Below are 57,671 nucleotides of genomic sequence, written 5' to 3' on the forward strand. Positions count from 1 at the left end.
GGTCGCCGGTCGTGCTGTGCGGGCGATCGTGTGTACGCATGGTCACAACGATCATGTGACGGTCGCGCCGCAGTTGTCGGGGGAGTTGGATGCGCCGATTCTGCTGCATCCGGCCGATGATGTGTTGTGGGAGCAGACGCATCCGGGCATCGGGCATTCGGTGCTCGAGGACGGTCAGCGGATCACCGTCGCGGGGACGGAGATCGTGGCGTTGCACACTCCCGGTCATTCGCCGGGGTCGAGTTGTCTGTATCTGCCCGAGGCCGGTCAGTTGTTCTCGGGGGACACGTTGTTCTCCGGTGGGCCAGGGGCGACGGGGCGGTCGTATTCGGATTTCCCGACGATCATCGGCTCGATCCGGGATCGGTTGTTCGCGTTGCCCGCCGAGACCCGGGTCAACACCGGGCACGGAGACGGAACGAGTATCGGGGACGAGTCCCCGCACCTCGAAGAATGGATCGCCCGCGGGAACTGACACCGACGACACTGCCGTAGCTCGCCTGCCGCGTTCGAGGTAGGTGGAATGAGACAGTGGTGGGGACGCCGAAGCGCTCGCTGCGGCGTCCCCACGAACTCGAAGAGGACTTCACGTGAGCCGCGCCGCACAGACCCGCCTGACCATCGCTGCCACGTCGGCGGCGATCGGAGCATTCGTGCTGGTGGGGTGCAGCTCCACCGTCACCGGAACAGCCGAGCCCACTGCCGGTGGCACCACCGCATCGCAGCCCGGCACGGACCTGAACACACTGCTCATCGACCCGGCGAGCTTCCCGGCCCCGTACGACGCGTTGGTTTTGCCCCAGCAGGCCATCTCGCAGGCCGCTCCCGATCTCAGCGGAATACCGGCCGGTGCCGAGGTCAGCCCGGCGGGGTGCAAACCAGCGGACCAGGACTTCGGCCCGACCGGTACGGCGATGATCGTCGGCACCGACAACGACAGTCGATCCACGATCTCCATCGAACTGACCGCTGTCGACCAGCCGCTCTCGGCGCGCAAAGAGCAGCTCGAACAGTGCGGCGAAGTGACCGCAACCAAGTCCGGTGCCACCTCCACGGTCACGTCCACGCTGACACCCGCACCGCCGATAGACGCTGACGACACACTCGCCGTCCGACAGACCGTCTCGTCGGGCACCGGCGGGGATGCCGTCACCCAGTCGATGTTGACCCTGATGGCGCAGGTCGACGGCGTGCGGATCTCGGCGACATTCATGTCCTTCGGGTCCGCCACACCCGATGCAATGACGTTGGACGAGCTGTTCACGGCCGCGGTGCAGAAGGTGAACCAGAGCTGACGTTCTCCCGCCGCGGTGGCGGCCTCTCTAGCAGAGCCGACCGACACGGTCCGCTCGGCGGAGGCGGGTGGACGCCGTTTCATCCACAGAGAGTCCGGCATGCACAGGGTGCTGCTCGGCCCCTGGTCGAGCCGGGAAGACACCACGGAGCCTCGTAAGACTTCGAGGCATGTACACACCGACGAACTCCCACGACCCCTTCTCCGGTCGACACCGCGTACGGATCGGTGACGCGAGCGAACTGTTGGCCGCGATCCCGGCGATGCTCGGCTTCGATCCCCATCGATCGATGGTGCTGATCGCGCTCGAGGACGGCGGCACCAGCATCGGCCCGACGATGCGGCACGACCTCGTGCTGGCCGGCGAACACACCGATCGACGTGCGGGTAGCGACACTCGCGCCACGCCGGACATGCTCGACGTCATCGACTACCTGGCGGGCTACTGCGCATTCGAGAACATCGTCTCGGTGATCGCTGTGTTCGTCGACGACAGACTCGGCCGCAACGAGCGAACGCACTACACACTCGACGTTCAGGATCTGGTGAACGAGCTCGAGGTCACCCTCCCGACGTTCGGTGTGCGGCTCGAAGCCGCCTTCGCAACCTCGGCCATTGCCGATGCCGCGCACTGGTGGTCGCTACAGGGCCCACGGCAGCACGGTCGTATCGCCGATCCGACGGCATCGCCGCTGACGGTGGCCAGAGTGCTGGGCGGCTATCCGGTGCGAGGATCGAGAGACGAGCTCGCCGAATTCATCGCACCCGGCCCGGTCGAGACGGTGCAGGCAGTCGCCGCCGAGATGGCAAGGTTTCGGCGCAGCGATGCACTGTCGCTGACCGACCACCTGACAGCGGTGTTGTCCTACCTCGCGCGGTCTCCCTACGACTCCGAGCTCGAGACCACCGACTTCGCGCGGGTCGCCGTCGCGATCGGGCATGTGCAGGTCCGGGACGCGGTTCTGGCACTGACTCTCGGTGAGGATGCAGATGTCGTCGAGGAATTCTGGGCGCACCTCGTCCGTGTGGTTCCGAACCGCGAAAGAGCAATAGCAGCAACACTTCTCGCGTTCAGTGCCTACGTGCGAGGAGACGGACCGATGGCCCGAATCGCGATCGATGCGGCCCTGAAGGCAGACAGCTCCCACAGTTTGGCGTCGCTGTTGGACCGGTCGCTCGGTGTCGGTGCCAGTCCTGCCCTGGTTCGCGAAGTCGCCGAGAGTGGGTTCGCCTGTGCGCGAGCCTGTGGCATTCGGCTACCGGGCGACCCGTTCGGTCGGCGCTGATCTGGAGTCTGCTCAGCGAGCCGCGTGAGAACGGTCGCCGAGCTGCTGCAGAAAGTCCCACGCATCGGACACGATGCGATCGAGATCGGTCAACTCCGGCGTCCAGTGCAGTTCCTCGACGGCACGGGCGCTCGATGCAATCAGCACGGCCGGATCACCGAGTCTGCGAGGCGCATGTTCGACGGCAATGGGCAGTCCGGTGACGCGCTTGCACGACGAGATGACCTCGTCGACGGAGAATCCCGTTCCGCTACCGAGGTTGTAGATGGAGTGCCGACCGGGCTGGGCGGCATCGACGGCGAGGATGTGCGCTTCGGCGAGATCGGCGACGTGGATGTAATCGCGGACGGCTGTGCCGTCGGGAGTGGGCCAGTCCGTGCCGAACACCGAGATCTTCTCTCGCTGACCGAGGGCGACCTGTAATACGAGGGGGATGAGATGGGTCTCGACGACGCGGTTCTCACCGAAACCCTTGTATGCGCCGGCCACGTTGAAGTACCTCAGACTGGTAGCGGCGAGACCGTAGGCCGCTGCATACGAGGTGATGGCGTGGTCGATCGCGAGTTTGGTCGCACCGTACGGGTTGGTGGGACGGGTGGGGTCGTCCTCGGTGATGGGAGTCTTCTCGGGCTCACCGTAGGTGGCCGCGGTGGAGGAGAACACCAACTTGGGGGTGCCGGAGGACCGGATCGCGTCCAGAAGAGCCAGGGACGTCACTACGTTCCCACTCCAGTACTTGTCCGGCGACACAACCGACTCGCCCACCAACGACTGCGCTGCGAAATGCAGAACTGCATCGAAGTCGCCGCCCGTCAATACTTCCGCCGCGACGTCTTTGATGTCACCCTCGACGAAAGTGGCCCCGGCGGGAACGGCATCCCGATTACCGGTGGACAGGTTGTCCACGACGACGACCTCATGGCCGCGTTCGTCGAGTACCGCCGCGCACACACTGCCGACGTACCCTGCACCACCGGTAACGAGAAGCTTCACTGTTCGATCTCCCTCACACGCGGCAGAGGCCGTCCGTGGGAAGAGATCAGACCTTCTTCACCTGAACGGCATGCGCCATTTCGTCGGATATGTCGACACCACTGTGTCCTGGCACCGTGATCGTCACCGACCCGGGCTTGGCTTCGACTGTAACCCGGGCATCGGGAACCACGCCCGCCTCGCGTAGCTGAGCGATGACCTCGGGGTCGGACTGAACGTGCTCGGCCAAGCGGCGGACGACGACCGCCGTAGGCTCGCCGAGCGGTACGTCGGTGAGACGAATGAGAGCCTCCGGTGCCAGTGTCGTCTGACCCAGACCCAGCTCCGCCAGACCAGGGATCGGATTACCGTAGGGCGAGGTCGTCGGGTTGTTCAGCACGGTGACCAACCGGCGCTCGACCTCCTCGCTCATCACGTGTTCCCAACGGCACGCCTCGGCGTGCACATCTTCCCAGCGCAGTCCGATGATGTCGACGAGCAGACGCTCCGCGAGACGGTGCTTGCGCATGACCGCGACGGCCAAGCTGCGGCCCTTCTCGGTCAGCTCCAGATGCCGGTCGCCGGCGACGGACAGAAGACCGTCGCGCTCCATTCGGGCGACGGTCTGACTGACGGTGGGACCACTCTGCTCCAGCCGCTCGGCGATCCGCGCGCGGAGCGGGATGACGCCTTCTTCTTCCAAATCGTAGATCGTCCGGAGGTACATCTCCGTGGTGTCGACCAGATCCTTCACACTCAACCCCTTCGTCGGGTTCGATCCTACCGTCAGCGGCTCTGAATCGGCGCTGCACCCGATGGCGGCGGGCGCGGCGCATCACAACCCCGGAAGCCGCTCGCCGTGGCGCGTCACAACCGGGTACCGAAGACAACACCGGAACCCGGCAACACCATCCCGCGCGGCAACGTAGTTTTGTCCGTATGTCTGATCAGGCGACACGCGCCGCCGTATCCATTCCGAACCGTCCCGAGGACATCGTCGTGTGGAGCGCGGACTATCTCGGTTACCGGTGGAGCGACGACCATCCGATGAACCCGACGCGGCTCGATCTGACGATGGCCCTCGCCACCGATCTCGGTGTGTTGGCGGGCGTGGAGCTCGTCGAACCGTCGGCGGCACCGGACTCGGAGCTGCTGCGCTTTCATACCAGCGCGTACATCGAGGCCGTCAAGCGCGCGCCGTCGCAGGGTCCGGCCCTGCGAGACCCCGACGACGTCGTCCACGGTCTCGGTTCCGACGACAACCCGGTGTTCGAGCACATGCACGAAGCCAGCGCGATGCTGACCGGCGGCTCCTTGGCGGCCGCGCGGGAGATCGCGTCGGGGCGGGCCAGGAGAGCCGTGAGTATCGGCGGTGGAATGCACCACGCGATGGCCGATTGGGCCTCGGGCTTCTGCGTCTACAACGACGCCGCCATCGCGATTTCGTGGTTGCTGGACAACGGGTTCGATCGCATCGCCTACATCGACGTCGACGCACACCACGGCGACGGCGTCCAAGCAGCGTTTCTCGGTGATCCTCGGGTTCTGACGGTTTCGCTGCACCAGCACCCGGCAACACTGTGGCCGAACACCGGATGGTCGACGGAGGTAGGAACCGAACGCGGCGAGGGTTCCTCGATCAACGTCCCGCTGCTGCCCGGTACCGCGGATCGGCTCTGGCTCCGTGCATTTCATGCGATCGTTCCGGGCGCGATCGGAGCGTTCCGGCCGCAGATCATCGTCAGTCAATGCGGCGTCGACAGTCACCGCGAGGATCCGCTTGCAGATCTCGCGCTCACCGTCGACGGGCAGAATGCGGCCTTCCTGGCGATGCGCGACCTTGCGGACCGATACTCGGAGGGTCGGTGGTTGGCCGTCGGGGGAGGCGGGTACGGCCTCGTTCGGGTGGTTCCACGGGCCTGGACTCATCTGATCGCCGCTGCCCTCGGCCGCGACATCGATCCGATGGCACCCCTACCCGACACCTGGCGCGAGCGAGTGAGAACCATGGCACCGAGCGTGGATCTGCCCCAGACCATGGGCGACGGTGGGGATGTCGACTATCCCGCCTGGGACGGTCCCGGCGGATCGTTGGCCGGAACGGACGGCACCGACCGGGCACTCGAACGCGTCGACTCGGCCATCATCGCCACTCGTCGAGCAGTGTTTCCGCTGCTCGGACTCGATCCGGAGGACCCGCGTGACTGATTCCACCGGTACCGACCCGGCCGCCGAACAGGCCGCCGCGACAGACGAGAAGAGCAGCAAGGAACTGGCGCGAGAGCGCGCGGAAACAGAGTTTCCGCGGCACTGGGTCGCCGACGTTCTCACGTCGGACGGCGGCGTCGTGCACCTGCGGCCCATCGTGCCCTCGGACTCCGAGGCCATCGTGGCTTTTCACGGACGACTGTCGGAGCGCACCAGATACCTTCGGTACTTCGGCCCCTATCCGACGATGCCGCAGCGGGACGTTCTGAACTTCACCACTGTCGACCATCACGACCGCGTGGCCTTCGTTGCAGTACTGGGCGACGACATCATCGCGGTCGGCCGTTACGAGCGGCTACCCGAGGGCGACGGCAACTCGGCCGAGGTTGCATTCGTCGTCGCCGACGCCCACCAGGGCCGCGGACTCGGACCCATCCTGCTCGAGCACCTTGCGGGAGCGGCCGCCGAGAACGGCGTCAACATGTTCGTCGCCGAGGTACTTGCCGAAAACCGCAACATGGTCACCGTGTTCCGGGAGGCCGGATATCAGGTCAGCCGTTCCTTCGAGGGCGGCGTCCTACGGCTGGAATTCGCGATCGATCCGAGCGAGGCATTGCTGTCGGTGCGGAACTCTCGCGAGCGCGCAGCCGAGGCCCGTAGCGTTCGCAACGTACTCAGCCCTCGATCGGTCGCCGTGATCGGCGCATCGACCGACAGCTCCAAGGTGGGCAACGCGGTGCTGGCGAACCTGCTCGCCGGTAACTTCACGGGCCCGGTGTACCCCGTCAACGCCGACCACCGCTCGGTGCGCGGTGTGCGCGCGTACGCCACGGTGCACGACATCCCGGACCCGGTCGACCTTGCTATCGCGGCGGTTCCGGCCGATGCCATCGACGCGGTGCTCGACGACTGCCTGGACAAAGGTGTCAAAGCGCTGCTCGTGGTGTCGGGTGGATTCGGCGAGACCGGGCCTGCGGGGCAGGAGAGCGAGCGCAGGCTGGTGCTCGCCGCCCGTGCCCACGGGATGCGATTGATCGGGCCCAACGCGCTCGGCGTCGCGAACACCGACCCTGAGTTCGGGTTGAACGCCACATTGGCGCCGCATCTGCCGACCCCGGGCAACGTCGGCTTCTTCTGCCAGTCCGGCGCGCTCGGCATCGCAATTCTCGACGAGGCAGCCAATCGCCGACTGGGTCTGTCGACGTTCGTCTCTGCCGGCAACCGAGCGGACGTCTCGGGCAACGACCTGTTGCAGTACTGGGACTCCGACCCGGCGACCGAGGTGATCCTGCTGTACCTGGAGAGCTTCGGAAATCCCCGCAAATTCACCCGAATCGCTCGACGGGTCGCGCGCAGCAAGCCGATCATCGCGGTCAAGAGCGGCCGCGGAGCCGTACCACCCGCACACGCCATCGGTGCCGACATCGACGATTCCATCGTCCGAGCGTTGTTCGCCCAAGCCGGAGTGATCCAGGTCGACACCATCTCTGAACTGTTCGACTGTGCAGTACTGTTCGGCAACCAACCCTTGCCGGCCGGCCCACGCGTGGCCGTCGTGGGCAACTCCACGGCCCTGGGAGTCCTGGCCGTCGACGCCGCTCGCGCCAAAGGCTTGCATGCCGATATCCCGACCGACGTCGGACCGCAGGCCGGTCCCGAGGATTTTGCCGCGGCCGTCTCGTCGGCACTGGCCGCCTCCGACATCGATGCAGTGATCGTCGTGTTCGTGCCCCCGGTCGCGGTCGAGGTAGAACCGTTCGCGACTGCGCTGGGCAATGCGGTCCGGGGATCCGACAAGCCGGTGCTGTCGACATTCCTTGCCACCGAAGGTATCCCGGATGTGCTGGCTGTACGCGGGCCCGGCGGGCACCCGGTTCGGGGCTCGGTTCCGTCGTACTCGAGCCCCGAACGAGCCGTGGCGGCACTCGCTGCCGCGTGGCGGTATTCGTCGTGGCGCTCACGGCCGGTGTCGAATCTGGTTCGGCCCAAGAGCATCGACGGCGATCGCGCCAAGCAGCTGGTCCGGGATTGGCGTTCGGCAGGTGGCCAAGGGCGCTGGCTGTCGGATTTCGAGACTGCCGAGCTGTTGGCCTGTTACGGCCTCGATGTCGTGGCGTTCCGCGCCGTCACCGACGAGAACGAGGCCGTCGCGGCGGCCGACGAACTGGGGTACCCGGTTGCCGTGAAGGCGACAGGGAAGCGGTGGCGGCACCGGCCCGATCTGGGCGGTGTTCGCTTGGACGTCGCCGACGCCTCGGCAGTCCGTGTGGCATACCGCAACCTGGCGGCCGAGTCCGGAGAGCCGCTACTGCACGTCCAGCGCATGGCAGTCAAGGGAATCGGCTGCGTGGTGCGGGTTCAGGACGACCCGTCGTTCGGATCGCTCATCTCGTTCGGTCTGGCCGGAGTGATCTCGGATCTGTTGGGCGACCGTGCCTACCGTGTGCTGCCGTTGACCGAGGACGAAGCGGCACAGTTGATCGACGCGCCGAAGGCTGCCCCGCTGCTGTCGGGCTACCGAAACGCCGTGCCGGTCAACAAGAGTGCGCTGATCGACCTCGTCCAGCGCATATCTGCGCTGGCCGAGGACATTCCCGACATCCGTGAGATTTCTTGCGAACCGGTGCTGGCATCCGCCGACGGCGCATACATCACCGATGCGCGAGTACGAATCGGGCCCGAACCGACGAAGGCAGACCTGGGTCCTCGACGATTGCGTTGACGAGGACTGCGTCGCCGAAAACGAGAGAAGCGGCGACCGAGCCGACGTCCCGAGGGGAAAGAACGTCGGTTCGGCCACCGCGTCGGATGGCGCGAACGGGAGTGGTCACCGTCGCTCCACCGGTCGGAGAACCGGAATCAGCTGGCGTACGAACGCAACTTCTCGGCGCGGTCACCCTGGCGAAGCTTGACCATCACCTCGCGCTCGATCTGACGTACGCGCTCGCGAGACAGTCCGAAGAGCTTGCCGATCTGATCGAGGGTGCGCGGCTGGCCGTCGTCCAAGCCGTAGCGCAGACGAATGACCTGCTGCTCACGTTCGTCGAGGGTACCGAGCACGACGCGAACATCGCTGTGCAGCAGCCCGGCGATGACGGCGTTCTCGGCGGACGTGGCTTCCGAGTCCTCGATGAAGTCACCCAGCGGCGCTTCCTCGTCGCTACCCACCGGCATGTCGAGGCTGACCGGATCCCGGCTGTGGTCGAGCAGATCCGCAATCTTCTCGACTGCGATGCCCGATTCACTCGACAACTCTTCGTCGGTTGCCTCGCGTCCGAGCTGCTGATGCAGCTCCCGCTTGATCCGGGCGAGTTTGTTGACCTGCTCGACGAGGTGGACAGGGAGCCGAATCGTTCGGCTCTGATCTGCCATGCCGCGAGTGATGGCCTGACGGATCCACCACGTTGCGTAGGTCGAGAACTTGAAGCCCTTCGCGTAGTCGAACTTTTCCATGGCGCGAATCAGGCCCAGGTTGCCCTCCTGGATCAGGTCGAGCAACGGCATTCCGCGACCTGTGTAGCGCTTGGCGAGCGAGACGACCAACCGGAGGTTTGCTTCGAGCAGATGGCTGCGCGCCGCGCTTCCGTCCCGCACGATGATGGCCAGGTTGCGCTTCTTGACTGCGCTCAACCGTTTCGTGTTCTCGAGAACCTGCTTGGCGTACAGACCTGCCTCGATCCTCTTGGCCAGGTCGACCTCTTCTTCAGCCGTCAGCAACGCGGTGCGGCCGATGCCGTTGAGGTACACGCGAACGAGATCGGCTGCTGGGCTCTGGGCGTCCAGATCGGCATCGGTGGGCCGCGGACGAATCGTGGTGCTGGGGCTGGTCATGACTTGCCTCCTGGTCGGTGGTGTCTCACAGGTTCAACGCTCGGGACACTCCGATAAGTTCCCACGCCGATCCTTGTGATACCCGCCTGACCAGGGAATACGGCGGGTCCGTCCTGAGAAGTTGCTGAGAACGTTCGCAGCGGGAACGGCAGCGCAGCCCCAGGCCCGTTCAGCGAGCCGGCAACACGAGTCCGTGCCGCACCAGACCCTGCATCAGCGTCACCGCATGCCCCGCCAGTTCGTCGGCATCCTCACCGTGCGCGGCGGCGAGCAGCTCGACCAGTTCGCCCACCGCGAGCCCATCCGGACGCAGGCCCGCCAGAAGCGCGGCACCGAGCTCGTCGACGTCGTGCTGCCACTGTGGTCCGTTTCCCCGGTGGACACGGATCGCCACCGGAGCCCAGCCCTCGTCGCCGGGAAGAAACACCCGTTCGAGCGCGGTGTTGGGGTCGAGAGTCAGTACCGAGTCGAGAATGTCGTTGTCACGGAGCCACTCGAGCCGAGAGAAATACTCGAGCGACTCGTTCCCGAGCGGGTCGGAGAACCCGTGCGTCAACTCCTCGGCGAGCAGATCCGTCGGAGAGTCCGTCTTGCGTAGATAGACGAACCCGAAACCGACGCCCTCGACACCCGCGGCGGCGAAATGATCGAGCCAGGACTGGGCCACCGCGGCCGCATCGGGGTCGCGCGGGTCCAGACCGCCGTCGCGCATCCAGGTGCCCACATACAGAGCGGGGTCTGCCACGTCACGCTCGACCACCCACGCGTCGACGCCGTGGGCGGGAAGCCAGGACGCCACTCTCGTACGCCAGTCCTCGCCCTCGAGGTGCACCCACGACGCGAGGATGGCAGCAGTCCCACCGAGGGTGAGGTGCCCGGGTGCCTGGGCGATCATCAACGCGCTCGCGCCGTCGAGGTCGAGGCCGGAATCTCGGTACGAGTGCAGTACTTCGGCGCGTCCCACGACGAACGGGGGATTGGCGACGATCCTATCGAACGTACGTCCGGCCACCGGCTCGAACCACGAACCGTGCAGCAATTCGACGTCGAGACCGTTGAGGGCCGTCGTCGCTGCCGCCAGATCCATCGAACGCGGGCTGATGTCGGTCGCGGTCACCGTCGTTGCGTAGTCGCACGCGTGGACGGCTTGGACGCCGCATCCGGTCCCGACGTCGAGGACGGTGTCCACTGGCGAGGTCGGTGTACCGCGCAACAACGACAGCGACGCCTGGCCGACGCCGAGCACATGATCGGTGGCCGTGTCGGCGACGCGCATGCTGCCGTCGGGATCGGAGACGATCCACCGGGTTCCGTGCCCGGCGTCGAGGGGCCGGATGTCGAGCAGGGTGCGCACCGTGGATCCGGTACGAGTGAGAATGCCGGCCGAGATGGCTTCGGGGACGGTCAGCGGTGCGAGAGCGGCCGCGACCTCGTCCTCGGGGCAGTCGTCGACCAGCAGGAACAATCGCACCAGGACACCCAGATCTCCGCCGCCGAGGCTCGCATTGCGGACCGGTACCGGTTCGCTGCGTCCCAGTGCGGCGTGGGCGTCGGAGCCCAGCAACCTCAGGACGCCGTCGGCGTCGTAACCCGCGCGATCGAAGGCTTCACGGAGGGCAGCGGCGGCAGCGACCAGTGGGGAGAGAGAAATCTGTGCGTTCACCGAGCAAGTGTCGCACCGCCTGTCGGCTTCCTGTCAGTCCTCGCCGGCTTCGATCACGCGGTGATTGCTCGATTCGATGGCCGGACTGTCGATGGTCCGGTAGTCGTACCGGCTCATTTCGTCCTTGGTACGCGGCGGCCGATCGTTCGCGATCAACACCGCCATCCATGGGAGCGGAATGGACAGACCGACGATCGCCATGGATATCCATGGGTTCATCCACATTCCGTATGCCAGTGCAGCGAGCACCAAGGCCGGTATGCGGAAGGACATGATGAACATGTACTTGCGGACACGCGCTTTGTGCTGCTCTTCCACCGACTGTTGCGCCTCGGTGATCAGGACGGGCCCATCCGGCGAGTCGCTGTACGCGCTTCCGTCGAACCCTGGGGTTCTCGTCATACCTCCACTGTGGCACTACCGCTCACAGATTGCATACGACGAGCTGTGCGACCGGTTCGAACACAGTGTGGCGACGGATTAATCTGTGTTCATGAGCACTCAGACGAAGGACCGTCCCGACATCGCTCCGGACGAAACCACCGACGATGACCGGCCGAAATTCTTCCATTACGTCAAGAAGAACAAGATCGCCGAGAGCGCCGTCATGGGTACCCATGTGGTAGCGCTGTGCGGCGAGGTGTTTCCGGTCACCAAGTCTGCAAAACCGGGCTCACCGGTGTGCCCGGACTGCAAGAAGGTCTACGAGGGCCTCAAGAAGGGCGAGTGACGGCTCACGTTCGAGGGTGACTCCGCCGGACCCGACCGTCACTGAGACGGTTCGGGCCGGTCGGATCGCTGCCGATCGCCGACCACTTTGATCGGGCCTGTGGCCAGACGCCGCGCTACCGCGGTCACCGGTCCCGACGGCTTGTCGTCCGCCGCTGCCTGCGCTGCGAGCCACTCACGCATTTGATCCATTCGGGTTGCTCTGGCCGGCCAGAACTCCTGGATCGTCGCGTTGAACTCGGCTCCGAGGACCACGGCGAAGCCGAGAAAGAACGTGAAGAGCAGAAACGCGATCGGAGTTGCCAGCGCACCGTAGGTGTAGCCGGTGCTGGTGACCCAGGTCAGGTACCGGCGGAGTACGGCGCTGGCAATCATGAAGAACACCCCGGCCAGCAGTGCTCCGCCGAGCAGACGATGCCAGGGCAGTGACGTGTGCAACGCCAGCTTGTACAACGTGGTCAGTCCGATGATCAGCAGCAAGCCGACGGCCGGGTAGTACAGGAAGTCGACGAGTTCGCTGCCGACGGTCAGCCACGAATCGGGCAATATCTGCTGGACGTACACCGGTCCGAGTGCGACGAGCGGAAGCACGAACACCGCGATGATCAGGAAGCCGACGTACAGGAGCAGCGCGAAGAACCGCTGCCAGACGGGATTTCGAGCGTCGGCCTGCCCGTGTGCTTCGACGATGGAGTCCACGAACGTCGAGATCGCCGACGAGCCCGCCCACAGCGAGAGCAGAAAGCCGACCGAGACGATTTCACCGCTGCCCTGTGCGAGGACGTCTCGGACGGTCGGCGCGATGATCTGATCGACGACACTGCTGCTGAAGAGCGTGTTGCTGAAGGTGATGATCTTCGACTCGATGATGTCGACGGTGTTGGGGCCGAACCATCCTCCGACGAAACCGAGACTGCCCAGCACCCCGAGCAGAAGGGGAGGTAGCGACAGCGTCTGCCAGAAGGCGGCGGTCGCGGCCTTGCTGAAGATCGAATCGTCCCAGGCCTTGCCGAGCGTGCGCAGAGTCACTTTCCACACCGCACGTAGCGGGTTTCTCGCCGACAATCGCGGCGGTGTGGGAGTTGGGCCTGCAGACTCGCTCATGGTGCCTCCAGCATTCCTGACCGATGCCGACTTCGCCTAACGACCGACGCGCCGTGTCGCGTCCGACATCACCCCAGCGATGCGGGATCCGTCGGTACGGAGCGATAGGCTCCTCGGCGGACACTGCAGGGCTACCGAGAGCGCGAGGAATTTACATCGATGCCAGGAACCGGCGGCCAGTGAGCGCTGACATGTTCGATCCCACACCACCATCCACCGATCAGACGGCTGCGCCCGTCGCCGGCGGGGCACCGCTACGTGCCTGGCAGCGACGCGCGCTGACGAAGTATCTCGTCGCCTCGCCCAAGGATTTCCTGGCGGTGGCGACCCCGGGTGCAGGTAAGACCACGTTCGCCCTGCGCGTCGCCGCCGAACTGCTCGCGCACCGCACCGTCGATCAGGTGACGGTGGTGGCACCCACCGAGCACCTCAAGCATCAGTGGGCCGAGTCGGCGGCGCGGGTGGGCATCGCGTTGGACTCGCGCTTCTCCAACTCGACCGGGCAGACCTCGAGTGACTACCACGGTGTGGTGGTGACCTACGCGCAGATCGCCTCGCATCCGTTCAAGCACCGAGTGCGCACGGAGGCCCGCAAGACTCTGGTGATCCTCGACGAGATCCACCACGGTGGTGACGCGAAGAGCTGGGGCGAGGGCATCCGCGAAGCGTTCGGCGACGCCACCCGACGCCTTGCGTTGACGGGTACTCCGTTCCGCAGCGACGACAGTCCCATTCCGTTCGTCAATTACGAACCGGATCAGGACGGCCTGATGCGGTCGAAGGCCGATCACGCGTACGGCTACTCCGACGCCCTCGCCGACGGAGTCGTTCGCCCGGTCGTCTTCCTCGCGTATTCCGGGGAGGCACGGTGGCGGGACAGCGCAGGCGAGGAGTACACCGCTCGGTTGGGCGAGCCGCTGAATGCGGAGCAGACCGCACGGGCGTGGCGTACCGCCCTCGACCCGCAGGGCGACTGGATGCCCGCGGTGCTGTTGGCTGCGAACACACGATTGGCACAGTTGCGGTCGGGCGGTATGCCCGACGCAGGTGGTCTCGTGATCGCAACCGACCAGACGGTGGCGCGGGCCTACGCCAAGCTGATCGAGGTGATCACGGGGGAGACGCCGACCCTCGTCCTCTCCGACGACCCCACATCCTCGGCTCGTATCGCCGAGTTCGGCAAGAGTGATCAGCGGTGGATGGTTGCCGTTCGCATGGTGTCCGAGGGTGTCGACGTTCCGCGTCTCGCCGTCGGCGTCTACGCCACCAGTGCATCAACTCCGCTGTACTTCGCGCAGGCAATCGGCCGTTTCGTGCGATCACGCCGCAAGGGCGAGACGGCGAGCGTCTTCCTGCCGTCGGTACCGGTCCTCCTCGACCTCGCCTCACAGCTCGAGGCTCAGCGCGACCATATTCTCGGCAAGCCCCACCGCGAGAAGGACGGCTTCGACGACGAGCTGCTGGCCGACGCCAACAAGCAGAAGGACGAGCTGGGCGAGGAAGAGAAGGCGTACACCTCCCTCGGCGCGGATGCCGAGCTCGATCAGGTGATCTACGACGGGTCCTCGTTCGGGACCGCGACGTTCTCGGGCAGCGACGAAGAAGCCGACTATCTCGGGCTCCCCGGCCTGCTCGACGCGACGCAGATGCGCGACCTGCTTCGCCAGCGTCAGCAGGAGCAGATCGACAAACCCGCTGCGGGCCCGGCGGTCCCCGCGCCTGCCGTCGTCAACGACAGGGCCACCAGTGCCGGCCAGTTGGCCGGCCTGAGGCGGGAATTGAACAGTTTGGTTGCGGTGTACCACCACCGGACGGGGAAGCCGCACGGCGTCATTCACGGCGATCTGCGTCGAATCTGCGGTGGCCCGCCGACGGCGATGGCATCGGCGGAGCAGCTGGGTGAGCGAATCGCACAGTTGCGCAAGATGTAGCACCCGACGGACGAGTGCTGCCGGCGGACTGTGCCGGTGACACGACAACGACGGACGGTCCAGAGACCGTCCGTCGTTGTGATCGCGCGTTGATGCAGTTGTATCGGTACAGCTGTGGCGAACTGGCGTCCCCCGACGAGTCGGTGGGGTTACACCGTGGAGTCCGATTCGGTCATCACCGTTGCGTTCACTTCACGCAAGCGGGCTTCGTGCTCGGTGGCGTGGTGACCGCAGAAGAGAAGCTCTCCACCGGTCGAGAGCACGACACGCGCGCGAGCCCCTGCACCGCACCGGTCGCACCGGTCCGCTGCTGTCAATTGTGGGCTGGTCAATGTTCCGGGCATGACTCCTCCGTACTGGCTTGCGGGTATGTCCCGTTCGCCTGGGGCCGGTCCGCCGCGTCGGTATGGCGCGGTTCGTTCACTCTGTCAGACGTATGGCGGTCACGCGTTGTTCCCGAGCGCGTTTCTTTGTGTTGTCACTAACACGAAACATGTCCTACGAGCAGGAACGCCGTGGATCCTGTTCGCTGACAGCTGATACGGAATGGGACGGGTGGCGGCAGTAGGGTCCCGGTGTGGCTTCGACTTCTTCTTCACTGTCCGGCGCTTCGAGGCTGGGTATCCCGTCGCTGTTCGTGATCGGTGCCGTATGCATGTACGTCGGTGCGGCCATCGGAGTGTTCCTGTTCGACACGGTGAACCCGGCTGCGGTGGCGTGGCTGCGGGGCTTCGGTGCCGCTGTCGTCCTGATCGCCTGGCGCAGGCCGTGGCGTCGACGCGGCGGTGCCGGATCCGCATGGACGGTACGACGCGCGGTGACCGCTGCCGCGTTCGGAGCGGCCACCATCGGCATGAACGTGATGTTCTACGAGGCCATCGCTCGGCTGCCCCTGGGTGCGGCGGTCGCCATCGAGTTTCTGGGCCCGATCGTCGTCGCCGCAGCAGGATCTCGGAAGCTCACCGATGCACTCGCGGTCGTTCTGGTGGTCGCCGGCGTTGCTGCCATCGCGTCGGCTCAGTTCGAGGGCGGCGAGGTGGGATTGATCGGAATCGCGTTCGCGCTCGGTTCGGCGGCTCTGTGGGCGGCGTACATCGTGCTGGGCAAGTCCGTGGCCGACGCCGGGCAGGGGCTCGACGACATGGCCGCCGGTTTCGGAATCGCATCGGTGGTTCTCGCCGTGCCGCTGTTCGCACCGTTCGCATTCGCGCACACCGACGTTCTGAGCGACTGGCGCATCTGGGTTCTGGGCCTGGGCGTCGGATTGCTGTCGAGCGTCGTTCCGTACGTTCTCGACCAGTACGTCCTGGTCCGAGTGGGTCGGGCTCGCTTCGCGTTGCTGTTGGCGTTGCTGCCCGCGACCGCGACTGTCGTCGGTGCCGTGGTGCTGACCCAGGTGCCGACGCTGCTCGAGTCCCTGGGAATCCTTGCCGTCATCGCCGCAGTGGTGCTCGGCGGCCTGCCGGGCCGAACGCGCGGTGGGGCACCCACGCTGCCCCCGCCCTGACTTCCAGGACACGGCTCGGGGACGCGCGGGGTAGGGGACACGAGGCCCCGAGAACCCGGCACAATGGCGGTGTGACCGAACGAACCGACGTCCTCGTACATCTGTGCACCACGGAGGAGTGGTCGAGAATCCGGGGCGGTACCGAGTACACGCCGGAGTCGTTCGCCGAACTGGGTTTCGTTCACCTCTCCACGCCCGAGCAGGTGCATCTGCCCGCGAACCGGCTCTTCCCAGGACGCACCGATCTGGTGCTGCTGGCGCTGGACCCAGCGCGGTTGAGTGCGCCGGTGCAGTGGGAGCCGGGTGTGCCGTCCGACCCGCAGTCGATGCTGTTTCCGCACCTGTACGGACCGCTACCGCTCGTGGCCGTCACTGCCGCCGTCGAGTACCGACCGGGGCCAGCCGGGGATTTCGGGACGCCCGTGCTCTGACCGAAAGCCTGGCAGTCGCCAGCAACGAGAAGCGACCGCCGATCCGAAGATCGACGGTCGCTTGTCGTTCGAAGATTGTCAGTCCAGGTAGTCGCGCAGAACCTGGGACCGCGACGGGTGCCGCAGCTTCGACATCGTCTTGGACTCGATCTGACGAATTCGCTCGCGGGTGACTCCGTACACCTGCCCGATCTCGTCGAGGGTGCGGGGCTGTCCATCGGTGAGGCCGAAGCGCAGGCGGACCACGCCTGCTTCTCGCTCGGAGAGCGTCTCGAGCACCGACTGAAGCTGATCCTGCAGAAGCGTGAACGACACCGCGTCGACCGCGACGACAGCTTCGGAGTCCTCGATGAAGTCCCCGAGCTGGCTGTCACCCTCGTCACCGATGGTCTGGTCGAGGGAAATCGGCTCGCGAGCGTACTGCTGGATCTCCAGCACCTTCTCGGGCGTGATGTCCATCTCCTTGGCGAGTTCTTCGGGAGTGGGCTCGCGGCCCAGATCCTGCAGGAGCTCACGCTGGATGCGTCCGAGCTTGTTGATGACCTCGACCATGTGCACCGGGATACGAATGGTGCGGGCCTGGTCTGCCATGGCACGAGTGATGGCCTGGCGGATCCACCAGGTGGCATACGTCGAGAACTTGTAGCCCTTGGTGTAGTCGAACTTCTCGACTGCGCGAATCAGACCCAGGTTGCCCTCCTGGATGAGATCCAGGAACGCCATGCCGCGGCCCGTGTAGCGCTTGGCCAGCGATACGACGAGGCGGAGGTTTGCCTCGAGCAGGTGGTTCTTGGCGCGGTTGCCGTCACGGCAGATCCAGGTCATGTCACGCCGCTGGGCGACGGGGAGCTTCTCGCCCTTCTCCGCGGACTCGCGCATCTTCTCGACGGCGAACAGTCCTGCCTCGATCCGCTTGGCGAGCTCGACCTCTTCCTCGGCGTTGAGAAGGGCGACCTTGCCGATCTGCTTGAGGTACGCGCGGACCGAGTCCGCCGATGCGGTGAGCTCGGCGTCCTTGCGGGCCTGACGCAGCGCTTCGGATTCCTCTTCGTCCCAGACGAAGTCTCCCGACGCCTTGTCCTCGGCGGTCGGCTCGCTCGTTGCGTCTTCTTCGGTGTCGTCGCCTGCGGCGACGACCTCGACGACGTCGTTCGCTGCGGCGGCGAGATCACCTTCGGAGATGTCGATGTCTTCGATTCCCGGGGTGCTCTCGTCGACGTCATCGCCGGTGGCGGGAGCTGCTGTCTTCTTCGCTGCGGCCTTCTTGGCCGGTGCCTTCTTGGCGGCGGCGCGTTTGGCCGGTGCCTTCTTAGCCGGTGCCTTCGCGGCGGGTGCCTTGACAGCAGGTTCAGGTGTCGTAGTTCCAGGTTCGGAATCTACGGTCTGACGGATATCGGTGGCTGCCACGTACGCCCTTTCGTGACGAAGTCGTGCGGCGTCACGCCAGAGTTGTTTCCGGCGGAGAGGTCTTCGGATTCGGCCGGCTGCGTACCGGCACACACCATTGTAACGACCTCTCAGGAGTTTGTTACCTACCCTCGTCCTTCGCAGGTGGCGACACCGCGTGTCAGTGCGGAGATCCAGCCGATGTACCGGTCTCGGCAGACGCGACGGCACTGTCCGCAGCGAGGGCCGCTCCGACGATGCCCGCCGTGTTCAGCAGGGTCGCGGGGACCACCGGAGTTCGGTTGGTCAGGTGGGGAATCCACTTCTCGCTCTTGCGACTGATTCCGCCACCGGCAATGAACAGGTCGGGCCACAGCAGCGCCTCGAACGTCGCGAGCACGGTGGAGACCTCTTTTGCCCATTCCTTGTAGGACAGCCCCTTGTTCTCCTTCACCGAGGACGCCGCGCGATGCTCGGCTTCCTTGCCACCGATCTCCATGTGTCCGAACTCGGTGTTCGGCAGCAGAACCCCGTTGTGCAGAACGGCGGAACCGATCCCGGTGCCGAACGTGAGCAGAACGACGACCCCGTCCTTGCCCTTGCCGCCGCCGTACTTGTCCTCGGCGACCCCGGCGGCATCCGCGTCGTTGAGGACGGTGATGTTCTCGTTTCCGATGGCCTTCGCGAACAGTGCGCGCGCATCGGTGTCGATCCAGCTCTTGTCGATGTTGGCGGCCGAACGAGCCACACCGTTGGTGACCACCGCGGGCAGAGTGACGCCGATCGGTCCGGTCCACTCGAAATGAGCGACGATCTCGGCCACGGTCCGCGCGACGGCGTCGGGGGTCGAGGGCTGAGGCGTCTCGATCTTGTAGCGATCGCCCACGAGCTCACCGGTGTTCAGGTCGACGATGCCGCCCTTGATGCCGCTGCCACCGACGTCGACGCCGAACCCGTGACGCTCGGCCGTCGCCGCGGTGCTGTTGTCCGAACCTGGCTGTGTCATGTCGATGCCGCTCCTGGCCTGATCGAATTCGTGTGTGCCGTCGCTTCGGAACAATAGTGCCGTCCGTTCGTCGGCGTGACGCCGACGCTGTAGCGGACGGCCCGCCGAGTGCCGCGGTGGTGCCGCGCCGGCGAAGTGTGTTGCGATGTACGCGTGCCGAAACATGACGGAACGCAGACCCACACCGCCACTGAGCAATTGCCGCAGACGCCGGCAACCGTAGAACGGTCGGATACCGAACCGACGACACGTGATGTGGAGGCACTGCGCGGGGTCGCCGTTCGGGTTGCCACGGAGGCAGCCGAACACGTGCGAACGCGTCGTCCGCAGGTGTTCGGTGGCAGTCCCGCTGCGGAGGCAGGTGCCGTGCAGTCCAAGAGCACACCGACCGATCCGGTCACCGTCGTGGACACCGAAACCGAACGTGTTCTTCGCGAATTGTTGGCGCGGCTGCGTCCCACCGATTCCGTCCTCGGTGAGGAGGAAGGTGGCGGAGACGAATCCGTCGACGGAGTTCGGTGGGTGCTGGATCCGATCGACGGAACCGTCAATTTCATGTACGGCATTCCCGCGTACGCGGTCTCTGTCGCCGCGCAGATCGACGGAGAGAGCGTGGCAGGGGCCGTCGTCGACGTGGCCCGCGATGTGGTCTATTCGGCCGCGCAGGGGCATGGGGCGACGGCTCGGTACGCAGACGGTCGTATCGAACGGCTGCAGTGTTCGGGTGTGACCGAATTGTCGATGACGTTGTTGGCCACCGGATTCGGGTACGGATCACGACGCCGCGCGGCGCAGGGCGCGATCATCGCCGAACTGCTGCCGAAGGTGCGAGATATTCGCCGAATCGGTTCTGCAGCATTGGATCTGTGCATGGTCGCGTCCGGTGCCGTCGACGCACACTTCGAGCACGGGCTCAGCCCGTGGGACTGGGCGGCGGGGTCGCTGATCGCTGCCGAGGCCGGAGCCCTCGTCGATGTGCCCGCAGCGACGTCGACGAGTGCGGACGGAGTCGTCACCGTGGCGATGGCCCCGGGAATCGCCGAACCCCTGACTGCCGCCCTACGACTCGTCGGCGCACTCGATCCGATTCCGAGCTGACGGACTGGTCCGTCTCAGCAGTGCAACCGTCTCAGCAGCGCGATCGACTCAGCAACGAGACTGGCGCGCGGCGGCGAGCAGATCGGGGTCGAGGGGCTGCGGCGCGGCACCGGGGGCTGCGCCCGCCAGCGTGCGTAGCACTTCCTCTGCGTCGTCGTTCGGCTGAATCTCGCTGAAGTAGGTGCCGAGTGCCAGATCCACCGAGTCGTCGGTTCTCGAGTCCTCGATGAGTTCTGCACACGGTGCGAGGAGCCATACCGCGCTCGCGGCACCGATACCCGCGGATCCGAATCGGATCTGGCCTTGGCACTGCATGTTCTGGTCGACGTAGACGGGATCGTTGCCCACCTGCACGTCCGGAGCACTCGCGAAGCCGTAGTCACTGAGCTGAGCCGCCACGTGTGCAGCTTGGCCGCGTTCGCCGTTGGCGTTGAACACTCGTACCTTCGATGCCGACAGGGCGGCAGGCTCGACGTCGAGAAGTGTCGTCGGGTCGACTTCCTCGCCGAGGGCAACCGGCTGCGTTCCGTCGGTGGCAGCGGTCGTGGTCGGGGTGTTGCATTCGGCAGTGGCCGATGTCGTCTCGGTGGTGGTGAACACCTTGACCCACACGACCACGGCGAGCAGAGCGAGTACTGCGAACACGGCGATGATCGGAAGTGCGCGGCGTCGACGGAACGGACGGCCGCGGTCGTCGACCGGCTGGCCTTCGGTGATCAGAGAAACCACAGTGATTCTTCGCCTTTCCGTCGGCAGTCGCCGAGACCGGTACAAGGAGTCGGTTCACACCGACGCGTGCCTACTGTAGATGCCCGCGGTCCTCGGCGACGGCACACTCGGCCGTGAGCTCGCTGAAAGCAGTGCGCGCGACCCGTTTGCACCGCGAAAACCAGCAGCAGAACTGCTTCTGCGGACTGCGGAATGAAGCCGGTGATCTCGGTGTTGATGCGGCGTGCACGGAGGCAATGAAGTGATCGGCGATTCGGTTTCGGCTTTGGGGTCGGCGTCGGCTATTGTCTGGCGGCCGCAGTGCTTAAGAAACAGAAAGCTGCCGATGAATCGTCGATCAGGTGAGCGAAATCTCGATCGAGTTTCAACCGGCGGAATTCGGGAACTACCCGGTGTAGTTTCCGGCACCGCGTGATGAACCTGTTCGATCGAGAATCAAATCGGTGGGAGCGAGCAAGCGCCCTCTTCACAGCCGACGGCCACAAGCCGACCACACCGGCAGCTTCCACCACACACACGCACGAAGATGAGGGGTTACGAGAACAATGGCAACCGATTACGACGCTCCGAGAAGAACAGAATCCGACGACGTCTCGGAGGACTCTCTCGAAGAACTGAAGGCTCGCCGCAACGAGGCGCAGTCCGCAGTCGTCGATGTGGACGAGTCAGACACCGCCGAGTCCTTCGAGCTCCCGGGTGCCGACCTGTCCGGCGAAGAGCTTTCGGTCCGGGTGGTTCCCAAGCAGGCGGACGAATTCACCTGTTCGAGCTGCTTCCTGGTGCACCACCGCAGTCGACTGGCCAGCGATGCCAACGGTGTCCTCATGTGCCGGGACTGCGCTGCCTGATCGACGGCAGACCCTGATCGAGGGCAGCCGATGCCCGGCCGAGCGGCCGGGCAGTGAGGTTTCGCAGCGAGAGTCCGACGGCTGGGTCAGCGGGCTTCCACGCCGTGGGCACTGAGCACGGCGAGTAGATCCTCCGGCCGCTTGGTGCTGATCAACCAGTAGGGCGTCGGGTCGTCCGGGTCGTCCAGTACGACGATCACCATCTGTTTCACCCAGGTGCGGTGCTGTACGAAGGCAAGCGGGTCCAGCTGCCTTCCCAGCGCCGCACTTTTTGCTGTCGCGGGCACCACGGCTGCCTTGGACGCGACATCGAGAGGCAGATGCGCTTTGCCGACCCGTAGTTCGAGGCCAGCGGACGACGACCCGGTCGAGTCAGAGCTCGGATCGGTGGCCACCACCTGCACACGTAACCTGCTGAACGCCACCAGAGCCCAGGCGACCAGGGGCAGGAGCAACACGTAGGGCAGCCAGGCGCGAACACCGGGGGCACCCATGTGTACCTCCGCTGCGAGTAGTACCGCCAGCGCTGCGCCGGCCACCCACCACCAGAGGGGTACCCACAGTCGTTCGGCGTAGAGCACCGACTCCGAGCCGGGGGAACCGGCACGCGAGGTGGGGTCGTCGGACTCGGGGTTCGCCCGATCGGCCTGTCGATCTGCAGTCACCCCACCCAGGGTAGTCGCCGCGCCGACGGCGAAGCAGATCAGCGTAGTCTCGTTCGACGTGAGTGACGAAGTCATCGAGTCCCGCAACACGCTTTCCGGCGACCAGCTCGAGGTGCCCCCGGACCGCCCCGGGGAGGTTCGACTTCGCCGGTTGGACCCAGATCTACCGGTTCCCACGCGTGCGCACGAGGGTGACGCGGGTGTGGATCTGCGGATCACCGCGCCAGTGACGATCGCTCCGGGCGAACGGGTTCTCGTGGGCACGGGGATTGCGGTGGCCCTGCCCCTCGGGATGGTGGGGCTGATCCACCCGCGCTCGGGCCTGGCGGCCAAATCGGGACTGTCGGTCGTCAACACCCCTGGCACCATCGACGCTGGATACCGCGGGGAGATCAAGGTCTGCTTGATCAACCACGATCTCCGGACGCCCATCGTGCTCGATCGCGGCGATCGAATCGCTCAGTTGGTGGTGCAGCGCGTCGAATTGGTCGAGTTCGTCGAAGTGGATCGACTCGACGACACCGTTCGAGGGGACGGCGGTCACGGTTCGACCGGCGGACATGCGAGTCTGGTGCAGTGACGTCCTACGTAGTGCGTCTGTCGCGACGGTCGTCGGTGTACAGCGAACTGAATGCAACCGAGAAGAAGAGAGCTGAACATGTTCGGACGGCGTAAGAAGAACGACGCCGGCAGTGCCTCCGCGTCCAGCGCGGAGCCATTCGTCGACGGCCGCGACGACGACAACGACGATGCGACCGCGGACACCACCGTCGAGGGGCCCCACGATCTCGGTGATCTGGACGAGGATCGCGAGAGCGTCGCGGCGAACCGGCTGGATCTCGGCTCGGTGTTGATCCCTCTCCCCGAGGGCGGGCAACTGCAGGTCGAGATGTCTCAGGCGGGCAGCCCGCAGGCAGTACACATCGTCACCCAGTTCGGGCGCATCACCATCGCCGCCTACGCTGCCCCGAAGTCTCCGGGGCAGTGGCGCGAGGTGGCAGCCGATCTGGCGACATCGCTCCGCAACGACAAGGCCGAGACGACCGTGGAGACCGGGCCGTGGGGCCGCGAGTTGGTCGGTGTCACCGCCAACGCCGATCTGCGCTTCATCGGTGTCGACGGGTATCGCTGGATGGTTCGATGCGTCCTCGCCGGGCCGTCGGGCGCGGTGGCGGAGGGGCAGCCCCTGGTCCAGCTCGCGCACTCGATTCTGCGACAGACCGTCGTCGACCGCGGCACCGATCCACACCCGGTGCGTACTCCGTTGCCGGTGGTTCTGCCGCAGGTGTTGGCCGAGCAACTGGCGGCTGCTGCGCAGCAGCAAGCAGCGCAGCAGGCCGCGCCGGCGCAGCCTGCTGCCCCTGATGCGAACACCGATGCGGCGCAGCAGCAGTCGATTCCGCAACCGGACGCCGAACAACCCGGTGCCGAGCGCGCTCCGCGCCGCGGGGCGTCCGGATCGGCGATTCAGCAACTGGGGGGCTGATCGGCGTCAGCCGTCGAGTGCCGCGGTCAGAGCGTCGACGGCTTCTCGGCCCAGGACCCCCGGGTCGAGTCCGATATCCGTCAATGTCACGGTCCGCAGTACGCCTCTCGGTAGGGCGCGAGCCCACTGCTCCGCCACCGCGATCGGATGCACCGGGTCGTCGATCGCGCCGACCACGACGGTCGGCGCGTCGATCCGCGCGAGACGGTCCAATTCCGGGCCTCGGTACGAGGCCGCCTCGTCCAGCGCGCGGGGGAGTGCCGGCCACTGCGACGCCCAGGATCGCGCCAGGGTGCGCGCGAGCCATTCTGGGCTCGACTCGGCCATGGTCGCCGTGACGCTGTCGAGCCCGTGTTCGCGAAGCGACCCAGCCGTGAACCGTGCACTCAGTGCAGCCGGTGAGCCGGTGGGATCGCCCGTCCACGCCGGCAGCGCCAGCGCCAACGCGACGACACTCGAGCGGTTGCGTTCGGCCCAGTGCGCCGCGACGGCTGCACCCAGCGAGATTCCGGCGACCACGACGGGACCGTGCGCGCGTACAGCGTCGTCGAGGGCACCGAGGTAGCTCCTCACCACGCCGGTCGGGTCGGGTTCCACGGCGACAGTGGTCAATCCCACAACGTCGAACGCCTGCCCGAATGCCTCCTGCGCGAACTGCGCGTCCGATCCCGTCCCCGGTAGAACGATCGCGGTGGAGGTCTCGAATCGGGTGTGCACGAGACGATTGTGCACGCCCCCGTTCGACGGCGTGGCGGTGGTTGGTCAGCGCGCCGGATCGGGTCTACAGTGGCGAAGTACCAGCTATGACGAGGGAAACTCCCAGGTCGCCGCAACTGCTCCCAGGAGTGGAGCTGCGAGACGACCCCCACCCGCAGGAGCGCACAATGGCACCCGCTGCCGCAGGATACTTTCGCCGTTTGACGCGAAAGTTGACCGAGGACATCGATCAGCTCGACGCCGAGGAGATGGCCGAATCCTCCGAAGCGTCCGGAGCCCGACGCGCCTGCGATTGCTCGCGTGGCGAAGAGGTCACGATGTTGGGTCGTCTACGCAGCGTCGAAGCGTGTTCCAAGGCCGCGAACGCCAACATCGAAGCGGAGTTCTTCGACGGCACCGACACGGTGACTCTCCTGTGGATCGGCCGGCGCAAGATTGCCGGAATCGAGCCGGGCAAGACGGTCCTGGTGCGTGGCCGGGTCGGCGAACGCGATGGGCGCAAGATCGTCTACAACCCGTACTACGAACTGCGCGACGACAACTGATCGTCCCCGGTATGGCACTCTCGTTCTCGTGACGAACAGCGACGATGCAGTGCCGCACCCGAGAACGTCGAGCATGCCGGAACCGGTACCCGACACGTCGACGCCGGACGCCGTGAAGACCGCCGCCCCCACCGTGCTCGAGCAGCTCGGCGGTGTGAGCGGATTGGTGTATTCCACACTGCCCGTGGTCGTCTTCGTCCCGTTCAACAGCTACTTCGGCCTGTCGGTCGCTCTGTGGGCGGCGTTGGGTGTCGCCGCGGCCGTTCTGGTGTGGCGTCTGGTACGCCGCAGCCCGATACAACCGGCCATCTCCGGATTCTTCGGCGTCGGCATCTGCGCTTTCATCGCGTACCGCACCGGGGACGCCAAGGGCTACTTCCTGTTCGGCATCTATACATCACTCGTCTACGGCGGGGCGTTCGTGCTGTCGGTTCTCGCCCGGTGGCCGCTCGTCGGCGTCATCTGGGGTTACCTCAACGGCAAGGGAACGTCGTGGCGTCGGGAGCGGTCTGCGGTTCGTTACTACGACGTGGCCACCATCGCCTGGGCGTCGGTGTTCGCTGCGCGCTACATCGTTCAGTCCCAGCTCTACGACTCGGACCAGACCGGCTGGCTCGCGGTGGCACGGATCGGGATGGGGTGGCCCCTGACCGGCGTAGCCCTACTGGTGACTCTGTGGGCGGTGCGTCAGGCAGATCGAGCGCTCGACCTCGCATCGAACGACGAACAGGCCGACGAGCTGCCGTCAGGTCAGACCGACCGCAGCACGTAGTTCGTCCTCCACCTCTTTCGCCGCGACGAAGAGCAACTCGTCACCGCCTTCGAGCGGATCGTCGTGCTGCGGAACGATGACACGGCCACCGCGAAGAATCGTCACCAGTGCTGCGTCCCGCGGTAGCTGGAGCTTGCGTACCGGCTTGCCCGCCAGGGGCGTGTTCTCGGGCAGAGTGATTTCCACGAGATTTGCCTGTCCCTTGCGGAACGTCATCAGGTGGACCAGATCGCCTACCGACACGGCCTCCTCCACCAGTGACGCCAGCATGCGTGGGGTCGAGACTGCGACATCGACACCCCAGGCTGCATCGAAGAGCCATTCGTTTCTGGGGTCGTTGACGCGGGCCACCACGCGGTTCACTCCGAACTCGGTTTTGGCCAGCAAGCTGAGCACCAGGTTCGCCTTGTCGTCGCCGGTAGCGGCGATCACCACGTCGTAGTTCTCGAGATGGGCGGCCTCGAGCAGACTCAACTCACAGGCGTCCGCGAGCACCCATTCGGCCTCGGGTACCGCGGCCTGATCGACGTGGTCGAGTTTGCGTTCGAGGAGCATCACCTCGTGCTCGCTTCGGATCAACTCGCGTGCAATGGATCTGCCGACTGCGCCGGCACCGGCGATGGCGACTTTCATGGCTTCCCGTTCGGGTCGATGGGGGAGGAGAACAACGTACGGGCGAGCATCAGTCGTCCGACGGTGGCGGATTGCCGGCCAATGCGATGGCCTCGGCGACGGTCCCGGAGACGGCAGCGACGTACACCTCGTCGCCTGCCTGGATCACGGTGCGCTTGTCGGGCAGCAGTCCGGTGCCGAAACGGATGACGAACGCGGCCCGCGACCGGGTCGCATCCTCGAGTACCGACAATTTCTTGCCGATCCACGCATCGTGGAAGTCGAGCAGCACCACCGCGACGCTCCCGGACGGATCTCGCCACTTGGTGGTGGGGTCGTCCCGCAGAAGATTGTGCAGAAACCGGTCGGTCGCCCACGGCACTGTGGCCACGGTCGGAATACCGAGGCGCTCGTACACGGCGGCGCGTTTGGCGTCGTAGATCCTGGCGACGACCTTCTCGACGCCGAACGTCTCGCGCGCGACGCGCGCGGAGATGATGTTGGAATTGTCACCGGAGGATACGGCTGCGAATGCCTCCGCCTTCTCGATTCCGGCGCGCACCAACACATCTCGGTCGAATCCCATACCGACTACTCGATGCCCGCCGAAGTCGGGGTCGAGGCGCAGAAACGCGGTTTCGTCGCGGTCGATGATCGCCACCTCGTGCCCGATGCGCTCGAGCGCTCCGGCCAGCGATGCGCCGACACGGCCACACCCCATCACAACTACGTACAACGCCCAGCTCCGTCCCGATCTCGATTGCCGACCAACACTGCCGACGACATTGCCACCGTGTGCATGCGAGCACCAACGTATCGGGGATTCGTCACCGGCTCGACCGTGGGTGGGCATCGGATGGAAGTCAAAGGGCGCGTGGTTGCGCCGCCGGCGACCCGACGGCCTACGCTTCTGATCGTGTCCAAGGTCTCGACTGCCGCAAAGCGGCTGGTTCTCGGTAAGCCGTTCCGCAGCGACAAGCTCGGTCATACCTTGCTACCCAAGCGAATCGCGCTACCGGTGTTCGCCTCGGACGCCATGTCCTCGGTTGCGTACGCACCCGAAGAGATCTTCCTGGTGTTGTCCGTGGCCGGGATATCGGCGCTCACGTTCACTCCGTGGATCGGTCTCGCGGTCTGTGTCGTGATGGCGGTGGTGGTCGCCAGCTACCGGCAGAACGTGCACGCCTACCCGTCCGGCGGTGGTGATTACGAGGTCGCGACCACCAACCTCGGTCCTGCGGCGGGTCTGACCGTGGGTAGTGCATTGTTGGTGGACTACGTGCTGACCGTGGCGGTCTCCATTTCGGCGGCCGCGTCGAACATCGGTTCGGCCGTGCCCTTCGTCGCGCAGCACAAGGTGCTGTTCGCGGTGGTGGCCATCGTGTTCATCACGTCGATCAACCTGCGCGGTATCCGCGAGTCGGGTGCCGCGTTCGCCATTCCCACATACGCCTTCATGGGCGGCATGTTCCTGATGTTGGGCTACGGGTTGTTCCGGGTCTACGTGCTCGGAGACGACATTCACGCCGAGTCGGCGACGTTCGATCTGAAAGCCGAGGACTCGCATCTGTACGGGATCGCGTTCGCGTTCCTCGTCGCGCGGGCGTTCTCGTCGGGTTGCGCGGCGCTGACCGGAGTCGAGGCCATCAGTAACGGGGTGCCTGCCTTCGAGAAGCCCAAGTCCCGTAACGCGGCAACCACGCTGTTGCTGCTCGGCGGTATCGGCATCACGTTGTTGATGGGCATCATCGTGCTGGCGCAGAAGATCGGCATCAAGTACGCGATGGACCCGGAGACGCAGCTGATCGGGGCACCGGATGGCTACCACCAGAAGACGTTGATCGCGCAGTTGGCGGAGGCAGTGTTCAGCGGGTTCCCCGTTGGGTTCTTCTTCATCACCGCCGTGACGGCGTTGATCCTGGTACTCGCCGCGAACACGGCATTCAACGGCTTCCCCGTGCTGGGCTCGGTGCTCGCTCAGGACCGGTATCTACCCCGACAGTTGCACACACGCGGCGATCGCCTTGCCTTCAGTAACGGCATTCTGTTCCTGTCCGGCGCAGCCATCGTGTTCGTCGTGGTGTTCGGAGCAGAGGTCACCAAGCTCATCCAGCTCTACATCGTGGGTGTGTTCGTCTCGTTCACCCTGAGCCAGACCGGCATGATCCGGCACTGGACCCGCCTGCTCCGAACCGAGACCGATGGCGAGCAGCGCGGCAGGATGCAGCGCTCGCGGGTGGTCAACAGCGTCGGTCTGGCCATGACGGCGACCGTTCTCGTGATCGTGTTGATCACCAAGTTCGCTGCCGGAGCCTGGATCGCGATCGTGGCGATGGTGGCCATCTTCATCCTGATGCGGATGATCAGAAAGCACTACGACACCGTGGCGCGCGAGCTCGAGAACGAGGTGTGGGACGGCGTACTACCCAGCCGCACGCACTCGATCGTGCTGGTGTCCAAGCTGCACATGCCGACCCTGCGGGCTCTCGCCTACGCACGCGCGACCAGGCCCGACACTCTCGAAGCCGTCACCGTCAACGTCGACGAGGTGGACACCCGAGCATTGGTACGTGAATGGGAGGCCAGTGACGTCTCGGTACCCCTGAAGGTCGTCGAATCGCCCTACCGCGAAGTCACCAAGCCGGTTCTGGACTACGTCAAACGAGTTCGACGCGACTCACCACGTGATGTGGTGACCGTCTTCATCCCCGAGTACGTCGTCGGTCACTGGTGGGAGCAGGTCCTGCACAACCAGAGTGCGCTGAGATTGAAGTCCCGACTGCTGTTCCAACCCGGCGTGATGGTCACCAGCGTTCCGTGGCAGCTGCGCTCGTCGGAGAAGGCCAGGCGCGAGGTGCTCGGAAATGCGCCGGGTGCATCGCGTCGCGGCTACGAACCGCCGGCGGGCAAATGACCGAGAACTGGTTCGGGCTGGTGCTCGACGTCGAACTGGGTGCTCCCGGACACGGTGGGTTCTGCGTGGCCCGTCACGAAGGTCGGGTGGTGTTCGTCCGCCACGGGCTACCGGGGGAACGCGTCATGGCCAAGGTGACCGAGGATCGCGGTGGGTCGTTCTGCCGCGCCGACGCGATCGAGATCCTCACCGCGTCGCCGGACCGCATCGACGCTCGCTGCCCCATCTCCGGCCCCGGTGGTTCGGGATGCTGCGACTATTCTCACGCGACCCCCGAAGCCGGTCGTCGACTCAAGTCCTCCGTCGTCGCCGAACAGCTGCGCCGCGTCGCGGGCATGGAGAGGGACGTTCCGGTCGAGGAGTTGCCGGGCACCGGCGACGGCACCGGATGGCGGACCCGTGTTCGGCTGGCAGTGGATTCGGGTGGACGGCCCGGCTACCACCGCTATCGAAGCAGTTCGATCGTCACGGAGTTGTCGTGCCCGCAAATGGATCCGGTTGCGTTCGACGGATTGTCGGACCGTGAGTGGCGCGCAGGTGCCGAATTGCAGGTGGTCCTCGACGGTACGGGTGAACGCCATGTGGTGGAGGTGGCACCGGCCCAGTTGACGCGAACCGGACGCCGGTCTCCGGGCCGCCGCGGTGCGTCGGCGCGTCGAGCAGCGTCGTCCCGGGCCAGGCCGGAAAAGGCTGTCATCGGCTCGGGTCGCGTCACCGAATTCGTCTCGGCGCGACCGTGGACACTCGATGCCACCGGCTTCTGGCAGGCGCACAAAGGAGCGGCTCAGGTGTACACCGACGTCGTACGCGACTGGGCAGACGCCGAGCCGGGTGACGGCGCATGGGATCTCTACGGCGGTGTCGGCGTGTTCGCGGCGGCTCTCGCCGAGCGGGTGGGATCGAGCGGACGAGTCACCAGCGTCGAGTTCTCGCGCCGGGCCGCCGAGGACGGGCGTTCGGCGCTGCACGACCTTGCTCAGGTTTCGTTCGCGCCGGGCCGGGTCGAGCGATCGATGGATTCGTTGCCGGAATCGGTGGCGGTGGCGGTACTCGATCCGCCGCGAGCCGGTGCCGGACGCGACGTCATCGAAGGTCTCGCGACGCGGTCTCCCCGCACGATCGTCCACATCGGCTGCGATCCGGCATCGTTCGCGCGGGACGCGAGCCTCTACCGGGCAGCCGGTTACGAGCTGACGGACGTGCGCGCGTTCGACGCGTTTCCTCTGACCAGCCACGTCGAATGTATCGGCCGCTTCGTCCGTAAATAGGGTTGCCTCACCAATCTTGGCGAGTCTGACGTACCGTTTCTCGGGTGAGAATTCGTCGCACCGTCGGTGCTGTGTCGGTCGCCCTGCTGTTCCTGACCGCCGTCGTCTCGTGTGGGTCGGGCGGGGACGACGGACCCGGATCGGAGGCGCCGTCCGACGGATCGGCGGCTGCGTTCCCTGTCACGATCGATACCGAGTTCGGCGGCGTGACCGTCGACAGTGCCCCGCAGCGCGTCGTCGCGCTCGGCTGGGGTGACGCGGAAACCGCACTGGCGCTCGGTGTCTCACCGGTCGGTGCGAGCGACTGGCTTGCCTTCGGCGGCGACGGCGTCGGTCCGTGGGCGGCCGGGCTCTACGACGCACCACCCCAGATCATCGGGACGCAGGAGCCGTCGTTCGAGCAGGTCGCGGCGCTGGAGCCGGATCTGATCTTCGACACCAAGAGCTCCGGTGACGCCGATCGGTACGCCACGCTGTCCGCCATTGCTCCGACGGTGGGTATACCGGCGGGGGCGGACAACTACCTGACAACGCTCGAGCAGCAGGTCATGATGGTGGCCACGGCACTCGGCAAGCAGTCCGAAGGGGACGCGCTGCTCGCAGGAATCGCCGACCGTTTCGATGCAGCGGCCGCTGCCCATCCGGAATTCGCCGGCAAGACAGCGGTGGTCGGGGCCTACAGCGGCACCGGATACGGCGCATACATCTCGTCGAACAGTCGACTCGAGTTCATGAAGAAGCTCGGCTTCGTCACCAGCCCGACCATCGATTCTCTTCCGCCGCGCGGCTTTTCGGTTCCGATTTCCGGGGAGGAGCTCGACCTGCTCGACGCCGACGTACTGATCGTCTTCCCCATCCAGAAGGCGCCGTCCGAGGTGACCGACAATCCGCTGTTCCAACGGATTCCGGCTGTCGCGGACGGTCGCTACGTCGTGTTCGACGACCCGGAAGTCGCGAAGTCCTACGCCACCAACTCGGCGCTGTCCATCGGCTATGCACTCGACACAGTGGTGCCTGCGGTGGCGAACGTGCTGGGGTGATCCACTTCGGCAACCGGGGCGAATGTCTGCGCGGGTACCGAGACGATGCGTTGAGCTCCGCAGTGGCAGCCCTGGTAGCCGACGAGGCCCTCGCTGGTGTCGTGGAGCGAGCGGGTGGTCCAGGAGTGTGTGCTGTGTTCGATGTCCATGCATCCACTGTGATGTAATGGTCTTGTGCACATCAACCCTTACGGAGAATATGCCGTGAAACTGGGCATCGACCTCCTCAACCGGCCACCCACGTCGCCGAGCGAATTGGGGGCCCGCTGCATCGACGCCGGCCTCGTTCCCGACTGGACTGCCACCGACGCCGATCTCGCGGACACACTCGAATTCCTCCGCGAGTGGGCTCGCGTGGTGGATGCAGAGACAGCCGAGGAGCGCGCCGAGGCCCTGAACGCCCTCCTTGCACAGGCATCCGCGTACCCGCGATTGACCAACCATGCCGACGACGGCTGGCACATGCACTATCGCGACCCCAACATCGCGTTGGGCGGCGTCATCAGGGCACTGGTCGGTGTCGGTACCGCGCTGCACTTGACCGGTCGAGGAATGGACAGACTCCATCGGTGCGCCGCAGCCGACTGCACGACCGCCTTCGCCGACACCTCACGTACCGGACGGCAGCGGTACTGCGGAACCGTGTGCTCGAACCGGGACGCAGTCCGCCGACACCGAGCCCGCGCCGCATCCTGACGCTTGCACCGGGAGGCGCGGATCAGGACTTGCGGTTGTACAGCCGCATCGTGATCGGTCCGAAGATCGCCAGCATCGCCGCCGACAGCACCAGAGTCACTCCGAGTTGGCCGGTGTCGACATCGCCCTGCATCAGGCCTCGAAGTGACGTCACCAGAAAGCTGACCGGGTTGACGTCGACGAACGCACGAAGCCACCCCGGCATCGTGTTGGGGTCGACGAAGATGTTGCTCGCGAACGTCAGCGGAAACAGGATGAACATCGACATCCCCATCACGGCTGCCTCGGTGCGCACGATCATGGCGATCATCGTCCAGATCCAGGACAGACAGAACGAGAACACGAGCAACAGCACGATCGATGCGATCACACCGAGTAGCCCGCCTTGCGGCCGGAAACCGAGAATCAGCCCCAAGATCAGTACGATCACCGACGCCAACGTGTAGCGTACGACGTCACCCAGCAACGCACCGACCAGCGGCGACGGGCGCCAGATCGGCAACGATCGGAACCGGTCGAACACACCCTTCTCGATGTCCTTGTTCATCGTCACGCCGGTGTACATCGTGATCATCACCACGGTCTGCACCAGGATGCCCGGCAGCAGAAACTGGATGTACGCGTCGGTCGAACCGGCCAGAGCGCCGCCGAACAGGTACGTGAACAACAGCGTGAACATGATCGGAAACGCCGTCACGTCGAACAACTGCTCCGGTACGTGCTTGATCTTCAGCAACGCCCGCCAGCCGAAGCTCAGCGAGGTCGACAGCGACGACGGACGCTCCGGCCTCGGACCTGCGGCTGAGAGAACATCGATGATCGTCGACGCCTGCGGGGCGGATCGTTGGGCCTCGGTGGTCATGACGCGATCTCCCCGTTGTCGATTTCAGCTTTTTTCGCACCCACCGGCTCCACTCCCGCTCCCGCGTCGTGCCCGGTCAGCGCCAGGAACACCTCGTCCAGACTCGGCTGACCGAGGGTGAAGGATGCGATGGCGATTCCGGCGGATTCGAGAGCAGGAAGGATCGGTGCCGCCTGCGCCGGATTGTCCAGTCGTGCGGACACGGTGAACGGGTCGGCGTCCTCGGTCACGGTGCTGCCGACCAGATCTCGAACGATTCTCGCCGCGGCATTCCGGTGCCCGGCATCGAGCACGCGCAGGTGCAGTGAGTTCGATCCCACCGATGCCTTCAGCTCGCCCGTCGTGCCCTCGGCGATGACTTTGCCGTGGTCGATCACCGCCACGCGCCCGGCCAGGTGGTCGGCCTCGTCGAGATACTGCGTCGTCAGCAGTACCGTCGTGCCGCCTGCCACCAGTGCACGGACGATCTCCCAGACGTGATTGCGACTGCGCGGGTCCAGGCCGGTGGTGGGTTCGTCGAGAAAGATCAGCTCGGGGGTGACGATGATGCTCGCCGCGATGTCGATGCGCCTGCGCATGCCACCGGAGTAGGTCTTGACCTGTCGCGGTCCGGCGTCGGCGATGTCGAATGCTGTCAACAGTTGATCAGCGCGCGCTCGGGCGGCCGGACGTGAGTAGCCGAGCAGCCGCGCCAGCAGAACGAGATTCTCGGTGCCGGTCAGATCCTCGTCGAGCGAGGCGAATTGACCCGTGAGAGAGACTTTTCGGCGAACGGCCTCCGGCTCGGTTGCCACGTCGTGTCCCAGGACTCGTGCGCTGCCGCCGTCTATCGGAAGAAGTGTCGCCAGCATCCGGATGGTCGTGGTTTTCCCGGCCCCGTTGGGTCCGAGTACGCCGTACACCCCGCCGGACGGGATCGACAGATCCACGCCGTCGACTGCGGCGGTGGTGCCGAAATGTTTGACGAGCCCGTGGGTTTCGATGGCCGTCATGCGTGTCCGTCCCTCCATCGAGCTGTCCGCCCGATTGCCCGCGTTTGTCCGATTCTCGCACCCAGGATGAAGCCCGGTCCAATTCTGCGCAAACGAATTTCGGTCGCGGACCATCCCTCGGGGTGTTTGTTCCGAATATGTACTGCGGCGGGAAAACGCGGAGGTTTCGATATGAGGGCTACATGACCACTAGTGTCATGATCGATGAACTCGATCATGAACCCGTCTGCTGGGACGACAGTCCGATGAGCGTGCCGTTCTCCGACGCTTCCGGATCTGCGGGCACCGGCCGTGACCGAACGCCGCCCGTGTCCGAGGACAGCACCTCGGTCGAGGATGCGGTGTGCGCAGTACCGAGCCCGCAGCTGAAGAATCTGCGTGCCGAGGAGACGGACCGTCTCCGTCGCTTGATGGCGGCCGTTGCCCAGGGCGACCGGTCGGCCTTCGCCGAACTGTACGACGCCACGTCCTCCCGTGTGTACGGGATGGTGGTGCGCGTGCTTCGCGACCCGGGGTACAGCGAGGAGACCGCGCAGGAGGTGTTCCTCCAGATCTGGCGTGCAGCACCGAATTACGATCCGAGCCAGGGGAGTCCGCTGGCGTGGATCATGACGCTTGCACATCGCCGGGCGGTCGATCGGGTACGTAGCGAACAGTCGGGTACCGACCGCGAGGCGGCGTACGGTGCCGTGAGTCACACGCCCGAGCATGACGAGGTACTCGAGACGGTGACCCAGCGGCTCGAATCGGAGGCCGTCGTGGCCTGTCTCGACACTCTGACCGATACGCAGAGCGAGTCGGTACGAATGGCTTATTACAGCGGGTACACCTATCGCGAGGTTGCCGAACGGCTCGGGGTGGCCGTGCCGACGATCAAATCGCGCATACGAGATGGATTGATCAAGTTGAAGACATGCCTGGGGGTGATCCCGCAATGAGTGAAGCGTCACGGCAACGACTGCTGGACGAAGCGGAGGTCTATGCCCTCCACGCGATGAGCGAGTCCGAGCGGCGCGCCATCGAATCCGAGCGAATCCGCGTCGACGAGACGACCCGGGCACAATTCGACATCCTCGTGGGTGAGATTCACGAAACGCTGGCGTTGGCTGCGGCGGCAGACGCGACTCCCGCACCCGAACGCGTGCGGGAGGCCGTGCTAGCGCGTGTCGCCGCGAGCGATCAGGAGCCGACGGTCCGAGAACTTCCGCCGAACGTCACTCCGCTGCACCGGCACCGACGTGAGCGCTCCAAGACGTGGCGATACTCGATGGTGTCCGCGGCTGCCGCGATCGTCGTCGCAGTCGGTGGTGTAGTCGTCGTCACGCAGACCATGGGCTCGGACCCGCAGCCTTCCCAGGCCGAGCAGATCGTCGCAGCGCCCGACGCTCGTGAGGCGTCTGCGGAGTTCCCGGGTGGCGGCACGGCAAAGGTGTCGTACTCGCTGAGCCGAGATGCGGTCGTGGTGACTCTGGACGGTGTCTCGGAGCCGCCCTCGGGGCGGGTCTACCAGATGTGGTTCGTCGACGGTGCGCCGCGCTCCGCCGGCGTTGTCACCGAGGATCAGCTCACGTCGAGCGACGGCACCGTGGTGGACGGCATGGGAGCGTCGACCAACTTCGCGTTCTCGCTCGAGCCTGCCGGCGGCTCGGCGCAGCCCACCGAGGTCCTCACTATGATCACGCTCGACGCCTGATCAGGGGCCATGCACGTCCACTCGGGCGGTTCGACAGTCGGATCAGATGCCGATGTCGAACCGCCCGAGCGTCTTGACGACGGACGCCATCTGGCCGTACGCGCCGCTGGCCAGATTTTCCAGGAGCGCCAGCTTCACTTCCGGGGCGTCCCGAGTCAGTGACTCGAAGTGCGATACCGACACGACCACCAGATCGACAGGGGTGTCGGCCACCATGTCCAGCAGGAACGGCACCGACATCAGCAGTGGCATCTCGCCGAAGCTCATCCCGGGGGAGAGCGTCGTGATGCGGTGTGTGCCCCCGTCTGCGGACACGGCCGTCGATGTCACTTCTCCGCGCAGGATCAAGAACAGACCCGCTGCCGGCGCACCACGGTGAACGATGACGTCGCCCCGTGCGTAGTGACGTTTCTCCAGATATGGAGTCACCGAGTCGAATTGCTCGGTGGACAGACCGGCGAGCAACGGGTGCTCGGCCGGAGTGATCTCTGCCGGTTGCCGCGCGCCGGAGCAGTGCCGATCGAGCAGCAGGTTCTCTGCCCACTGGATGGCCGAGCTCAGACTCGAGTACACCCGGCCCGCCGGATCGTTCGGGTCCAGGCTCGACGTCGTGTGGCCCATGATGGCTCTGGGATCCACCAGGCACACCACACAGCCGTGGTCGGCGAGATCGCGGCGTAGGTCCTCGAACATCGAACGGGCGATGTCGCTCACCTCGTCGACGCCACGAACGTCGATGACGAGTGCATCGAGATTCCGGTCGAGGTTGCCGATCTCGCGGACCGCTGTCTCGGCACCCGAGAACAGCAGGTCCCCGTGCAACTCGTAGACCCGCGCCCGGTCGCCGACTGCAGCGAGTGTGGCCTGTTCGATCTCGGATCGTCGTTTTCGCGACGGTGCCTCGGTGAGAACGTACCGACGTCGAATCGACGACTTCGCGGCCCGAGTGACATGTAGAAAGTGCAATTCGAGTCTGGTGGAGAGTTCTCGGCAGGCAGCAACGCCGCGCACGCTGTTGCCGTGCGAATCGAGGCGGGGGGAGTAGACGGCGATGCCCATCTGCCCAGGAAGCACCGCCAGGATGCCGCCGCCGACCCCACTCTTGGCCGGCATACCCACCCGCGCCACCCAGTCGCCTGCGCCGTCGTACATCCCACAGGTCGTCATCACCGACAGCACGCGTTCGACCAGTGCGGGTGCCAGGGCGCGCTCCTTGGTGTGGGGATTGACTCCGTTGTTGGCCATCGTGGCGGCCATCATGGCCAGATCCGCCGCCGTGACGTCGATCGAGCACTGGCGGAAGTACAGGTCGACGGCGGCCTCCGGATCGTGGTCGATGATGCCGAAGGACCGCAGCATGTAGCCGATGGCGCGATTGCGGTGTCCGGTGCGCGCTTCGGATCGGTACACGGCGTCGTTGAAGCTCAGAGACCTTCCTGCATACCGGGAATACGACGCTCGAATGCGCTCGAATCGTTCCTCTGCGGTGCGGCCGGCGATGAGCGACGCGGACGTGATCGCACCCGCGTTGATCATCGGGTTTCGGGGCCGCTCCGTGACGGGGTCCAGGCTGATCTCGTTGAACGGCTCACCCGAGGGTTCGACGTCGATCTTGCCTGCGACGACGTCGAGCCCGCGGTCGGCCAGCGCGAGTGCATAGGTGAAGGGTTTCGAGATGGATTGGATGGTGAACGGCATCCTCGTGTCGCCGACTTCGTACAGGTAGCCGTCGGTGGTCGTCAGGGCGATACCGAAGCCGTCCGGCGTCACGGCTGCGAGTTCGGGGATGTAGTCGGCGACCTGTCCCGACGCGTCGTCCCGGCACAGTTCGTGAACCCGGGTCAGGATGGCATCGACGACGTTGCTCATGGGCGACACTGTATGTCGGGTGTCCGTTTCGAGCGTATTCGAGGTTAGGGGCGACTGACCCCGGGCACCTGCCTACTCGACGGTAGTGTCGGCGAGACAATGCTGGACGGGGCGGCTGGGTGCAGCCACTCCGTAGACTGGTTTTTCGAATATGTTTTCCGGCCGGAGGGAGCGATCTCGTTGGGTGTCCTAGCGCGAATTCAGACGCCCGAGGACTTGCGCGACCTCGATAGTGCGGAGCTGGCCGAACTGGCTCGCGAGATCCGCGCCTTCCTGGTCGAGAAGGTATCGGCAACAGGGGGCCACCTCGGTCCCAATCTGGGAGTGGTGGAGCTGACTCTGGCGATCCACCGCACCTTCGACTCACCGCGTGATCCGGTCATTTTCGACACGGGCCACCAGGCCTACGTGCACAAGATGCTCACCGGACGCGCAGGAATGTTCGACACACTCCGCAAGCAGGGCGGGCTGTCCGGCTATCCGTCTCGGGTCGAGAGCGAACACGACTGGGTCGAGTCCTCGCACGCATCGGCATCCTTGTCGTACGCCGACGGGTTGGCCAAAGCGTTCGCCCTCAAGGGAGAGACCGACCGGCATGTCGTCGCTGTGGTCGGTGACGGCGCGCTGACCGGGGGTATGTGCTGGGAGGCGCTCAACAACATCGCCGCCGGCCGAGACCGGTCGCTGGTGATCGTCGTCAACGACAACGGCCGTTCGTACGCCCCGACGATCGGCGGTTTGGCCGATCACCTGGCAGCTCTGCGACTGCAGCCGGGATACGAGAAGATTCTCGACAACGGCCGCCGGATCGTGCGACGGATCCCCGTCGTCGGCCGCGCCGCCTACACGATGCTGCACGGCATGAAAGCGGGAGTGAAGGACGCCATCAGCCCGCAGGTCATGTTCACCGATCTCGGCATCAAGTACCTGGGCCCGGTGGACGGTCACGACCAGCACGCCATGGAATCGGCACTGCGCAGAGCCAAGGCGTACGGCGGCCCGGTCATCGTGCACGCGGTAACGCGCAAGGGCATGGGATATATCCATGCCGAGAACGACGTGGCCGACCAGATGCACGCCACCGGCGTCATCGATCCTGCGACCGGCCTCGCCCGATCCAAATCGGCTCCGGATTGGACGTCGGTGTTCTCGGCGGCGCTCATCGAGCAGGGCGAGCAGAACGAGGACGTCGTGGCCATCACCGCCGCAATGGCCGCGCCCACCGGGCTCGCGGCGTTCGGGGTGCGGTTTCCGGACCGAATGTTCGACGTGGGTATCGCCGAGCAGCATGCGATGACGTCGGCCGCCGGGCTTGCGCTCGGCGGCATGCATCCCGTGGTCGCCATCTACTCCACGTTCCTCAACCGCGCGTTCGATCAACTGCTGATGGACGTCGCCCTGTTGGGTCTTCCCGTCACCATCGTGTTGGATCGCGCGGGAGTCACCGGTGCCGACGGCGCGTCCCACAACGGCATGTGGGACATGTCTCTACTCGGCATCGTTCCGGGCATGAAGGTGGCAGCGCCCCGAGACGCCGCCACTCTTCGAGAGGAGCTGGCCGAGGCGATCGCCACCTCGGACGGCCCTACGGCACTTCGCTTCCCGAAGGGCGCGGTCACCGAAACAGTGCCTGCGGTGCGCAGGTTGGACGGAATACTCGACGTGCTGACCGAGCCGTCCGAGGCCACCGGCGACGTGCTGATCGTTGCTGTCGGAGTGTTCGGGTCGCTCGCCCTCGACGCCGCGAAAAAGCTCGAAGCAGAGGGTATTTCGGTTGCCGTCGTGGATCCACGCTGGGTGCTCCCGGTCCCGCAGTCGCTGCTCAAGATGGCCGAGGATTACCGGTTGGTCGTCACCGTCGAGGACAGCGGCCTGCACGGCGGGATAGGTTCGACGCTCTCGGCCGCGCTGCGCGGTGCCGGTGTCGACGTGCCCTGCCGCGATCTCGGTGTGCCGCAACGGTTTCTGGACCACGCATCGCGGGAGCAACTGCACCACGAGTTCGGACTCACCTGCGAAACCGTGGTGCAGCAAGTTTCGCATTGGGTCAAGAGCCTCTGACGGCGTCGGCCGGCTCCGCCTCGCTTCCGACCACGACGCGGCGGCCGGCCACCGCACCTGCTGCAGCCATGGGGATCGTCACCACCAGAAGAAACACAATCGACGGTTCCCACCGCTGCGTCGCCGAATGAACGGCCCCGCACACCAGCGGACCGGCAGCAGCCAGCACGTATCCGACCGTCTGCGCCATGGAACTGAGCGACGCAGCATCACGGGCGTTCGAGGCCCGCAGGTTCATCAGCGTCAGCGCGAGCGACAACTGCCCGCCCTGGCCCAAACCGAGCAGTACCGCCCACACCAGGGCCCAGGAATCGGCCGACGACACTATCCCGAGCAGGCCCACGCACGTCGGTAGCGTCACGGCGACCGCCAACGCGCTCTGATTCCCCAACCTTGTCGCGAGGCTCGGAACCGTCAATGCAGTCAGCACGCTGCTGACCGACAATGCCGTCAACAGCAGACCGGCATCACGCGCGTCCACCCCGCGGTCACGAAAGATCGTCGGTAACCACGCGATCATCGAATACGCCATCAGCGACTGCAAACCCATGAATGCCGTCAACGACCACGCCACGGGCGATGTCAGAACCCCCGTGCGACTCCCAGGAGCGTCGTCGGGGAGTGTCGCCGACCCGGCAACCGACCGCCCGCGCGACAGCGTTCGCCCGAAGATCGCCATACATCCGGCGGCCAACACGACCGGAATCGACCACAGCCCCAGAACAATCCGCCAACCACCGTCGAACGCCTCGGCCAACGGAACGGACACTCCCGACGCCACTCCCGCACTGGCGCTGATCACAGCGGTCAACACCCCGGTCAACAACCCCAGTCGTCGCCCCGCCGCCGCATCGGATTCACCTGCCGAACTCCACTCCCTGCCCCTGGGTCGTTCCGACAGGCTCCACTCCCTGCCCCTGGGTCGTTCCGACAGGCTCCACTCACGCACCACCAGACGGACGAAAACCGGACCCAACACATTCGCCACCGCGATACCCGCCGCCGCGACGAGAGTGCCGACCACGAGGATCGGCCACGACGGCACCGCGCGTACAGCTGTGCCGACGGCCACCAGGAACAGGCACACCACGAGAACGTGCGTGACCTGGGCGCGGCGCACGAAATAGCGTGCGGTGGCGGCGAATACACCGAGGCAGATCACCGGACCCGTAGTCAGCAACGCCATGGATGTCGAGTTCGCGGAGTAGAACTCGGCGATGTCGGAGGTGAGTGCCGACGTACTGCCGAACAGCAGGCGCAGGCTCAGTCCGAACACCACGACGGTGCCCACGGCGCATGCGATACGAAGCTTCATGTCCTACTTTCGACGGCAGATCGACCGACAGAGTGCACCCCCACCCTGCCTTATCGGTCGAGAGAACCGCGGACCCGCCGTCGTTCGGGCAACCTCGATTCAGACGCCCATCTCTTCGAGTTCCATCCCTTTGGTCTCGGTGATCTTGTATTTGACGAAGAAGAAGGAAAGGAGAGCGAACAGTGCGAAGAACGAGTAGATGAAGCCGAGTCCGATGGTGTCGGACAACGGCGGGAATGCCAATGTGATGGCGAAATTCGCTATCCAGTTCGCGGCGGTACTGATGCCCAACGCCACTGCACGCATTCGATTGGGGAACATCTCTCCGAGCATCACCCACATGATCGGTCCCCATGTTGCTGCGAAGAAGACCACGAACAGATTTGCGCCGACGAGCGCGACCGGGCCCCACGGCGACGGCAATTCCAGTTGGTCGCCGCTTCCGACGGCTTGCGTGAACGAGACTGCGGCCAGGACCAAACCGACGAACATGCCGATCGAGCCGATCATCAACAGATTTCGGCGACCGAATCGATCGACGAACAAGATTGCGACGAATGTCATCGATACATTGATGACGGACGTGATCACCGACGTGACGAACGATTGATTCTCGCTGAAGCCCACCGATTTCCACAGCGTCGTCGAGTAGTAGAAGATCGCGTTGATCCCGACGAACTGCTGCAGAATCGCCATTGTGATACCGACCCACACGATCGGCTGCAGACCGAATTTGGGGCCTCGGATATCGGCGAACGAGGATTTGGATTCTCGCCGGAGAGTCAGGCGAATTTCCCGGATGCGTTCGTCGGGATTCACTTCGCCGGTGATGTCGCCCAGAATGCGTGCAGCTTCCTCGTCGAGGTGTTTACCCACCAGATACCGAGGTGATTCTGGAATGAGTGTCGCGAGAAATCCGTAGACCAGTGCGGGCGCGACCCCGACCAGGAACAAACACCGCCACGCTTCGAGGCCGAACCACAGATCGTTCGACGGTCCGCCTGCCGCGTTCTGAAGAACCGCATCCGAGAGCAGCGCGGCAAAGATTCCGACGGTGATTGCCAATTGCTGCAGCGATGCCAATCCACCGCGATAGCGAGCCGGTGCTATCTCCGAGATGTACGCCGGCGCGATCACCGACGCAATTCCGATACCCAGCCCGCCGAGGACCCTCCACAACATCAGATCGGGGACGCTGAAGGCGAACCCGGACCCCACCGAGGAAATGGTGAACAGCGCAGAGCCGAGCAGCATCACCTTCTTGCGGCCCCAACTGTCGGCCAGGCGACCGGCGAACCAGGCCCCGACCGCGCACCCGAGGAGTGCGATTGCGACCGCGAACCCCGTGACGAACGAGGACAGAGCGAAATTCTCCTGGATCGAGTCGACTGCACCGTTGACGACGGACGAATCGAATCCGAACAGAAACCCGCCGACAGCGGCGGCGATGGTGACTCCGATGACCTTTGCGGTGTGCCGATCGGTCGATTGCGTCATGGCATGAACCAGCTTTCGGGTGAACAGCGTCCATGGTGGTCATCGCCATCTTCGTCCTCGCACACACGGAATGGGAGCGAAATCGCCTCGATATTCGTGGCGTGCAGCAATCCAATTGCCGAAATAGGTGAATTGTCCGATATTGCGCTGTCGAACTCGAAGTTGCGGACGGAAAACTGCCGTAAGTCGTCCATAACTTCGAGTTCGGCGGCAGGTGGCTATCGCGCCTTGGTGGCCGACCACTGATCGAAGGTCTGGAAACCGTGATCCGAACCGGTCGTGGTGACCAACGTTCCGTCGCGCATCGCCCGGCCGTACGCCCCCGGGACGGGAACTTCGAGCACCACGCCACGGGCACCGATGGCACGTGCATAGCGCCGCACCATCTCGGCCATCCGTTCGTGTCTCGGCCCGCCGAGGTCGGCAACGCGGCCCGCGGGGGAGTGCTCGGCCAGATCGATCAATCGATCGGCGACCTCGCGGGCGGCGATCGGTTGCGAGACCATCTTCGGGACGATGCTCACCGGACCGAACGACGCGCGTGCACGGATCTGAGCGGCGAATTCGTGGAACTGAGTGGCTCGCAGGATCGTCCACGGCACCGACCCGGACCGAATCATGTTCTCCTGCTCGGCTTTTCCGGCGTAGTACGAGTGCGGAGCCTTGTCTATCCCCACGATGGACAGCGCCACATGGTGGCCGACTCCGGCCTCGATCTCGGCCGCCAGCAAGTTGCGGGTGACGGCGGAGAAGAACGCCGTCGATTCCTTCGCCGAGACCGTTTGTGTCGACGCGACATCGACGACAGCGTCGACGCCGGCCAGAGCGTCGGACAGGCGGGTCCCGTCGACGAGGTCGACACCGGCCGACCGCGACAGCACGACGACCTCGTGCCCACGCTCACGCGCCACGTCGACGACATGCGTTCCGACGGTACCTGTTCCACCGGCTACGGCGATCTTCATCGTGTGTCCACCTGTCCTGTTCGGAGTCGATCGGCTCGAGAAGTTCGGGCCTCACCTGCACTGACGACGTAGCCCACGAGAATGTATGGCCGTCACGACCAGTGTCGAAGTTTCTCCGGGTTCAGCACGATCCACACGTCGGTGACCACGGCGGAATCGGTGCGGAAACCGATCACACCGGTGACCACACCGTGTCGGCGAAGGACTATCCCGGTCAGGCCGTTGACCGATTCGATCGACCGGTCGAGGTCGGTGGACTTGACGGTGATACCCCGAACGAAGCGGGCGACTCGATCGGCCCCGCGAACCGGGTTGCGGGCCGCCGACACCCGTCCGCCGCCGTCACTGACCAGGGTGATGTCGGGGGCGAGCAGTGCGACGAGCGCATCGAGATCTCCGCCGGCGGCGGCAGCCACGAAAGCGCGGACGACGCGGTCGTGGGTGTCGGGAGCGCTGGGGCCGCGGCGATCGTCGTGAACCCGTCGCCGGGCGTCCGAGGCCAGTTGGCGGCAGGCGGCGGGGGTCCGACCGAGAACGTTCGCGATGTCGTCGAATGGAACCGCGAATGCATCGTGCAGCACGAACGCGACACGTTCTGCGGGGCTCAGTGAATCCAGAACGACGAGCAACGCCAGGCCGACGGACTCGTGGAGGGCGACACGGTCGGCCGGGTCCGATGTGCCGTCGTTGCCGGTCGCAAGGGCTCGGACGGGTTCGGGAAGCCATTGCCCCACATAGTGTTCCCGGCGTACGCGGGCGGATCCGAGCAGGTCCAGACAGATGCGGCCGACGACGCGGGTGAGCCACGCACGGGGGACGTCGATGGCGTCACGTTCGGCGTCTGTGAGTCGGTACCAGCGGAGCAGCGCTTCCGATGCTGCGTCCTCGGCGTCGCTGTAGGAACCCAGCATTCGATAGGCGATGCCGATCAACCGACTGCGTTCGCTGTTCATCGGGTCAGACCTTATCCCGACACGAAAAAACCGAGTTCGAGGTTGTGGACGAAAATCCGGAGAAATCCGTCCATAACCCCGAACTCGGCGGGTAGAGCTAGACGCTGGCTACACCGGGCGCGAGGAAGCGCTGACCGGTCGCGGCCTCGGACGCTCCGCTGCGATCCAGGTACGGAGTGATACCGCCGTTCCAGAATCCGAAGCCGCCGCCCAGCAGCAGGCAGAGATCGATGTCCTGGGCCGCGGCAACGACCCCTTCGTCGAGCATGATCTTGATCTCGTCGGCGAAGGCGTTGCGGGTTCGCTCGAGAACCTGTTCGGCCGTCGACGGTGAATCACCCTGCGGCCACAGTGCGGCCACCTCGGGGTCGACGACCTGGCCCTCGGGTCCGTAGGTCCACACGCCCGGCTTCTTCGCCTCGACGAGCGCACGGAATCCGGCGGAGTCCTTGAATCGCTCCGGGTACGCCTCGGCCAGCGTTTCCGCGGTGTGCAGAGCGACGGCCGGTCCGACGAGCGCCAGCAACGTCAGCGGGCTCATCGGCATGCCGAGTTCGCCCACTGCGCCGTCGGCCACATCGAACGGGGTGCCCTCGTCGATCGCGCTGATGATCTCGTTGGACGCACGAGTGACCAGCCGGTTGAAGACGAATCCGGGGAGATCCGCCGACAGCACGGCAGACTTCTTCAGAGTTTTCGCGGTCGCGAATGCTGTTGCGAGAGTGGCATCGTCGGTCTTCTCGCCCTTGACGACCTCGAGCAGCGGAAGCACCGCGACCGGGTTGAAGAAGTGGAAGCCCACCACGCGCTCTGGGTGCTTCAGGTCGGCCGCCATCTTCGTGATCGACAACGACGAGGTGTTGGTCGCGAGAATCGTTTCGGCAGAGACGAATTCTTCGACCTCGGCGAACACCTTCTTCTTGACGTCCAGGTTCTCGAACACGGCCTCGATGACGAAGTCGGTGTTCGCGAATGCGGACTTGTCGATCGATCCGGACACCAACGCCTTCAACCGATTCGCGGCGTCGGGGGACAGGCGCTTCTTGCCGAGCAGCTTGTCGATCTCGCTGTGAACGTAGCCGACGCCCTTGTCGATGCGCTCCTGATCGATATCGGTGAGAATCACCGGCACCTTCAGCTGGCGCACGAACAGCAACGCGAGCTGGCTGGCCATCAGACCAGCACCGACGATGCCGACACCGGAGATCTTGCGCGCGAGCGACTTGTCGGGCGCACCGGCGGGACGCTTCGCGCGCTTCTGAACCAAGTCGAAGGCGTACAAACCGGCACGCAACTCGTCCTTGACCAACAGCGTCGACAGCGCGTCGTCCTCGGCCGCGAAGGCCTTGTCGAGAGACGCGGAATCGGTGATGTCGGTGTTCTTGGCCAGCTCGAGCAGGTCGACGGCAGCGACCGGTCCCGGTGCGAAATTGCCGGTCTTGCCGGCCACGATGCCCCGGGCACGGGCGATGGCGTCGTCCCAGGCCTGCCCGCGGTCGATCTCGGGACGGTGGGGGACGACCTCGCCATTGATGACCTGAGCGGCCCACGCGAGGGACTGCTCGAGGAAGTCGGCTCCGCCGAAGAGGGCATCGGCGATCCCGAGGTCGAGTGCCTGCTGCGGCTTGAGGACGCGGTTCTGGTTCAGCGCGTTCTCGATGACGACGGTGACCGCGTTCGAGGCCCCGATGATGTTGGGCAGCAACTGAGTTCCGCCCCATCCCGGTACCAGGCCGAGGAAGGCCTCGGGTAGGCCGAGCGCGGCGGCGTTCTCCGCGACGGTCCGGTAGTGCGAGTGCAGTCCTACTTCGAGTCCACCGCCGAGTGCGGCACCGTTGATGAAGGCAAACGTCGGAATCGTGCTTTCGCGCAGGCGACGGAACACCTTGTGGCCGAGCTGCCCGATTTGCAGCGCCTCGTCCTTGGTCTTGATGTTCGGCACACCGTTGAGGTCGGCACCGACGGCGAAGATGAACGGCTTGCCGGTGACGGCGATGGCCACCGGGTTCGCTGCGAACGCTTCGTCCAGTGCGGCGTCGAACTTGGCGAGTCCGCCGGGACCGAAGGTCGACGGCTTGGTGTGATCGAAGCCGTTGTCCAGGGTCACCAGTGCGATGGAGCCGTCGAGCCCCGGTACGGACACGATCTTGGTGAACGCGTTCGTGACTACCTCGTCCTCGAACGCCGTCGTGAAGTCACTCATGCCTTGGCTCCTGAGTAGTCAGCGTGGTTGGGGTTCTCCCAGATGACGGTGCCGCCCATGCCGAGACCGATGCACATGGTCGTCAGGCCGTAGCGGACGTCGGGTTGCTGGGCGAACTGACGGCTGAGCTGCGTCATCAGGCGGACGCCCGAGGAAGCGAGGGGGTGGCCACACGCGATGGCACCGCCCCACTGGTTGACGCGGGGGTCGTCGTCGGCGATGCCGTAGTGCTCGAGGAAGGCGAGAACCTGGATGGCGAAGGCCTCGTTGATCTCGAACAGGCCGATGTCGTCGATGCTCAATCCGGTTCGGCCCAGCAACTTTTCGGTTGCGGGAACCGGGCCGATGCCCATGACGGCGGGATCGACGCCGGCGAAGCTGAAGCCGACCATCCGCATCCCGATGTTCAGGCCGAGCTCGTGCGCGGTGTCCTCACCGGCGAGGATCGCCGCGGTGGCGCCGTCGTTCAGGCCGGCGGCATTGCCTGCGGTGACGCGACCCGCGGGCCGGAACGGTGTCTTGAGCTTGGCGAGATCGTCGACGGTGGTGCCGGGGCGAGGCGGCTCGTCCTCGGTGGCCAGGCCCCACCCTGCGGCGGACTTGGTGGCGACGGGCACGAGGGTGTCGGCGATGAAGCCGGCCTTCTTGGCGGCGTCGTACTTGTTCTGGCTCGCGACGGCGTAGGCGTCGGTGCGGTCTTTGGTGATGCTCGGGAACCGGTCGTGCAGATTCTCGGCGGTGTTACCCATCACCAGTGCGCTGGGATCGACGAGCTTGTCGGCGAGGAAGCGCGGGTTGGGGTCGACGCCTTCACCCATCGGGTGGCGGCCCATGTGCTCGACGCCACCGGCGATGACGACGTCGTACTGGCCGAAGCCGATGCCCGATCCGGTGGTCGTCACCGAGGTCATCGCACCCGCGCACATGCGGTCGATCGCAAATCCCGGGACGCTGCGGGGGAGCCCGGCCAGCAGCGCGGAGGTCCGGCCGATTGTCAGGCCCTGATCGCCGGTCTGTGTGGTCGCGGCGATCGCGACCTCGTCGATGCGCTCGGGAGGAAGGTTGGGGTTCTTGCGGAGAAGCTCGCGTATCGCTTTGACGACGAGGTCGTCTGCGCGAGTGTCGGCGTACATGCCCTTGGGGCCTGCCTTGCCGAACGGGGTGCGGATGCCGTCGACGAAGACAACATTCCTCTGTGAGCTGGTGGACGGGGGTACAGACACGCTTTTCGATCCTCCCGACAGATGCGGACGACTCGTCCGGGTGCCCGGACGCGCCACCCACTGTAGCGGGTATTACCCGTCGGTAACTTGGGAAGGGTGCAGTGCCTTCGTCAGAACCGGCACCACCAGCGAGCGTTGCCACGGCCGAGCCCCACCCTCGGTCAACCGAGCGTCGATCATCTCGCCTGGGTCGACGCCGTCGTCGTCGGGAGTCTGCCAATCCCACACGAGTCGCCGAAGTAGATCCGGCATGAGTAGGTTCTCGACCGGTACCGACACCGATTCGCTCAGCTCGGTCATCGCCGCTCGCACATCGGCGAGTCGGGCCGCTGCGTCCGGATCGCGGCGGGCCCATCGGTTGACCGGTGGCGGCCCGTCGAACGATGCCGCCATCGACGGCAATTCCGCGGTGGGCAGCGCCCGTGCTCGGGTCAGGGCCGAGGCCCACAACCGAGAGGACCGACGCTGACGGGGGCCGCCGAAGACGGGTAGCTGTTCGAGTTCGCGTGAGGACTTCGGATCGGCCGTCGCCGCGGCGACGATCGCCGAGTCGGGCAACACCCGGCTCGGTGCCACATCACGCTTGGCCGCCAATTCGTCTCGCGTGGTCCACAATTCGCGGACGGCAGCCAACGTTCGTGGTGACTTGATCGCATGGATTCCCGATGTCCGACGCCATCTGTCGGTTTTCGGTTTGGGCGGGCCCAGGGCGAGGATGTGGGCGAACTCCTGTGCTGCCCACTCGGTTTTGCCCTGTGCCTCGAGTTCGGTGGCCATCGCGTCTCGCAGCTCGAGCAGAACTTCGACGTCGAGGGCGGCGTAGTTGAGCCAGGTGTCGGGGAGGGGTCGGGTAGACCAGTCGGCCGCGCCGTGCCCCTTCTGCAGGGCCAGGCCGAGGGTTCGCTCGACTATCGCACCGAGGCCGACGCGGTCGAATCCGGCCAGGCGGCCGGCGAGTTCGGTGTCGTACAGCGTGGCGGGGACGAGCCCCAGTTCGGCGAGACCGGGCAGGTCCTGGTCCGCGGAGTGCAATACCCATTCGAGCGGGTTGATGACCTCGGCCAGGGGTGCGAGGTCGCCGGTGACGGGAATGGGGTCGAGCAACACGGTGCCTGCGCCGCGGCGGCGGAACTGCACGAGGTACGCACGTTGGGAGTAGCGGAAGCCGGACGCGCGCTCGGCGTCGACAGCGAGGGGCCCGTGGCCTGCGGCAAGTGCCTCTGCGGCTGCGCGAACGGCATCGGCGGTGTCGACGACGTCGGGAACCCCGTCAGCGGGGGCCAACAACGGAACGGCGACAGGCTCGTTCGCTTCTACATCCGACGCGGCGTCCGGGGAACTCTCGGCTGACATGAGATGTGACTCTAGGCCCTGGGGCCCAACGGACCGGCAACTATGTACGACTGGAACTGCTATGTCCGACTGGAACTGCGCTGCCCGAGGGTGGTGATGCCCGCGGGCGGCAGGCCCGCGGCGTAGGCGAGCACCTCGCAGAACGCCTCGACGTGGGTCGAGAGATCCTCCGAGGTCGCCGTCCAGGACGCGCGAAGTTCGAGTTGGTGAGCCTTCGGCGGGCCGGCGATGTCGCCGTACCGAACCGAGCTGGTCGAGGTGACCGTGCCGCCGAGCGCGTTCAACGGTTCCGATCGCGATTCGAGGGCATCGACCAGCCAACTCCAGCCGACCTCGGGGAGCAGTGGATCGTCGGCGAGGGACTCGTCCACGTCGGCCTGGATGTACGCGACCAGGCGGTGAGTGCCGTTCCAGGCCTCGGCACCGTCGGGGTCGTACAACAGGATCAGACGGCCGAACGCGTCGCCGTCGCTCTGTTCGTCGATCTGCTCGGAGTCGGCGTGCTTGACCTCGGCACCGATCGCATAGCTGTAGGGAGCGAGTCTCTGCGGCGGCCGAATCGGACCGATTTCGATCGCCGGGTGTACCTGCGCCCGATGCATCGCGTCGATGGCGGCGCGGAAAGGCGCAGGTTCGGCGTCAGATCGGTGCTCGGTCACGTCACCGGACGTTAGACGCGTCACGTTGTCCTGCGATGGAGGCGCGCCGAGCCGTGATCGAACTGCGCCGAGCGTCCGTCGAACGATCCGAGTGTCCTGAACTGCGATGAGTGTCTCGCCCTCGAGGGTAGCGGCGGTTGTCGCACGTGGCAGCATGGACGGTGATGAACGCCGAATCGCACACCGCAGCCCCCGCCCGACGAGAACTTCCGGAGGCACCGTTTCTGGCCGCGATCGACGGCCGACCGACGTCGAGGCGGCCGGTGTGGTTCATGCGTCAGGCCGGCAGGTCCCTCCCGGAATACCGCAAGATCCGTGCAGGCATCGGGATGTTGGACTCGTGCTTCCGGCCCGATCTGGTCGCCGAGATCACCCTGCAGCCCGTACGTCGTCACGACGTCGACGCAGCGATCCTCTTCTCCGACATCGTGGTTCCGCTCAAAGCCGCGGGCATCGATCTCGACATCGTCGCCGGTACCGGACCGGTGGTTGCGCATCCGGTGCGTTCGGCTGCGGACGTCGCGGCTCTGCCCGTCCTCACCTCCGACCAGGTGCGGCCGGTGGCCGACGCCGTCCGCATTCTCACTCGTGAGCTGGGAACCACCCCGCTGATCGGATTTGCCGGCGCACCCTTCACCCTTGCGTCGTACCTGGTCGAGGGTGGTCCGAGCCGCAATCACGAGAAGACCAAAGCTCTGATGCGGTCCGACCCGGCCACGTGGCACGCCTTGCTCGACGCATTGGCCTCCACCACGATCACCTTTCTGCAGGCCCAGCTGGCTGCGGGCGTCGACGCCGTTCAGGTGTTCGACTCCTGGGCGGGTGCACTCTCGCTCGCCGATTACCGCGAGTACGTATTGCCGCACTCGACACGAGTGTTCGACGCCGTGTCCTCGGCCGGCGTCCCGAAGATCCACTTCGGGGTCGGCACCGGAGAACTGCTCGGTGCCATGGGCGAGGCCGGTGCCGACGTGGTCGGGGTCGACTGGCGGATTCCGCTCGACGACGCGGTGCACCGGGTGGGCCACGGCAAGGCTCTGCAAGGCAATCTCGATCCCGCAGTGCTGTTCGCGGGCTGGGACGCAGTCGAGGCCGAGGTCCGACGCATTGCTGCCGAGGCGGATCGTGCGATTGCGGCCGGTGCCCGCGGCCACGTGTTCAATCTCGGCCACGGCGTGCTTCCCGATACCGATCCCGACATCCTGACTCGGGTCGTCTCGTTGGTGCATTCGTTGTGACCGTCCGGCGTTACGCCGTCGTGGGCGGCGGAATTTCCGGCCTCGTCGCGGCGTATCGCCTGCGGCAGGCGTGCGGGCCCGACGCTGAGATCACCGTGGTCGAGGCATCGTCCCGGGTGGGCGGCACCCTGCGCACCACCTCCGTCGGCGATCAGTCGCTCGATGTCGGTGCCGAGGCGTTCATCGGGCGCCGTCCGGAGGTGCCCGCCCTGCTTGCGGAACTGGGGCTTACCGAACAGCTGGTGCACCCGTCGACGGTGCGACCGCTCGTCTTCTCCGGTGGACGCACTCATCCACTTCCGGTGGGCACCCTGATGGGTATCCCGTCGTCGGCGGAGTCCGTCCGAGAGCTGGTCGATCCGTCCGAGCTGCACATCATCGACACCGAGACCGAGCGGCCGTTTCGATGGGTCCGGGGCTCCGATGCCAGCGTGGCCGATCTCGTGGGCACACGTTTCGGGAACCAGGTGGTGAGCCGTTCGGTCGATCCACTGCTCGGCGGGGTCTACTCCGGTTCGGCGAGCTCCATCGGTGTCCGTGCTGCGCTGCCGACGCTGGCCGCTGCGTTGGACAACGGCGCGGCGAACCTGACCGAGGCTGTGCTGAAGGCACTCCCGACTCCGTCCCCGGGGCCGGTGTTCGGTGGACTCCGGGACGGCTACGCGGTGCTGCTCGACGCCTTGGCTACAGTCACCGACGCTCGCGTTCTGCGCGAGACGAGCGTCGGCGAGATCCGCCGTGAGTCGGGCGGCTGGTTCGTCGATCGGGTAGGTGTGGTCGACGGGGTCGTGCTGGCGGTACCGGCACCGATACTGGCCGATCTCATCGCAGACCTCGCACCGGACGCGTCGCGCGCGGCCCGTGAGATCGAACTCGCGTCGTCGACGGTCGTGGCCATGGCGTTTCCGACGTCGACCGAGCTGCCGCAGAATTCGGGAATTCTGGTGGCGACGGACGCGGGGCTGGACGTGAAGGCGTTCACGCTGTCCAGTCGAAAGTGGCCGCACCTGGCCCAGCGTGACGCGGTACTGCTGCGAGCCTCGCTCGGGCGTTTCGGCGACGACACTGCCGCGCAGCGATCCGACGAGGACACGATCGACGTTGCGCTCGCCGACCTGGCCACGGTCGCGGGTATCGACACCAGGCCGCTGGCAGTGACCGTCCAGCGGTGGCCGGGCGGATTGCCGCAGTACGCTCCCGGACACCTCGACCGCGTCGCCGCCATCGAATCCGGAGTGTCCGAACTCGCCGGGCTCGCCGTGACCGGAGCGTGGCAGCGCGGCGTCGGGGTACCGGCCTGTATTGCGTCCGCCACCACCGCTGCCGCCCGTCTGGTCGAGGTGGCACGATAGGGGCCATGGCACGCCTCGATTACTCAGCGCTCAATTCGACTCTTCGGTACTTGATGTTCTCGGTCTACAAGGTCACACCCGGGGTTCTGGGCGACGACCGCGCGGCCGCTGCGAAGGAAGCCCGGGCATTCTTCGAGGGCCGTGAGGACAAGGGTGTCGTCGTGCGCGGGGTCTACGACATCGCCGGCATGCGGGCCGATGCCGACTTCATGGTGTGGACGCACGCCGAACGCGTCGAGGACCTGCAGGCGACGTACTCCGACTTCCGGCGCACCACCGCGCTGGGCAAGGCGAGCACGCCGGTATGGAGCAACACTGCTCTGCACCGCCCCGCCGAGTTCAACAAGAGCCACGTGCCTGCGTTCATCGCGGGCGAGGATCCGGGCGCGTACATCTGCGTGTACCCGTTCGTCCGCTCGATCGACTGGTACCTGCTGCCCGACGAGGAACGTCGGACGATGCTCGCCGATCACGGGAAGGCAGCACGCGACTACAAGGACGTGCGCGCCAACACCGTCCCCTCGTTCGCGCTCGGTGACTACGAGTGGATCCTGGCTTTCGAAGCCCCGGAGCTCGACCGCATCGTGGACCTGATGCGCGATCTCCGGGCCACCGAGGCACGCCGACACGTGCGCGAGGAGACGCCGTTCTTCACCGGCCCTCGGGTCGAGGTGGACGCGCTCGTCGAATCACTACCGTGACGGGGACGGACACACCCATCGTCGACGCCGTTCTCTTCGACTTCTCCGGCACACTCTTCCGACTGGAAGAGGAGCCGTCGTGGTTCGACGGTGTGCACGATGCCGACGGCGTTCCGGTCGACGGAGCCGGAGCCGCCGAGCTCATGCGACGCATGACCGCTCCGGTCGGCGAGACCGTCGAGTTCGACGACGCCACTCGGCACGCATGGCGTCATCGCGATCTGGATCCGGCCCTGCATCGGCAGGCGTATCTGCACGTTCTGGCGCAGTCCGGCATCACCGCCGAGGCACAGGCCGAATCGGTGTACGGACGAGTCATCGACGCCGACTCCTGGACGCCCTATCCCGACACGGAAGCGGCACTGTCGACATTGGCGGGACGGTCGATTCGCGTCGGGGTGCTGAGCAACATTGCCTTCGACATCCGTCCGGCGTTCACTGCCCGGGGCCTGGACCGGTACGTCGACGAATTCGTGCTCTCGTTCGAGGTCGGGCACGTCAAACCGCAACCGGAGATCTTCCGACATGCGGTGGCCGCTCTCGGCGTCGAGCCCGCGCGGACGCTGATGGTGGGCGACAGCGCCGAGGCCGACGGCGCGGCACAGGAGATCGGGTGCAGTTTCGCACTCGTCGATCCGGCGCCGACGGCCGAGCGTCCCGACGCACTGCTGGCAGCGTTGAGCGCGTTCGGGATTCGATGACCGGAGTGACCGGCGTCCAGCACATGGGCCACTGGGGGATGTTCCGCGCCGACTCGGACGGACGTGACGTCACCGCGATTCATCCTCAGGTGACGGACAGCAATCCTTCCCCGGTGCTGGGCAACCTCGTCGGCTCGGTGACCCATCGATCCCGCGTCACCTCGCCTGCGGTACGCAGGGGCTGGCTCGAGAACGGTCCCGGCCCCACCGACAGGCGCGGTAGCGAGGAGTTCGTCGACGTCTCGTGGGACGAGCTCACCGACCTGTTGTCGCGCGAGTTGCGCCGCGTGGTGGACACATTCGGCAACAACGCCATCTACGGCGGGTCGTACGGTTGGGCCAGTGCCGGCCGCTTTCATCATGCGCAGAGTCAGGTACACCGCTTCCTGAACTGCATCGGCGGCTACACGCGATCCGTGCACAGCTATTCGCTCGGTGCGACCGGCGTCATCATGCCGCACGTGCTCGGCGCGCACTGGAAGATGTTCTCCCGCTCCACATCCTGGTCCGTGATCGCCGAACACACCGAACTGCTGGTGGCGTTCGGCGGAGTTCCGGTGAAGAACACCGGCATCAATCACGGTGGTACGTCGGATCATCCGACCGTCGGTTCGCTCGACGCGATGCGCGCCCGCGGCGGGCAGATCGTCACCGTCGGTCCATTGCGCAACGACATGTCGGGCGAGGCGCGGTGGATCGCCCCACGGCCCGGAACCGACGTGGCGATGATGCTGGCTCTGGCATACGTCCTGGCCGACGAAAAACTGCACGACACAGCGTTTCTGGAGAAATACTGCGAGGGTTACCCCGAGTTCGAGCGCTACCTTCTCGGTGTCTCGGACGACACTCCCAAGACCCCGCAGTGGGCGTCGGAGATCTGCGGTATCGAGCCGTCCGTAATCGCAGAGCTGGCACGGGACATGGCGTCGATACGCACGATGGTGACCGTCACGTGGTCCCTGCAACGTACGCAGCACGGTGAACAGGCTCCGTGGATGGGCATCACGTTGGCAGCGATGTTGGGCGAAATCGGCGTGCCCGGTGGGGGATTCGGACACGGATACGGCTCGATGAACGAGCCCGGCCTCGCTCCTGTGCCCTATCCGTTGCCGACACTGCCGCAGGGAATCAATCCGGTGGCCGATCTGATCCCGGTCGCAGCTGTCTCGGACATGCTGCTCAACCCAGGGCACGAATTCGACTACGACGGCCGACGTTTGGTCTATCCCGACATCAAAGTGGTCTATTGGGCGGGCGGCAACCCGTTTCATCACCACCAGGATCTGGGACGATTGCGCCGGGCACTCGGCAGGCCCGATACCGTCGTCGTCCACGATCCCTACTGGACGCCGATGGCCAAGCACGCAGACGTCGTAATCCCGTCGACCACATCGCTGGAACGGTCGGATCTGAGCTGCACACGCAACGATCCACTGCTCGTGGCCATGGCGCCGGCTGCCGAGCGATTCGCCGATTCGCGCGACGATTACGACACTTTCGCGGAACTCGCTATGAAACTCGGTGTGGGGCAGCAGTTCACCGAGGGGCGCACGTCACAGCAATGGCTCGAGCACATGTACGGGCAGTGGCGCGAGTATCTGCGGGCCGACGGCGTGCAGACCCCGGAATTCGACGACTTCACGCGTGAGGGTTCGTTCCGGATGAAGACCGAGGACGAGTTGACGTTTCTGGAGGATTTTCGCCAGGACCCGATCGGCAACGCGCTGCGGACACCGAGCGGCAAGATCGAGATCTTCTCGGCGACGGTCGCGGGGTTCGATTACGACGACTGCCGAGGGCATCCGATGTGGTTCGAGCCGCAGGAGTGGCTCGGCGGGGCGCGGGCCGAGCAGTTTCCTCTGCACTTGATCGCCAACCAGCCGCGCACCAGGCTGCACAGTCAGCTCGATCACGGTGCGGTGAGCCGGAATTCGAAGGTTCAGGGCCGAGAGCCGATTCGAATGCATCCGTGTGCGGCGGAGGCCAGGGGAGTGTCGGACGGCGATGTGGTGCGAGTGTTCAACGACCGCGGTTCGTGCCTGGCCGGTGTGGTCGTCGACGACGCGATGCTCGAAGCGGTAGTTCAGTTGTCGACCGGGGCCTGGTACGACCCGCTCGATCCGGCTGATCCCGATTCGATGTGCAAGCACGGCAGCGTGAACGTTCTCACCGCCGACGTCGGGTCGTCGTCGCTCTCGCGAGGGTGCACCGGGCAGCACGTGCTGGTGGAGATCGAACGCTACGACGCGCCGCTGCCGCCGATCACTGCGTTCGATCCACCGGTGACACGATCGGTCAGAACACCACCCGCGAGATGATCTCGGCAACCAAGGCCGGCTTGTCCTCGCCTTCGATCTCGAGCGTTGCGGTCGTCACGATCTGCAACGCTCCGCCCGACGCGTCCTCGACAGAGGTGAGGGTGGTCCGCAACCGGACATGGGATCCGACCTTGACAGGGTTGATGAAGCGAACTTTGTTGGAGCCGTAGTTGATTCCGAGTTTGGTGTTCTCGATGGTGTAGATCTGCCAGTTCAGCATCGACACGAGCGACAGACTCAGGAATCCGTGGGCGATCGGCGCGCCGAACGGGCTCTCTTTTTTCGCTCGTTCGACGTCGACGTGGATCCACTGGTGGTCGCCGGTGGCGTCGGCAAAGGTGTTCACCCGTTCCTGGGTGATCTGGAGCCAGTCGCTGGTTCCCAGTTCTTCGCCGACGGCCGCCTTGATCTGCTCTGGTGAGGTGAAAGTGCGCATGCTCACAGTATGCACCGTCGCAATAGGGCGCTCGAAAGCGATCATGTGGGAGCGAATGATGACCGGCTCGAGTGTCGGCCTGTCGAATTCAGGCTGTGTAGGGCGGAGCGAAAGGAAAGGCTCCGATCAGTTTGTTCTGAATTTCTTTCAGATTCGGGACCGGCCGATATTCGTGCTGTAGCTGCGCGATTCGATCGTGATCTCGCGCAAGGTCCGACGAATGCTGGACAGCTTCTCGGTCGAAAGCAGAGTAATAATCGTCGAATTTGTATCCGTTGCCGCCTATGTCTTGCGGCAGCTTTATCCATGCGTTGGGGATGCCGTACGAGTCTGCGACGATCAACCCGTGCAGACTCGTGGACATCACGAAGTCACATGCAGTGATGTCGGCGATGACCTTGGCCGGCTTTCTGGACGGGTCGATCAACGTGACGCTCTTGTCTCGCGCAAGCGAGCGCACTACGGGATCCTTCTTGTGCACCCAGTGGTAGACGAGGCCGATCCGGCCGGGTACACGTGGGGAGCGTGCATAGACTCTGTTC

55 protein-coding genes (1 of these 55 running past the window's edge) are annotated in these 57,671 nt (G+C 65.5%); 27 read left to right on the forward strand and 28 right to left on the reverse strand.

Features of this window, described 5'->3' with window-relative positions; all coding sequences use genetic code 11:
- The 3 genes from RFA01S_RS11280 to RFA01S_RS11290 all read left to right on the forward strand — a co-directional run.
- Positions 1–475: MBL fold metallo-hydrolase (locus RFA01S_RS11280; RefSeq protein ID WP_072692081.1), on the forward strand; the 475-nt coding region annotated here is incomplete at its 5' end.
- 145 nt (positions 476–620) lie between these two features.
- Positions 621–1,295 carry a DUF5642 family protein gene (locus tag RFA01S_RS11285; RefSeq protein WP_371129016.1) on the forward strand — a complete coding sequence of 225 codons (675 nt, stop codon included), beginning with the start codon at positions 621–623 and terminating at the stop codon, positions 1,293–1,295.
- A 169-nt stretch (positions 1,296–1,464) separates the two neighbouring features.
- On the forward strand, positions 1,465–2,580 hold the full coding sequence (locus RFA01S_RS11290) for a DUF4192 domain-containing protein (RefSeq protein WP_032382126.1): 1,116 nt from the start codon (positions 1,465–1,467) through the stop codon (positions 2,578–2,580).
- 12 nt (positions 2,581–2,592) lie between these two features.
- On the opposite strand, the gene galE is transcribed toward RFA01S_RS11290, so the two are convergent.
- Together galE and RFA01S_RS11300 are read right to left on the reverse strand one after the other, a co-directional pair.
- On the reverse strand, positions 2,593–3,573 hold the full coding sequence (gene galE / locus RFA01S_RS11295; protein WP_032387297.1) for a UDP-glucose 4-epimerase GalE: 981 nt from the start codon (positions 3,571–3,573) through the stop codon (positions 2,593–2,595).
- 46 nt (positions 3,574–3,619) lie between these two features.
- Positions 3,620–4,306 (reverse strand): iron-dependent transcriptional repressor DtxR, encoded by a 687-nt coding sequence (locus RFA01S_RS11300; RefSeq protein WP_027496875.1) that lies wholly within the window; start codon positions 4,304–4,306, stop codon positions 3,620–3,622.
- 185 nt (positions 4,307–4,491) lie between these two features.
- On the opposite strand from RFA01S_RS11300, the gene RFA01S_RS11305 reads away from it, so the two are divergent.
- Both RFA01S_RS11305 and RFA01S_RS11310 read left to right on the forward strand, forming a co-directional pair.
- Positions 4,492–5,760, forward strand: coding sequence for an acetoin utilization protein AcuC (locus RFA01S_RS11305; RefSeq protein ID WP_052054723.1), 1,269 nt, complete (start codon positions 4,492–4,494; stop codon positions 5,758–5,760).
- 64 nt (positions 5,761–5,824) lie between these two features.
- Complete coding sequence (locus tag RFA01S_RS11310) at positions 5,825–8,482, forward strand: bifunctional acetate--CoA ligase family protein/GNAT family N-acetyltransferase (RefSeq protein WP_027496877.1); 2,658 nt, start codon at positions 5,825–5,827, stop codon at positions 8,480–8,482.
- 137 nt (positions 8,483–8,619) lie between these two features.
- Here the strand turns inward: RFA01S_RS11310 and RFA01S_RS11315 are convergent, their stop codons facing one another.
- From RFA01S_RS11315 to RFA01S_RS11325, 3 genes are all read right to left on the reverse strand, one after another.
- Complete coding sequence (locus RFA01S_RS11315) at positions 8,620–9,591, reverse strand: sigma-70 family RNA polymerase sigma factor (protein WP_027496878.1); 972 nt, start codon at positions 9,589–9,591, stop codon at positions 8,620–8,622.
- A gap of 169 nt (positions 9,592–9,760) precedes the next feature.
- On the reverse strand, positions 9,761–11,242 hold the full coding sequence (locus RFA01S_RS11320) for a DUF7782 domain-containing protein (RefSeq protein ID WP_032408500.1): 1,482 nt from the start codon (positions 11,240–11,242) through the stop codon (positions 9,761–9,763).
- Between the two features lie 45 nt (positions 11,243–11,287).
- Complete coding sequence (locus tag RFA01S_RS11325; protein WP_027496880.1) at positions 11,288–11,656, reverse strand: DUF3099 domain-containing protein; 369 nt, start codon at positions 11,654–11,656, stop codon at positions 11,288–11,290.
- Between the two features lie 91 nt (positions 11,657–11,747).
- On the opposite strand from RFA01S_RS11325, the gene RFA01S_RS11330 reads away from it, so the two are divergent.
- A complete protein-coding gene (locus RFA01S_RS11330; protein WP_027496881.1) occupies positions 11,748–11,984 on the forward strand; it encodes a DUF3039 domain-containing protein in 237 nt (78 codons plus the stop codon).
- Positions 11,985–12,022: 38 nt separating this feature from the next.
- On the opposite strand, the gene RFA01S_RS11335 is transcribed toward RFA01S_RS11330, so the two are convergent.
- The gene (locus RFA01S_RS11335; protein ID WP_045841788.1) at positions 12,023–13,087 is read right to left on the reverse strand and encodes a YihY/virulence factor BrkB family protein; all 1,065 of its coding nucleotides are present in this window, start codon (positions 13,085–13,087) and stop codon (positions 12,023–12,025) included.
- 191 nt (positions 13,088–13,278) lie between these two features.
- On the opposite strand from RFA01S_RS11335, the gene RFA01S_RS11340 reads away from it, so the two are divergent.
- The gene (locus RFA01S_RS11340) at positions 13,279–15,018 is read left to right on the forward strand and encodes a DEAD/DEAH box helicase (protein WP_027496883.1); all 1,740 of its coding nucleotides are present in this window, start codon (positions 13,279–13,281) and stop codon (positions 15,016–15,018) included.
- A gap of 149 nt (positions 15,019–15,167) precedes the next feature.
- On the opposite strand, the gene RFA01S_RS11345 is transcribed toward RFA01S_RS11340, so the two are convergent.
- On the reverse strand, positions 15,168–15,362 hold the full coding sequence (locus RFA01S_RS11345) for a DUF7455 domain-containing protein (RefSeq protein ID WP_027496884.1): 195 nt from the start codon (positions 15,360–15,362) through the stop codon (positions 15,168–15,170).
- Positions 15,363–15,595: 233 nt separating this feature from the next.
- On the opposite strand from RFA01S_RS11345, the gene RFA01S_RS11350 reads away from it, so the two are divergent.
- Complete coding sequence (locus RFA01S_RS11350; RefSeq protein ID WP_052053313.1) at positions 15,596–16,525, forward strand: EamA family transporter; 930 nt, start codon at positions 15,596–15,598, stop codon at positions 16,523–16,525.
- A gap of 71 nt (positions 16,526–16,596) precedes the next feature.
- Entirely contained in the window at positions 16,597–16,956 is a 360-nt protein-coding gene (locus RFA01S_RS11355) for a DUF952 domain-containing protein (RefSeq protein WP_027496886.1), read from the forward strand.
- A gap of 78 nt (positions 16,957–17,034) precedes the next feature.
- Here RFA01S_RS11355 and RFA01S_RS11360 read toward each other — a convergent pair whose 3' ends face one another.
- Both RFA01S_RS11360 and ppgK read right to left on the reverse strand, forming a co-directional pair.
- Positions 17,035–18,363 (reverse strand): RNA polymerase sigma factor, encoded by a 1,329-nt coding sequence (locus tag RFA01S_RS11360; RefSeq protein WP_032408314.1) that lies wholly within the window; start codon positions 18,361–18,363, stop codon positions 17,035–17,037.
- 160 nt (positions 18,364–18,523) lie between these two features.
- The gene (gene ppgK / locus RFA01S_RS11365) at positions 18,524–19,348 is read right to left on the reverse strand and encodes a polyphosphate--glucose phosphotransferase (RefSeq protein WP_048318496.1); all 825 of its coding nucleotides are present in this window, start codon (positions 19,346–19,348) and stop codon (positions 18,524–18,526) included.
- Between the two features lie 198 nt (positions 19,349–19,546).
- Here ppgK and RFA01S_RS11370 point away from each other — a divergent pair, with 198 nt between their 5' ends.
- Positions 19,547–20,446, forward strand: coding sequence for an inositol monophosphatase family protein (locus RFA01S_RS11370; RefSeq protein ID WP_371829099.1), 900 nt, complete (start codon positions 19,547–19,549; stop codon positions 20,444–20,446).
- A gap of 48 nt (positions 20,447–20,494) precedes the next feature.
- Here RFA01S_RS11370 and cei read toward each other — a convergent pair whose 3' ends face one another.
- On the reverse strand, positions 20,495–21,175 hold the full coding sequence (cei, locus tag RFA01S_RS11375; protein WP_027496890.1) for an envelope integrity protein Cei: 681 nt from the start codon (positions 21,173–21,175) through the stop codon (positions 20,495–20,497).
- A gap of 545 nt (positions 21,176–21,720) precedes the next feature.
- On the opposite strand from cei, the gene RFA01S_RS11380 reads away from it, so the two are divergent.
- Entirely contained in the window at positions 21,721–22,023 is a 303-nt protein-coding gene (locus RFA01S_RS11380) for a DUF4193 domain-containing protein (protein WP_027496891.1), read from the forward strand.
- Between the two features lie 86 nt (positions 22,024–22,109).
- Here RFA01S_RS11380 and RFA01S_RS11385 read toward each other — a convergent pair whose 3' ends face one another.
- The gene (locus tag RFA01S_RS11385; RefSeq protein WP_032370616.1) at positions 22,110–22,604 is read right to left on the reverse strand and encodes a DUF3093 domain-containing protein; all 495 of its coding nucleotides are present in this window, start codon (positions 22,602–22,604) and stop codon (positions 22,110–22,112) included.
- Positions 22,605–22,800: 196 nt separating this feature from the next.
- On the opposite strand from RFA01S_RS11385, the gene dut reads away from it, so the two are divergent.
- A complete protein-coding gene (dut, locus tag RFA01S_RS11390) occupies positions 22,801–23,268 on the forward strand; it encodes a dUTP diphosphatase (RefSeq protein WP_027496893.1) in 468 nt (155 codons plus the stop codon).
- Between the two features lie 78 nt (positions 23,269–23,346).
- Complete coding sequence (locus tag RFA01S_RS11395; protein ID WP_032370445.1) at positions 23,347–24,174, forward strand: DUF3710 domain-containing protein; 828 nt, start codon at positions 23,347–23,349, stop codon at positions 24,172–24,174.
- Between the two features lie 6 nt (positions 24,175–24,180).
- On the opposite strand, the gene RFA01S_RS11400 is transcribed toward RFA01S_RS11395, so the two are convergent.
- Positions 24,181–24,891 (reverse strand): alpha/beta fold hydrolase, encoded by a 711-nt coding sequence (locus RFA01S_RS11400; RefSeq protein ID WP_032370617.1) that lies wholly within the window; start codon positions 24,889–24,891, stop codon positions 24,181–24,183.
- 167 nt (positions 24,892–25,058) lie between these two features.
- On the opposite strand from RFA01S_RS11400, the gene RFA01S_RS11405 reads away from it, so the two are divergent.
- A complete protein-coding gene (locus RFA01S_RS11405) occupies positions 25,059–25,436 on the forward strand; it encodes an OB-fold nucleic acid binding domain-containing protein (protein ID WP_027496896.1) in 378 nt (125 codons plus the stop codon).
- A 73-nt stretch (positions 25,437–25,509) separates the two neighbouring features.
- Positions 25,510–26,208: a DUF3159 domain-containing protein gene (locus RFA01S_RS11410; protein WP_051365378.1), complete on the forward strand. Its 699-nt coding sequence runs from the start codon at positions 25,510–25,512 to the stop codon at positions 26,206–26,208.
- Here the strand turns inward: RFA01S_RS11410 and RFA01S_RS11415 are convergent.
- A complete protein-coding gene (locus tag RFA01S_RS11415) occupies positions 26,182–26,841 on the reverse strand; it encodes a potassium channel family protein (protein ID WP_032365054.1) in 660 nt (219 codons plus the stop codon). The genes RFA01S_RS11410 and RFA01S_RS11415 overlap by 27 nt on opposite strands.
- A gap of 49 nt (positions 26,842–26,890) precedes the next feature.
- Positions 26,891–27,556, reverse strand: coding sequence for a potassium channel family protein (locus RFA01S_RS11420; protein ID WP_027496899.1), 666 nt, complete (start codon positions 27,554–27,556; stop codon positions 26,891–26,893).
- A 180-nt stretch (positions 27,557–27,736) separates the two neighbouring features.
- Between RFA01S_RS11420 and RFA01S_RS11425 the strand changes: the two genes are divergently transcribed.
- From RFA01S_RS11425 to RFA01S_RS11435, 3 genes are read left to right on the forward strand one after another with little or no spacing between them, the layout of a single operon-like run.
- Positions 27,737–29,734, forward strand: a complete 1,998-nt coding sequence (locus RFA01S_RS11425; RefSeq protein WP_032365101.1) for an APC family permease — start codon at positions 27,737–27,739, stop codon at positions 29,732–29,734.
- A complete protein-coding gene (locus RFA01S_RS11430; protein ID WP_032408312.1) occupies positions 29,731–31,002 on the forward strand; it encodes a class I SAM-dependent RNA methyltransferase in 1,272 nt (423 codons plus the stop codon). Before RFA01S_RS11425 ends, RFA01S_RS11430 begins: the two co-directional genes overlap by 4 nt.
- Before the next feature lie 44 nt (positions 31,003–31,046).
- Positions 31,047–32,042, forward strand: a complete 996-nt coding sequence (locus RFA01S_RS11435; RefSeq protein ID WP_238325183.1) for an iron-siderophore ABC transporter substrate-binding protein — start codon at positions 31,047–31,049, stop codon at positions 32,040–32,042.
- On the opposite strand, the gene RFA01S_RS27435 is transcribed toward RFA01S_RS11435, so the two are convergent.
- Entirely contained in the window at positions 31,994–32,191 is a 198-nt protein-coding gene (locus tag RFA01S_RS27435; protein ID WP_037219315.1) for a hypothetical protein, read from the reverse strand. The genes RFA01S_RS11435 and RFA01S_RS27435 overlap by 49 nt on opposite strands.
- Positions 32,192–32,216: 25 nt before the next feature.
- Here RFA01S_RS27435 and RFA01S_RS11440 point away from each other — a divergent pair, with 25 nt between their 5' ends.
- Positions 32,217–32,738, forward strand: coding sequence for a CGNR zinc finger domain-containing protein (locus RFA01S_RS11440; RefSeq protein WP_027496903.1), 522 nt, complete (start codon positions 32,217–32,219; stop codon positions 32,736–32,738).
- Between the two features lie 22 nt (positions 32,739–32,760).
- Here the strand turns inward: RFA01S_RS11440 and RFA01S_RS11445 are convergent, their stop codons facing one another.
- Complete coding sequence (locus RFA01S_RS11445; protein ID WP_027496904.1) at positions 32,761–33,600, reverse strand: ABC transporter permease; 840 nt, start codon at positions 33,598–33,600, stop codon at positions 32,761–32,763.
- Positions 33,597–34,610, reverse strand: coding sequence for a daunorubicin resistance protein DrrA family ABC transporter ATP-binding protein (locus RFA01S_RS11450; RefSeq protein ID WP_045841783.1), 1,014 nt, complete (start codon positions 34,608–34,610; stop codon positions 33,597–33,599). Before RFA01S_RS11450 ends, RFA01S_RS11445 begins: the two co-directional genes overlap by 4 nt.
- 164 nt (positions 34,611–34,774) lie before the next feature.
- Between RFA01S_RS11450 and RFA01S_RS11455 the strand changes: the two genes are divergently transcribed.
- Positions 34,775–35,530: a sigma-70 family RNA polymerase sigma factor gene (locus RFA01S_RS11455; protein ID WP_032408311.1), complete on the forward strand. Its 756-nt coding sequence runs from the start codon at positions 34,775–34,777 to the stop codon at positions 35,528–35,530.
- Entirely contained in the window at positions 35,527–36,285 is a 759-nt protein-coding gene (locus RFA01S_RS11460; RefSeq protein WP_032408310.1) for an anti-sigma factor, read from the forward strand. The genes RFA01S_RS11455 and RFA01S_RS11460 overlap by 4 nt, the downstream gene beginning before the upstream one ends.
- Before the next feature lie 42 nt (positions 36,286–36,327).
- On the opposite strand, the gene glsA is transcribed toward RFA01S_RS11460, so the two are convergent.
- Positions 36,328–38,154 carry a glutaminase A gene (gene glsA, locus RFA01S_RS11465; RefSeq protein WP_032408309.1) on the reverse strand — a complete coding sequence of 609 codons (1,827 nt, stop codon included), beginning with the start codon at positions 38,152–38,154 and terminating at the stop codon, positions 36,328–36,330.
- Between the two features lie 180 nt (positions 38,155–38,334).
- Between glsA and dxs the strand changes: the two genes are divergently transcribed.
- Positions 38,335–40,215 (forward strand): 1-deoxy-D-xylulose-5-phosphate synthase, encoded by a 1,881-nt coding sequence (dxs, locus tag RFA01S_RS11470; protein WP_027496908.1) that lies wholly within the window; start codon positions 38,335–38,337, stop codon positions 40,213–40,215.
- On the opposite strand, the gene RFA01S_RS11475 is transcribed toward dxs, so the two are convergent.
- From RFA01S_RS11475 to RFA01S_RS11515, 8 genes are all read right to left on the reverse strand, one after another.
- Entirely contained in the window at positions 40,202–41,530 is a 1,329-nt protein-coding gene (locus RFA01S_RS11475; protein WP_037169892.1) for an MFS transporter, read from the reverse strand. The genes dxs and RFA01S_RS11475 overlap by 14 nt on opposite strands.
- Positions 41,531–41,629: 99 nt before the next feature.
- Complete coding sequence (locus tag RFA01S_RS11480; RefSeq protein WP_032408308.1) at positions 41,630–43,027, reverse strand: sugar porter family MFS transporter; 1,398 nt, start codon at positions 43,025–43,027, stop codon at positions 41,630–41,632.
- Positions 43,028–43,245: 218 nt separating this feature from the next.
- The gene (locus RFA01S_RS11490) at positions 43,246–43,992 is read right to left on the reverse strand and encodes an SDR family oxidoreductase (RefSeq protein ID WP_032408307.1); all 747 of its coding nucleotides are present in this window, start codon (positions 43,990–43,992) and stop codon (positions 43,246–43,248) included.
- Positions 43,993–44,084: 92 nt separating this feature from the next.
- Complete coding sequence (gene sigJ / locus RFA01S_RS11495; RefSeq protein WP_032408306.1) at positions 44,085–44,945, reverse strand: RNA polymerase sigma factor SigJ; 861 nt, start codon at positions 44,943–44,945, stop codon at positions 44,085–44,087.
- Positions 44,946–45,042: 97 nt separating this feature from the next.
- Entirely contained in the window at positions 45,043–47,148 is a 2,106-nt protein-coding gene (locus RFA01S_RS11500) for a 3-hydroxyacyl-CoA dehydrogenase NAD-binding domain-containing protein (RefSeq protein ID WP_032408305.1), read from the reverse strand.
- Positions 47,145–48,371: a thiolase family protein gene (locus RFA01S_RS11505; RefSeq protein ID WP_032408304.1), complete on the reverse strand. Its 1,227-nt coding sequence runs from the start codon at positions 48,369–48,371 to the stop codon at positions 47,145–47,147. Before RFA01S_RS11505 ends, RFA01S_RS11500 begins: the two co-directional genes overlap by 4 nt.
- Positions 48,372–48,443: 72 nt before the next feature.
- The gene (locus RFA01S_RS11510; RefSeq protein ID WP_032408303.1) at positions 48,444–49,724 is read right to left on the reverse strand and encodes an HRDC domain-containing protein; all 1,281 of its coding nucleotides are present in this window, start codon (positions 49,722–49,724) and stop codon (positions 48,444–48,446) included.
- A 59-nt stretch (positions 49,725–49,783) separates the two neighbouring features.
- The gene (locus RFA01S_RS11515; protein ID WP_239536507.1) at positions 49,784–50,326 is read right to left on the reverse strand and encodes a DUF3000 domain-containing protein; all 543 of its coding nucleotides are present in this window, start codon (positions 50,324–50,326) and stop codon (positions 49,784–49,786) included.
- Between the two features lie 221 nt (positions 50,327–50,547).
- Here RFA01S_RS11515 and hemE point away from each other — a divergent pair, with 221 nt between their 5' ends.
- The 5 genes from hemE to RFA01S_RS11540 are packed head-to-tail and all read left to right on the forward strand — an operon-like array spanning position 50,548 to position 56,693.
- Entirely contained in the window at positions 50,548–51,621 is a 1,074-nt protein-coding gene (hemE, locus tag RFA01S_RS11520; RefSeq protein WP_032408302.1) for a uroporphyrinogen decarboxylase, read from the forward strand.
- Positions 51,618–52,973 (forward strand): protoporphyrinogen oxidase, encoded by a 1,356-nt coding sequence (locus tag RFA01S_RS11525; RefSeq protein WP_032408301.1) that lies wholly within the window; start codon positions 51,618–51,620, stop codon positions 52,971–52,973. Before hemE ends, RFA01S_RS11525 begins: the two co-directional genes overlap by 4 nt.
- Before the next feature lie 5 nt (positions 52,974–52,978).
- A complete protein-coding gene (hemQ, locus tag RFA01S_RS11530; protein ID WP_032408300.1) occupies positions 52,979–53,674 on the forward strand; it encodes a hydrogen peroxide-dependent heme synthase in 696 nt (231 codons plus the stop codon).
- Complete coding sequence (locus RFA01S_RS11535; protein ID WP_235580079.1) at positions 53,671–54,375, forward strand: HAD family hydrolase; 705 nt, start codon at positions 53,671–53,673, stop codon at positions 54,373–54,375. Before hemQ ends, RFA01S_RS11535 begins: the two co-directional genes overlap by 4 nt.
- Positions 54,372–56,693, forward strand: coding sequence for a molybdopterin-dependent oxidoreductase (locus tag RFA01S_RS11540; RefSeq protein WP_238325182.1), 2,322 nt, complete (start codon positions 54,372–54,374; stop codon positions 56,691–56,693). Before RFA01S_RS11535 ends, RFA01S_RS11540 begins: the two co-directional genes overlap by 4 nt.
- On the opposite strand, the gene RFA01S_RS11545 is transcribed toward RFA01S_RS11540, so the two are convergent.
- A complete protein-coding gene (locus RFA01S_RS11545) occupies positions 56,671–57,129 on the reverse strand; it encodes a MaoC family dehydratase (RefSeq protein ID WP_027496923.1) in 459 nt (152 codons plus the stop codon). The two genes, RFA01S_RS11540 and RFA01S_RS11545, sit on opposite strands and share 23 nt — an antisense overlap.
- An 88-nt stretch (positions 57,130–57,217) precedes the next feature.
- On the reverse strand, positions 57,218–57,671 hold the 3' portion of the coding sequence (locus tag RFA01S_RS11550) for a polysaccharide pyruvyl transferase family protein (protein ID WP_032408299.1). The gene runs 359 nt beyond the window's last position; only the last 454 of its 813 coding nucleotides appear in the window; its start codon lies beyond the right edge, outside the window; its stop codon occupies positions 57,218–57,220.

The sequence above is a fragment of the Rhodococcoides fascians NBRC 12155 = LMG 3623 genome, from assembly GCF_001894785.1.
In the GTDB taxonomy this organism is placed as follows: domain Bacteria; phylum Actinomycetota; class Actinomycetes; order Mycobacteriales; family Mycobacteriaceae; genus Rhodococcoides; species Rhodococcoides fascians.

Bases quoted from the DNA above. Each gene is read 5' to 3' on its own strand.
- RFA01S_RS11500 (WP_032408305.1), bottom strand. From the start codon at position 47,148: ATGAGTGACTTCACGACGGCGTTCGAGGACGAGGTAGTCACGAACGCG.
- RFA01S_RS11430 (WP_032408312.1), top strand. From the start codon at position 29,731: ATGACCGAGAACTGGTTCGGGCTGGTGCTCGACGTCGAACTGGGTGCT.
- hemE (WP_032408302.1), top strand. From the start codon at position 50,548: ATGAACGCCGAATCGCACACCGCAGCCCCCGCCCGACGAGAACTTCCG.
- RFA01S_RS11515 (WP_239536507.1), bottom strand. From the start codon at position 50,326: ATGCATCGGGCGCAGGTACACCCGGCGATCGAAATCGGTCCGATTCGG.
- RFA01S_RS11395 (WP_032370445.1), top strand. From the start codon at position 23,347: ATGTTCGGACGGCGTAAGAAGAACGACGCCGGCAGTGCCTCCGCGTCC.
- RFA01S_RS11410 (WP_051365378.1), top strand. From the start codon at position 25,510: ATGCCGGAACCGGTACCCGACACGTCGACGCCGGACGCCGTGAAGACC.
- glsA (WP_032408309.1), bottom strand. From the start codon at position 38,154: ATGAGCAACGTCGTCGATGCCATCCTGACCCGGGTTCACGAACTGTGC.
- RFA01S_RS11450 (WP_045841783.1), bottom strand. From the start codon at position 34,610: ATGGAGGGACGGACACGCATGACGGCCATCGAAACCCACGGGCTCGTC.
- RFA01S_RS11455 (WP_032408311.1), top strand. From the start codon at position 34,775: ATGACCACTAGTGTCATGATCGATGAACTCGATCATGAACCCGTCTGC.
- hemQ (WP_032408300.1), top strand. From the start codon at position 52,979: ATGGCACGCCTCGATTACTCAGCGCTCAATTCGACTCTTCGGTACTTG.
- RFA01S_RS11540 (WP_238325182.1), top strand. From the start codon at position 54,372: ATGACCGGAGTGACCGGCGTCCAGCACATGGGCCACTGGGGGATGTTC.
- RFA01S_RS11460 (WP_032408310.1), top strand. From the start codon at position 35,527: ATGAGTGAAGCGTCACGGCAACGACTGCTGGACGAAGCGGAGGTCTAT.
- RFA01S_RS11445 (WP_027496904.1), bottom strand. From the start codon at position 33,600: ATGACCACCGAGGCCCAACGATCCGCCCCGCAGGCGTCGACGATCATC.
- RFA01S_RS11335 (WP_045841788.1), bottom strand. From the start codon at position 13,087: ATGAGCGAGTCTGCAGGCCCAACTCCCACACCGCCGCGATTGTCGGCG.
- RFA01S_RS11345 (WP_027496884.1), bottom strand. From the start codon at position 15,362: ATGCCCGGAACATTGACCAGCCCACAATTGACAGCAGCGGACCGGTGC.
- RFA01S_RS11545 (WP_027496923.1), bottom strand. From the start codon at position 57,129: ATGCGCACTTTCACCTCACCAGAGCAGATCAAGGCGGCCGTCGGCGAA.
- RFA01S_RS11510 (WP_032408303.1), bottom strand. From the start codon at position 49,724: ATGTCAGCCGAGAGTTCCCCGGACGCCGCGTCGGATGTAGAAGCGAAC.
- RFA01S_RS11325 (WP_027496880.1), bottom strand. From the start codon at position 11,656: ATGACGAGAACCCCAGGGTTCGACGGAAGCGCGTACAGCGACTCGCCG.
- RFA01S_RS11380 (WP_027496891.1), top strand. From the start codon at position 21,721: ATGGCAACCGATTACGACGCTCCGAGAAGAACAGAATCCGACGACGTC.
- RFA01S_RS11315 (WP_027496878.1), bottom strand. From the start codon at position 9,591: ATGACCAGCCCCAGCACCACGATTCGTCCGCGGCCCACCGATGCCGAT.
- RFA01S_RS11475 (WP_037169892.1), bottom strand. From the start codon at position 41,530: ATGAAGCTTCGTATCGCATGCGCCGTGGGCACCGTCGTGGTGTTCGGA.
- RFA01S_RS11340 (WP_027496883.1), top strand. From the start codon at position 13,279: ATGTTCGATCCCACACCACCATCCACCGATCAGACGGCTGCGCCCGTC.
- RFA01S_RS11415 (WP_032365054.1), bottom strand. From the start codon at position 26,841: ATGAAAGTCGCCATCGCCGGTGCCGGCGCAGTCGGCAGATCCATTGCA.
- RFA01S_RS11490 (WP_032408307.1), bottom strand. From the start codon at position 43,992: ATGAAGATCGCCGTAGCCGGTGGAACAGGTACCGTCGGAACGCATGTC.
- RFA01S_RS11330 (WP_027496881.1), top strand. From the start codon at position 11,748: ATGAGCACTCAGACGAAGGACCGTCCCGACATCGCTCCGGACGAAACC.
- ppgK (WP_048318496.1), bottom strand. From the start codon at position 19,348: ATGACACAGCCAGGTTCGGACAACAGCACCGCGGCGACGGCCGAGCGT.
- RFA01S_RS11290 (WP_032382126.1), top strand. From the start codon at position 1,465: ATGTACACACCGACGAACTCCCACGACCCCTTCTCCGGTCGACACCGC.
- RFA01S_RS11480 (WP_032408308.1), bottom strand. From the start codon at position 43,027: ATGACGCAATCGACCGATCGGCACACCGCAAAGGTCATCGGAGTCACC.
- RFA01S_RS27435 (WP_037219315.1), bottom strand. From the start codon at position 32,191: ATGGACATCGAACACAGCACACACTCCTGGACCACCCGCTCGCTCCAC.
- RFA01S_RS11305 (WP_052054723.1), top strand. From the start codon at position 4,492: ATGTCTGATCAGGCGACACGCGCCGCCGTATCCATTCCGAACCGTCCC.
- RFA01S_RS11405 (WP_027496896.1), top strand. From the start codon at position 25,059: ATGGCACCCGCTGCCGCAGGATACTTTCGCCGTTTGACGCGAAAGTTG.
- sigJ (WP_032408306.1), bottom strand. From the start codon at position 44,945: ATGAACAGCGAACGCAGTCGGTTGATCGGCATCGCCTATCGAATGCTG.